Origin of the sequence: Cyanobium sp. ATX 6E8 (assembly GCF_024346335.1) — a bacterium.
GTDB lineage: Bacteria > Cyanobacteriota > Cyanobacteriia > PCC-6307 > Cyanobiaceae > Cyanobium_A.
Window position 1 is genome coordinate 1 of sequence record NZ_JAGQCT010000014.1, and the last position, 54,893, is coordinate 54,893.

Annotated in this window: 55 protein-coding genes and 1 tRNA gene (1 of these 56 running past the window's edge); 30 read left to right on the plus strand and 26 right to left on the minus strand. The window is 67.0% G+C overall.

What is annotated here, in order from left to right; translation table 11 throughout:
- Positions 1 to 172: 172 nt before the first annotated feature.
- A complete protein-coding gene (locus tag KBY70_RS11110; RefSeq protein WP_254988539.1) occupies positions 173 to 2,398 on the minus strand; it encodes an AAA family ATPase in 2,226 nt (741 codons plus the stop codon).
- A gap of 71 nt (positions 2,399 to 2,469) precedes the next feature.
- On the opposite strand from KBY70_RS11110, the gene KBY70_RS11115 reads away from it, so the two are divergent.
- Genes KBY70_RS11115 through KBY70_RS11125 form a run of 3 tightly spaced genes read left to right on the plus strand, consistent with a single transcriptional unit; the run spans position 2,470 to position 8,086 of the window.
- Positions 2,470 to 3,618 (plus strand): efflux RND transporter periplasmic adaptor subunit, encoded by a 1,149-nt coding sequence (locus KBY70_RS11115; protein WP_254988540.1) that lies wholly within the window; start codon positions 2,470 to 2,472, stop codon positions 3,616 to 3,618.
- A gap of 52 nt (positions 3,619 to 3,670) precedes the next feature.
- On the plus strand, positions 3,671 to 4,807 hold the full coding sequence (locus KBY70_RS11120) for an efflux RND transporter periplasmic adaptor subunit (protein ID WP_094561093.1): 1,137 nt from the start codon (positions 3,671 to 3,673) through the stop codon (positions 4,805 to 4,807).
- A gap of 9 nt (positions 4,808 to 4,816) precedes the next feature.
- Positions 4,817 to 8,086 carry an efflux RND transporter permease subunit gene (locus KBY70_RS11125; RefSeq protein ID WP_254988541.1) on the plus strand — a complete coding sequence of 1,090 codons (3,270 nt, stop codon included), beginning with the start codon at positions 4,817 to 4,819 and terminating at the stop codon, positions 8,084 to 8,086.
- A 1-nt stretch (position 8,087) separates the two neighbouring features.
- Here KBY70_RS11125 and KBY70_RS11130 read toward each other — a convergent pair whose 3' ends face one another.
- Positions 8,088 to 9,743 (minus strand): alpha-D-glucose phosphate-specific phosphoglucomutase, encoded by a 1,656-nt coding sequence (locus KBY70_RS11130; protein ID WP_254988542.1) that lies wholly within the window; start codon positions 9,741 to 9,743, stop codon positions 8,088 to 8,090.
- Between the two features lie 132 nt (positions 9,744 to 9,875).
- On the opposite strand from KBY70_RS11130, the gene KBY70_RS11135 reads away from it, so the two are divergent.
- The gene (locus KBY70_RS11135) at positions 9,876 to 10,094 is read left to right on the plus strand and encodes a hypothetical protein (RefSeq protein WP_254988543.1); all 219 of its coding nucleotides are present in this window, start codon (positions 9,876 to 9,878) and stop codon (positions 10,092 to 10,094) included.
- 28 nt (positions 10,095 to 10,122) lie between these two features.
- Here KBY70_RS11135 and KBY70_RS11140 read toward each other — a convergent pair whose 3' ends face one another.
- The 8 genes from KBY70_RS11140 to KBY70_RS11175 all read right to left on the minus strand — a co-directional run bounded on the left by KBY70_RS11140 (position 10,123) and on the right by KBY70_RS11175 (position 16,553).
- Positions 10,123 to 10,575 (minus strand): hypothetical protein, encoded by a 453-nt coding sequence (locus tag KBY70_RS11140; RefSeq protein WP_254988544.1) that lies wholly within the window; start codon positions 10,573 to 10,575, stop codon positions 10,123 to 10,125.
- Positions 10,576 to 10,597: 22 nt separating this feature from the next.
- On the minus strand, positions 10,598 to 11,878 hold the full coding sequence (locus tag KBY70_RS11145) for an FAD-dependent monooxygenase (RefSeq protein WP_254988545.1): 1,281 nt from the start codon (positions 11,876 to 11,878) through the stop codon (positions 10,598 to 10,600).
- An 8-nt stretch (positions 11,879 to 11,886) separates the two neighbouring features.
- A complete protein-coding gene (locus tag KBY70_RS11150) occupies positions 11,887 to 12,129 on the minus strand; it encodes a hypothetical protein (RefSeq protein ID WP_094561105.1) in 243 nt (80 codons plus the stop codon).
- Positions 12,130 to 12,197: 68 nt separating this feature from the next.
- Positions 12,198 to 13,514 carry a phospholipase D-like domain-containing protein gene (locus KBY70_RS11155; RefSeq protein WP_254988546.1) on the minus strand — a complete coding sequence of 439 codons (1,317 nt, stop codon included), beginning with the start codon at positions 13,512 to 13,514 and terminating at the stop codon, positions 12,198 to 12,200.
- Positions 13,515 to 13,656: 142 nt separating this feature from the next.
- Complete coding sequence (locus KBY70_RS11160; protein WP_315859744.1) at positions 13,657 to 13,818, minus strand: hypothetical protein; 162 nt, start codon at positions 13,816 to 13,818, stop codon at positions 13,657 to 13,659.
- A gap of 29 nt (positions 13,819 to 13,847) precedes the next feature.
- Positions 13,848 to 14,918: a DUF4912 domain-containing protein gene (locus KBY70_RS11165; protein WP_409996057.1), complete on the minus strand. Its 1,071-nt coding sequence runs from the start codon at positions 14,916 to 14,918 to the stop codon at positions 13,848 to 13,850.
- A 164-nt stretch (positions 14,919 to 15,082) separates the two neighbouring features.
- A complete protein-coding gene (locus KBY70_RS11170; protein WP_094561114.1) occupies positions 15,083 to 15,844 on the minus strand; it encodes a phycobilisome rod-core linker polypeptide in 762 nt (253 codons plus the stop codon).
- A 91-nt stretch (positions 15,845 to 15,935) separates the two neighbouring features.
- Positions 15,936 to 16,553 (minus strand): phycobiliprotein lyase, encoded by a 618-nt coding sequence (locus tag KBY70_RS11175; protein ID WP_254988548.1) that lies wholly within the window; start codon positions 16,551 to 16,553, stop codon positions 15,936 to 15,938.
- 50 nt (positions 16,554 to 16,603) lie between these two features.
- Here KBY70_RS11175 and KBY70_RS11180 point away from each other — a divergent pair, with 50 nt between their 5' ends.
- Positions 16,604 to 17,485 (plus strand): EamA family transporter, encoded by an 882-nt coding sequence (locus KBY70_RS11180; RefSeq protein ID WP_254988549.1) that lies wholly within the window; start codon positions 16,604 to 16,606, stop codon positions 17,483 to 17,485.
- Here KBY70_RS11180 and KBY70_RS11185 read toward each other — a convergent pair.
- Both KBY70_RS11185 and sufR read right to left on the minus strand, forming a co-directional pair.
- On the minus strand, positions 17,482 to 17,895 hold the full coding sequence (locus KBY70_RS11185; protein WP_233128655.1) for a hypothetical protein: 414 nt from the start codon (positions 17,893 to 17,895) through the stop codon (positions 17,482 to 17,484). The two genes, KBY70_RS11180 and KBY70_RS11185, sit on opposite strands and share 4 nt — an antisense overlap.
- Complete coding sequence (sufR, locus tag KBY70_RS11190; RefSeq protein ID WP_254988550.1) at positions 17,885 to 18,556, minus strand: iron-sulfur cluster biosynthesis transcriptional regulator SufR; 672 nt, start codon at positions 18,554 to 18,556, stop codon at positions 17,885 to 17,887. Before sufR ends, KBY70_RS11185 begins: the two co-directional genes overlap by 11 nt.
- Before the next feature lie 222 nt (positions 18,557 to 18,778).
- Between sufR and KBY70_RS11195 the strand changes: the two genes are divergently transcribed.
- The 5 genes from KBY70_RS11195 to KBY70_RS11215 all read left to right on the plus strand — a co-directional run bounded on the left by KBY70_RS11195 (position 18,779) and on the right by KBY70_RS11215 (position 23,876).
- Positions 18,779 to 19,132 (plus strand): ferredoxin-thioredoxin reductase catalytic domain-containing protein, encoded by a 354-nt coding sequence (locus tag KBY70_RS11195; protein WP_094561120.1) that lies wholly within the window; start codon positions 18,779 to 18,781, stop codon positions 19,130 to 19,132.
- A 15-nt stretch (positions 19,133 to 19,147) separates the two neighbouring features.
- Entirely contained in the window at positions 19,148 to 20,587 is a 1,440-nt protein-coding gene (sufB, locus tag KBY70_RS11200; RefSeq protein WP_254988551.1) for a Fe-S cluster assembly protein SufB, read from the plus strand.
- Between the two features lie 78 nt (positions 20,588 to 20,665).
- Positions 20,666 to 21,469, plus strand: coding sequence for a Fe-S cluster assembly ATPase SufC (sufC, locus tag KBY70_RS11205; protein WP_094561124.1), 804 nt, complete (start codon positions 20,666 to 20,668; stop codon positions 21,467 to 21,469).
- Entirely contained in the window at positions 21,469 to 22,581 is a 1,113-nt protein-coding gene (locus KBY70_RS11210) for a SufD family Fe-S cluster assembly protein (RefSeq protein WP_094561126.1), read from the plus strand. Before sufC ends, KBY70_RS11210 begins: the two co-directional genes overlap by 1 nt.
- On the plus strand, positions 22,578 to 23,876 hold the full coding sequence (locus KBY70_RS11215; RefSeq protein ID WP_254988552.1) for a SufS family cysteine desulfurase: 1,299 nt from the start codon (positions 22,578 to 22,580) through the stop codon (positions 23,874 to 23,876). The genes KBY70_RS11210 and KBY70_RS11215 overlap by 4 nt, the downstream gene beginning before the upstream one ends.
- On the opposite strand, the gene KBY70_RS11220 is transcribed toward KBY70_RS11215, so the two are convergent.
- Positions 23,877 to 24,578, minus strand: coding sequence for a class I SAM-dependent methyltransferase (locus tag KBY70_RS11220; protein ID WP_094561130.1), 702 nt, complete (start codon positions 24,576 to 24,578; stop codon positions 23,877 to 23,879).
- Positions 24,579 to 24,613: 35 nt separating this feature from the next.
- Here KBY70_RS11220 and KBY70_RS11225 point away from each other — a divergent pair, with 35 nt between their 5' ends.
- From KBY70_RS11225 to KBY70_RS11245, 5 genes are all read left to right on the plus strand, one after another.
- The gene (locus tag KBY70_RS11225) at positions 24,614 to 25,156 is read left to right on the plus strand and encodes a DUF1543 domain-containing protein (protein WP_094561131.1); all 543 of its coding nucleotides are present in this window, start codon (positions 24,614 to 24,616) and stop codon (positions 25,154 to 25,156) included.
- A gap of 37 nt (positions 25,157 to 25,193) precedes the next feature.
- Complete coding sequence (locus tag KBY70_RS11230; RefSeq protein ID WP_094561133.1) at positions 25,194 to 25,538, plus strand: nucleotidyltransferase domain-containing protein; 345 nt, start codon at positions 25,194 to 25,196, stop codon at positions 25,536 to 25,538.
- On the plus strand, positions 25,531 to 25,914 hold the full coding sequence (locus tag KBY70_RS11235; RefSeq protein ID WP_094561135.1) for a HEPN domain-containing protein: 384 nt from the start codon (positions 25,531 to 25,533) through the stop codon (positions 25,912 to 25,914). The genes KBY70_RS11230 and KBY70_RS11235 overlap by 8 nt, the downstream gene beginning before the upstream one ends.
- 211 nt (positions 25,915 to 26,125) lie before the next feature.
- Positions 26,126 to 27,238 carry an S-methyl-5-thioribose-1-phosphate isomerase gene (mtnA, locus tag KBY70_RS11240; RefSeq protein ID WP_094561171.1) on the plus strand — a complete coding sequence of 371 codons (1,113 nt, stop codon included), beginning with the start codon at positions 26,126 to 26,128 and terminating at the stop codon, positions 27,236 to 27,238.
- 1 nt (position 27,239) lies between these two features.
- Positions 27,240 to 27,914 (plus strand): class II aldolase/adducin family protein, encoded by a 675-nt coding sequence (locus KBY70_RS11245; RefSeq protein ID WP_094561172.1) that lies wholly within the window; start codon positions 27,240 to 27,242, stop codon positions 27,912 to 27,914.
- On the opposite strand, the gene KBY70_RS11250 is transcribed toward KBY70_RS11245, so the two are convergent.
- Genes KBY70_RS11250 through KBY70_RS11260 form a run of 3 tightly spaced genes read right to left on the minus strand, consistent with a single transcriptional unit; the run spans position 27,911 to position 32,480 of the window.
- Positions 27,911 to 29,239 (minus strand): sodium/glutamate symporter, encoded by a 1,329-nt coding sequence (locus KBY70_RS11250; protein ID WP_094561137.1) that lies wholly within the window; start codon positions 29,237 to 29,239, stop codon positions 27,911 to 27,913. The two genes, KBY70_RS11245 and KBY70_RS11250, sit on opposite strands and share 4 nt — an antisense overlap.
- A complete protein-coding gene (locus KBY70_RS11255; protein WP_094561139.1) occupies positions 29,236 to 30,588 on the minus strand; it encodes a sodium/glutamate symporter in 1,353 nt (450 codons plus the stop codon). The genes KBY70_RS11250 and KBY70_RS11255 overlap by 4 nt, the downstream gene beginning before the upstream one ends.
- Entirely contained in the window at positions 30,585 to 32,480 is a 1,896-nt protein-coding gene (locus KBY70_RS11260; RefSeq protein WP_254988553.1) for a prolyl oligopeptidase family serine peptidase, read from the minus strand. Before KBY70_RS11260 ends, KBY70_RS11255 begins: the two co-directional genes overlap by 4 nt.
- Positions 32,481 to 32,653: 173 nt before the next feature.
- Here KBY70_RS11260 and def point away from each other — a divergent pair, with 173 nt between their 5' ends.
- From def to rpsU, 4 genes are all read left to right on the plus strand, one after another.
- Positions 32,654 to 33,295 (plus strand): peptide deformylase, encoded by a 642-nt coding sequence (gene def / locus KBY70_RS11265; protein WP_094561140.1) that lies wholly within the window; start codon positions 32,654 to 32,656, stop codon positions 33,293 to 33,295.
- 9 nt (positions 33,296 to 33,304) lie between these two features.
- Positions 33,305 to 33,502 carry a hypothetical protein gene (locus KBY70_RS11270; RefSeq protein ID WP_094561141.1) on the plus strand — a complete coding sequence of 66 codons (198 nt, stop codon included), beginning with the start codon at positions 33,305 to 33,307 and terminating at the stop codon, positions 33,500 to 33,502.
- 54 nt (positions 33,503 to 33,556) lie between these two features.
- Positions 33,557 to 34,183: a DUF3747 domain-containing protein gene (locus KBY70_RS11275; protein WP_094561174.1), complete on the plus strand. Its 627-nt coding sequence runs from the start codon at positions 33,557 to 33,559 to the stop codon at positions 34,181 to 34,183.
- 76 nt (positions 34,184 to 34,259) lie between these two features.
- Positions 34,260 to 34,430: a 30S ribosomal protein S21 gene (gene rpsU, locus KBY70_RS11280; protein ID WP_010304532.1), complete on the plus strand. Its 171-nt coding sequence runs from the start codon at positions 34,260 to 34,262 to the stop codon at positions 34,428 to 34,430.
- Between the two features lie 33 nt (positions 34,431 to 34,463).
- On the opposite strand, the gene KBY70_RS11285 is transcribed toward rpsU, so the two are convergent.
- Positions 34,464 to 36,038, minus strand: a complete 1,575-nt coding sequence (locus KBY70_RS11285) for a YifB family Mg chelatase-like AAA ATPase (protein WP_254988568.1) — start codon at positions 36,036 to 36,038, stop codon at positions 34,464 to 34,466.
- A gap of 73 nt (positions 36,039 to 36,111) precedes the next feature.
- On the opposite strand from KBY70_RS11285, the gene KBY70_RS11290 reads away from it, so the two are divergent.
- The 3 genes from KBY70_RS11290 to KBY70_RS11300 are packed head-to-tail and all read left to right on the plus strand — an operon-like array spanning position 36,112 to position 38,701.
- A complete protein-coding gene (locus tag KBY70_RS11290; protein ID WP_254988554.1) occupies positions 36,112 to 36,474 on the plus strand; it encodes a histidine triad nucleotide-binding protein in 363 nt (120 codons plus the stop codon).
- A 39-nt stretch (positions 36,475 to 36,513) separates the two neighbouring features.
- Positions 36,514 to 38,505, plus strand: a complete 1,992-nt coding sequence (locus tag KBY70_RS11295; protein WP_094561143.1) for an ABC transporter ATP-binding protein/permease — start codon at positions 36,514 to 36,516, stop codon at positions 38,503 to 38,505.
- 4 nt (positions 38,506 to 38,509) lie between these two features.
- Complete coding sequence (locus KBY70_RS11300; RefSeq protein WP_094561144.1) at positions 38,510 to 38,701, plus strand: chlorophyll a/b-binding protein; 192 nt, start codon at positions 38,510 to 38,512, stop codon at positions 38,699 to 38,701.
- On the opposite strand, the gene KBY70_RS11305 is transcribed toward KBY70_RS11300, so the two are convergent.
- The 4 genes from KBY70_RS11305 to psbX form a co-directional block, all read right to left on the minus strand.
- On the minus strand, positions 38,702 to 39,178 hold the full coding sequence (locus KBY70_RS11305) for a TolB family protein (RefSeq protein ID WP_094561145.1): 477 nt from the start codon (positions 39,176 to 39,178) through the stop codon (positions 38,702 to 38,704).
- The gene (locus KBY70_RS11310; RefSeq protein WP_094561146.1) at positions 39,175 to 39,693 is read right to left on the minus strand and encodes a Tol biopolymer transporter periplasmic protein; all 519 of its coding nucleotides are present in this window, start codon (positions 39,691 to 39,693) and stop codon (positions 39,175 to 39,177) included. The genes KBY70_RS11305 and KBY70_RS11310 overlap by 4 nt, the downstream gene beginning before the upstream one ends.
- 92 nt (positions 39,694 to 39,785) lie before the next feature.
- Positions 39,786 to 40,679, minus strand: coding sequence for a Ycf66 family protein (locus KBY70_RS11315; RefSeq protein ID WP_094561147.1), 894 nt, complete (start codon positions 40,677 to 40,679; stop codon positions 39,786 to 39,788).
- A 53-nt stretch (positions 40,680 to 40,732) separates the two neighbouring features.
- Positions 40,733 to 40,855 carry a photosystem II reaction center X protein gene (gene psbX / locus KBY70_RS11320; protein WP_094561148.1) on the minus strand — a complete coding sequence of 41 codons (123 nt, stop codon included), beginning with the start codon at positions 40,853 to 40,855 and terminating at the stop codon, positions 40,733 to 40,735.
- 90 nt (positions 40,856 to 40,945) lie between these two features.
- Between psbX and KBY70_RS11325 the strand changes: the two genes are divergently transcribed.
- Positions 40,946 to 41,290, plus strand: coding sequence for a YggT family protein (locus KBY70_RS11325; RefSeq protein ID WP_094561149.1), 345 nt, complete (start codon positions 40,946 to 40,948; stop codon positions 41,288 to 41,290).
- 2 nt (positions 41,291 to 41,292) lie between these two features.
- Here KBY70_RS11325 and accC read toward each other — a convergent pair whose 3' ends face one another.
- The gene (gene accC, locus KBY70_RS11330) at positions 41,293 to 42,645 is read right to left on the minus strand and encodes an acetyl-CoA carboxylase biotin carboxylase subunit (protein ID WP_254988555.1); all 1,353 of its coding nucleotides are present in this window, start codon (positions 42,643 to 42,645) and stop codon (positions 41,293 to 41,295) included.
- A 132-nt stretch (positions 42,646 to 42,777) separates the two neighbouring features.
- Here accC and KBY70_RS11335 point away from each other — a divergent pair.
- From KBY70_RS11335 to msrB, 3 genes are all read left to right on the plus strand, one after another.
- A tRNA-Leu gene (locus KBY70_RS11335) sits at positions 42,778 to 42,859 on the plus strand.
- A gap of 26 nt (positions 42,860 to 42,885) precedes the next feature.
- A complete protein-coding gene (locus tag KBY70_RS11340) occupies positions 42,886 to 44,157 on the plus strand; it encodes a glycosyl transferase (protein ID WP_094561151.1) in 1,272 nt (423 codons plus the stop codon).
- A 28-nt stretch (positions 44,158 to 44,185) separates the two neighbouring features.
- The gene (msrB, locus tag KBY70_RS11345) at positions 44,186 to 44,629 is read left to right on the plus strand and encodes a peptide-methionine (R)-S-oxide reductase MsrB (protein ID WP_094561152.1); all 444 of its coding nucleotides are present in this window, start codon (positions 44,186 to 44,188) and stop codon (positions 44,627 to 44,629) included.
- Between the two features lie 35 nt (positions 44,630 to 44,664).
- On the opposite strand, the gene KBY70_RS11350 is transcribed toward msrB, so the two are convergent.
- Positions 44,665 to 45,720 carry a PRC-barrel domain-containing protein gene (locus KBY70_RS11350; protein WP_254988556.1) on the minus strand — a complete coding sequence of 352 codons (1,056 nt, stop codon included), beginning with the start codon at positions 45,718 to 45,720 and terminating at the stop codon, positions 44,665 to 44,667.
- A 72-nt stretch (positions 45,721 to 45,792) separates the two neighbouring features.
- Positions 45,793 to 49,401, minus strand: coding sequence for a chromosome segregation protein SMC (gene smc / locus KBY70_RS11355; protein WP_254988557.1), 3,609 nt, complete (start codon positions 49,399 to 49,401; stop codon positions 45,793 to 45,795).
- 99 nt (positions 49,402 to 49,500) lie between these two features.
- Between smc and KBY70_RS11360 the strand changes: the two genes are divergently transcribed.
- Positions 49,501 to 49,923, plus strand: a complete 423-nt coding sequence (locus tag KBY70_RS11360) for a glycine zipper domain-containing protein (protein WP_094561154.1) — start codon at positions 49,501 to 49,503, stop codon at positions 49,921 to 49,923.
- On the plus strand, positions 49,920 to 50,336 hold the full coding sequence (locus KBY70_RS11365) for a phage holin family protein (protein ID WP_094561155.1): 417 nt from the start codon (positions 49,920 to 49,922) through the stop codon (positions 50,334 to 50,336). The genes KBY70_RS11360 and KBY70_RS11365 overlap by 4 nt, the downstream gene beginning before the upstream one ends.
- Before the next feature lie 154 nt (positions 50,337 to 50,490).
- Here KBY70_RS11365 and KBY70_RS11370 read toward each other — a convergent pair whose 3' ends face one another.
- Positions 50,491 to 51,663 carry a class I SAM-dependent RNA methyltransferase gene (locus KBY70_RS11370; RefSeq protein WP_254988558.1) on the minus strand — a complete coding sequence of 391 codons (1,173 nt, stop codon included), beginning with the start codon at positions 51,661 to 51,663 and terminating at the stop codon, positions 50,491 to 50,493.
- A 597-nt stretch (positions 51,664 to 52,260) separates the two neighbouring features.
- Complete coding sequence (locus tag KBY70_RS11380; protein ID WP_254988559.1) at positions 52,261 to 52,713, minus strand: hypothetical protein; 453 nt, start codon at positions 52,711 to 52,713, stop codon at positions 52,261 to 52,263.
- Positions 52,714 to 52,898: 185 nt separating this feature from the next.
- Here KBY70_RS11380 and KBY70_RS11385 point away from each other — a divergent pair, with 185 nt between their 5' ends.
- The gene (locus tag KBY70_RS11385; protein WP_254988560.1) at positions 52,899 to 53,897 is read left to right on the plus strand and encodes a DnaJ C-terminal domain-containing protein; all 999 of its coding nucleotides are present in this window, start codon (positions 52,899 to 52,901) and stop codon (positions 53,895 to 53,897) included.
- 25 nt (positions 53,898 to 53,922) lie between these two features.
- Positions 53,923 to 54,893, plus strand: the 5' portion of a protein-coding gene (hemB, locus tag KBY70_RS11390; RefSeq protein ID WP_254988561.1) for a porphobilinogen synthase. The gene runs 31 nt beyond the window's last position; 971 of the gene's 1,002 nt are visible here — the first part of the coding sequence; it begins with the start codon at positions 53,923 to 53,925; the stop codon falls past the right edge of the window.

The following is a 54,893-nucleotide window of genomic DNA, read 5'->3' on the forward strand; positions in this document are numbered from 1 at the left end:
TGCCTGGTGCGTTTCATGGTGAAGTCCCCGGCCCAGTCTGGCCGGCTGAGGACTCTCATTCACCCTGGACCGATTGCCGGGGTCCACGTCATTCGCACTGAGCAGTCCCGACCCCTGAACGGTTACACCCATGCTCCTTTTCCGCAGGTACAGCCATAAGTGAGCCCGCTGCTCAGCGCTTGTGGGCGCGCAGCAGGGTGTGCGCCACCGTTTGGGGCAGCTGCTGGCCCAGGTGCCGTTGGAAGCCTTGTTGCAGCAGCTCGATCGCGGCAGGGGTTAGGGGAGCCCCGCGCATGGCGTTCAGCTGCTGCAGATAGGTGCTCTCCGGTGCCAGCCAGCGTGCCAGCAGCACCGTTGATAGCTCCAGCTGGAGGGCTTCCTGCCAGTGCTGTTGCTCCACGCGCCAGCCCTGGTCGATCAGGGCTTGCCTGGCCAGCTGGCCAGGGTTGGGCTCCTGTTGCAGCTGTTGGCGTTCCAAGGCGCTGAGCTCCTCGAGCAGCGGCTGGAGGGCGGGCTCGGCTGCGCGGCTCAAGGCTTGCAGCCCGGCGGCTGGCCCCAGTTGGGGGGTGCTGAACAGCAGTCGCCATTGGCCGTTGGCACTCATCTGGGCTCCCACGGCGGCAATCCACGTGTCGATCTGTTGGGCGTTCAGCCCGCGCCAGGGTTGCCGTGCCACCGCCCAGTCGAAGCGCGACCCCTCCCCGGGCTCGAGTTGGGATCGGAGGCTGGCGGGAGCGTCGGCTTGTACCACCAGCAGTTGGGGTTGGCGCAGGGCATCGAGCACCTGCAGCTGGGCTTGCAGCCGCTCCAGGTCGGATGGTTGCCCCACGGTGATCACCACGCCGCCCTCCGGGGTGGCGGCGAGCGGGTCGAGGGCCCACAGCAACGATCGCGCCTCCAGCACCAGCACCCGGTCGTGCCGCTGCCAGTGGGCGCCGTCCCAGAACCGGCGTCTCAGGTCGTCGAGCCGTTCTCCTTCGGCGGTGGCCTGGCGCTGCAGCCAGCGCTCCAGCTGGGGATCGTCCGGGCTGCTGCTCAGCACATCGCCCTGATCGGCGGCCAGTTCGGCCGCGGCAGCCAGTTGGGCGGCCCGCCTTTGCTGCAGCCGTTCTCGCCGTTGGCCCTCCCAACCCAGGTTGCCGGGTTGCCAGAAGACCTCTCCCTGGAGTGAGTTGGGTAGGTATTGCTGGGCGACCCAGTGCTCGGCGTAGGCATGGGGGTAGCGGTAACCCACCCCATCGCCGAAGGCCTGGCCATCGCGATGGGCATCCCGCAGGTGGGACGGCACCTGTTGCCGGTTGGTTTCCCGCACGCTCTTAAGTGCGTCGAAGAAGCCCAGCACACTGTTGCTTTTTTCCGCTCCAGCCAGGTAGAGGGCCGCCTGGGCAAGGGGGTAGAGCCCCTCGGGCAGGCCCACCCGTTCGAAGGCCGCCGCACAGGCTTCCACCACCACCACCGCCTGGGGATCGGCCAGGCCGATGTCTTCGCCGGCGGCGATCAGCATGCGTCTGAAGATGAAGCGGGGGTTCTCGCCGGCTTCCACCATCCGGGCCAGCCAGAACAGGGCCGCATCCGCGTCGGAGCCCCGCAGCGACTTGATGAAGGCACTGATCGTGTCGAAGTGGGCATCCCCCTGCTTGTCGTAGAGCACTGCCCGCTGCTGGATCGACTCCTCGGCGATCGTCAGGTCGATGACGATCTGGCTGTCGCCATTGGGCTGGGTGGTTTCCACCGCCAGCTCCAGGGCATTGAGCAGGCTGCGGGCATCGCCGCCGGCCACATCCACCAGGTGGTCGGCGGCCTCTTGGGTCACCCGGATCGACCGGTCGCCATAGCCCACTTCGGCGTCCCGCAGGGCCCGATCCAGGAGCTGGTGCAGGTGGGGTGGTTCCAGGGGTTGCAGCCGAAACAGCCGCGAACGGCTCACCAGGGCTTTGTTGACCTCGAAGTAGGGGTTTTCGGTGGTGGCGCCAATCAAGGTGAGCGTGCCGTTTTCCACCCAGGGCAGCAGGGCATCCTGCTGGGCGCTGTTGAAGCGGTGCACCTCATCAATGAACAGCGTGGTGCGCAGGCCGTGGCGGGCCAGGCGCTCCTTGGCACCGTCCACCTCAATTCTTAGATCCTTGACGCCGGCGAGCACGGCATTGAGGCTGCTGAAGTGGGCCCGGGTGCTGCCGGCGATGATCCGGGCCATGGTGGTTTTGCCCACGCCGGGTGGGCCGTGCAGGATCAGGTTGCCGACCCGGTCGGCGGCGATGGCGCGGCGCAACAGGCGGCCGGGGCCCAGGATCGATTCCTGGCCCACGAAGTCGTCGAGACTCCGGGGGCGCAGCCTGTCGGCCAGGGGCGCCACCTTCTCCAGGGTGATGTCGCGTTGATGGCTGAACAGGTCGCTCAAGGGCGCTCACGGGGATTCGCGGCAACTCCCGCCGCCACCCATCATCGGCCCGCTGGCGATACGCTCCGGCCATGCGGTCTGCCTGCTCCATCGTGCGCTCTTCCGCCCTCGGGGCCGGGCTGGCGACTGCCCTATCAACTGCAGTGGCAGCCGGGTTATTGCTGGGCTGCCGCCAGGAGCCTGAATCGGCCCGGCGATTGCCTTTGGTGCAGAGCCAGCTGATCGAGCCGGCTGCGTTTCAGGCCAGTTTCGACACGGTGAGCACCCTCGAGGCAGCAGCCGAAGTGAATCTGGCGGCCCAGGCCGGAGGGCGGATCCAGCAGTTGCTGGTGCGCCAGGGCGATTCGGTGCGCCAGGGCCAGTTGCTGTTGGTGCTCGACCAGACCCAGCTGCGAGCGGAGGTGGCCAGCCTCCGCGCCCAGATGCAGACCAACCAGCTCAACTACCAGCGCTACCAGGAGCTCGCCCGCCAAGGTGCCGCCAGCGCCCTGCAACGGGATGAATTCCGGCAGGCTTACGTCGCCGCGCGGGAGGCGCTGGTGGCGCGGCAGGCGGATCTGGCTTTCAAAGACCTTCGGGCTCCGATCAGCGGCATTGTGGCCGATCTGCGCGTCAAGCAAGGCGACGTGATCCAGCCGGGGGTTCCCCTCACTCGCTTGATTCGCAACGATCGCCTGCTCGCCCGCATCGATGTGCCGGCCGTTTACGCCGGGCAGGTGCGGACGGGCCAGCGGGTGCTGCTGCTCGATCCCGCCAGCTCCCAGCCCCTGGCGGAGGGTCAGGTGAGCTCGGTAGATCCGGGGGTGACGGCCTCCACCCAGACGTTGCTGGTAAAAGCCGCGTTTGCCAATCCCCGCCGCAACCTGCGCAACGGCCAGCGCAGCCGCACCCGCTTGGTGCTCGACCGACGTGAGGAGCTGGCGCTGCCCTTCACGGCGGTGACCCAACTGGCGGGCCAGTCATTTGTTTATGTGGTGGGAAGCCTGGCGGATCTGGAACGGCAACCTGGCAAGGCACCCATGGCAGAGCTGCGCAAACTGCCACCAGGCACCAGCTTTGCCCTGCAGACACCGGTGCAACTTGGCGATTTGCAGGACAATCGCTATCCCGTGCGGCGGGGCCTGCAGCCGGGTGATCGGGTGATCACGGCTGGCCTGCTCAACCTGCGCCACGGCGCTCCGGTGCAGCTGGCGGGGAACTCCGTCTCAAAAGCCCCATGAGGCAAGCAATTTCTGGATAGTCATTTAATTTGCGGGCTCATGCTCAAACTGTGTGGCCCGAGCGATTTCGGCGCTTTCTTTGGCGGGTCTGCTGCTGGTCGGGTGCGGAGCCAAGCCGGTGGCACGGCAGCCCCTGGTGGTGCAGACCGAAACCATTGCTGAGTCCAGCTTCAGCCCGTCGATCGAGGTGATCAGCCGGTTGGCATCCACCGCCGATGTGGCCCTGCGGCCCGAAGTGGATGGACGGGTCGTCAAGATCCTGGCAACCCAGGGGCAGCAGGTGAAGGCGGGCCAGCCCATCCTGGTGCTCGACAACGTGCAGCAATCGGCCAGCCTCGATGCCAGCAAGGCCGAGGCCCGTAAGGATCTCGTCAACGCCGAGCGCTACATCTTTCTGAACCAGCAGGGGGCAGTGTCCACCAAGGAACGCGATTTTTACGTCACCCAGGCGATTCAGGCCCGCGACCAGGCGCGAGCCAAGGCGGCTGATCTCGGCTACAAGTATGTAACCGCCCCGATCAGTGGGGAGATCGGCGATCTCGACACCGTCAAGCTCGGGGATTACGTGCGCCAAGGCCAGGCGATCACCGGCATCGTTGACAACCGGGATCTCTGGACCCTGATGGATGTGCCCGCCACCCAGGCTTCCCGGGTGAAGCTGGGCCAGTCTGTGCAGCTCCAGTCCCAGGGGAATCCGCCCGTCACCAACACCGGCAAGGTGGTTTTCATCTCTCCCTATTACGGCGTCAGTGGCACTGACTCATCGCCGAACACCGTGCTGGTGAAGGCGTCCTTCCCCAATCTCACCGGCAAGCTCAAGACCGGTCAGTTTGTGCGCAACCGAATCATCACCGGCAGCAGCCGTCAGCTCTCGGTGCCGGTGCAGGCCGTGATGATGCAGGCCCAGCAGCCGTTTGTTTACCGCGTCTTCCGCCTAAGCCAAGTGCTGGCCAAGATTCGGGCGTCCACCGAGATCCCAGACGCCCAGAAGCAGAAGCTGGAAGCCCTGCCTCCAGACACGCCGATTGTGGTTCAGACCCCTGTGCAGCTGGGGATGCTGGAGGGCAATCGCTACCCGTTGCTCTCGGGCCTGACCGCCGGTGATCGGGTGGTGGTAAGCAACACCGCATTGTTGCGTTCCGGCATGCCCGTGCAGTTGGCTGGTTCTGGTCAGAAGGGTGTGAACTGAGGACCACCCATGTCACTCTCCGATAAGTTCATCAAGCGGCCGGTTCTGACCACCGTCTGCAGCATTCTGATCGTGTTGATGGGGATCATTGCGATCCCAAGCCTGCCGATTGAAAACCTGCCCAATATCGCGCCGCCGCTGATTCAGGTGACGGCAAATTACGGCGGGGCTAACTCGTTGGTGACCGAACAGGCCGTTACGAATCCGCTGGAACAGCAGATCAATGGTGTGCCTGGTGCGGCTTACATTTCTTCAACCAGCTCCAACACCGGTCAGAGCATTATTCAGGTTTATTTCGACGAGGACACCGATATCAATATTGACCAGGTGAACGTGCAGAACCGCGTGTCCCTGGCCATGCCCCAGTTGCCGCAGCAGGTGTCGGCCACGGGTGTGTCGGTGATGCAAAGCACTCCCTCGATCTTGCTGGCCTATCAGGTCACTTCGACCCAGGGCCAATTTGATGCGCCTTATATTAACGGCCTCATCTACGAAGAGCTCTATTATCAACTTGGCAGGGTTCCAGGTGTTGCTCAAGTCAATTTGTTGGGCGGTAGTAATCCCGCCTTCTGGCTGTTCGTTGATCCATCCAAGCTCACCGCGAATCAGCTAACGGCCGACCAGATTGTCAGCGCCGTCCGAAGTCAAAATAGTGTCGCCATCGGCGGTCTGGTGGGCGGAGCGCCTGCTGGCGGTGATCAGTTGTTTGCTTACCCAATTTTGGTGGCCGACAACGGCAACTTGATGTCGGTCGAGCAGCTCAACGACTTGATCGTGGGCAAGTCTCCCCAGGGCAATCTGTTGCGTCTGCGGGATGTGGGCCAGGCCACCTATGGCTTCAACACGTTTGCTCAGCAGGCGGTCAGTTTCGATGGTTACCCATCGATCACCGTTGCGGTGTTCCAAACCCCTGAGAGCAACGCTCTCGATGTGTCGGAAGCCGTCGTGGCGGTGATCAACCAGTTCTCCCAGGCGGTGCCCCCCGGCGTCACTGTGACGCAGATCTACAACATCGGACAGTTCATCGAATCGGCCGTGGAGGGCGTCACCGATGCTTTGGGTCTGGCGATTGTGCTGGTGCTGGTGATCCTGTTTCTGTTTCTTCAGAACTGGCGCGCCACGGTGGTTCCCAGCCTGGCGATTCCGATCTCCCTGATCGGCACCTTTGCCTTTATCAAGGCGTTCGGCTTTTCGATCAACCAGCTCACCCTGCTGGGTTTGGTGCTCGCCACGGGTCTGGTGGTGGATGACGCGATTGTGGTGATTGAGGCCGTCTCCAAAAATCTTGAGCGCGGCATGAGCCCACGCAAGGCGGCGATGGAGTGTATGGGTGAGCTGATCGGCGCCCTGATTGCCACATCGTTGGTGCTAATGGCGGTGTTTGTGCCCGTGGCGTTCTACCCAGGTGGCATCGGCATCATCTACAAGCAGTTTGCGCTCACAATCGCTTTCTCAATCGCCATTTCCACGTTTAACGCCCTGACTTTTTCGCCGATGATGTCGGCTCTGCTTCTTAAATCCGAGCAACCCCCAAAGCCGAAGGGCTGGGGTTGGACGGTTGGCGGTGTGGTGGTGGGTCTGGCGTTCGGCAGATTCAGTGCGGCGTCCTTCGGAGTTGGCTCCTATCTGTTTGGTGTGGTGGTGTTCGGCCTGGCCGGCAGCCGACTCGCCCTGATTTTCGATCGCTTCAACCAATTTTTTGCCTGGCTGCAGACCAGCTATGCCCGGCTGCTTGAGGTGCTGATCCGTAAGCGCAAATTCGTGCTGGCTGGCCTTGCTGGTGGCATCGTGCTCACGGTTTTGGCCTTTTCAGCCTTGCCATCGGCCTTTATTCCTGAGGAAGATCAGGGCTACGGCTTGGGCATTTACCAACTCCAGAATGGAGCCTCCCTGAGCCAAACTCAGCAGACCGGCCTAGAGATTGCCAAGGTGCTCAAGGCTGAGCCAGACATTGTGGCTGCTGCGGTGGTGAGCGGTTATGGCTTCAATGGCTCCAGCCCCGATCAAGGGGTGTTTTTCTTCGGACTGAAGCCTCTTGAGGAGCGCAGTGGTGCTGATCAGAAGGCCCCCGCCATTGTGGATCGCCTCAATACCAAGCTCTCGAAGATCAGCAGCGGGCTTGTGGTGGCGGCTCAGCCGCCCGCCATTCCTGGCTTTTCGGCCCAGGGTGGTTTCTACTTCCAGTTCAATGATCTGAGCAATGGGGCGTACAGCTTCAACCAGCTCGATGGTCTGGCCCAGCAGCTGGTGGCAGCGGGGACGGCTTCGGATCAGTTCTCCAGTCTGTATACCCAGTTCATCCCAAGTGCTCCGGCCTTCGGTTTGAAGATCGATCGCTCGATCATGGGGGCTTTGAACATCGACTTCCAGCAGGCGATGCAGACGATTGCTGTGCTCGCCGGTGGTAATTACTCGGGCCTCACCTATGAAAATGGACAGGTGCGCAACATCTATGTCCAGTCAGAGGCGTCTGGGCGCAGCACCCTGGAGGATGTGCTCAGTTACTACGTGCGCAACCGCGACAACAAGCTGGTGCAGGTGAGTGAGTTTGCCTCATCTGAGCTCACCAGTGCACCTCCGGTGATCAGCCACTACAACCTCTACCGCACCGTGCTTGTGCAGGGTGCTGAGGCGATTGGAAAAAGTTCGGGCCAGGCTCTGGCGGCGATTCAGCAGATCTTCAAGCAGCAGGATTTCAACAATATTGGCTATGCCTTCACCGGCCTGGCTTCGCTGCAGCTTTCGGCCGGTAGCGCCAGCGTCCTAGTGTTCGGCCTGGGCATCCTCATCGTCTACCTGGTGCTCTCCGCCCAGTACGAGAGCTATGTCACCCCGGTGATCATCCTGATGACGGTGCCGCTGGCCATGCTGGGTGCCCTGGTATTTCTGGCGTTGCGCTCGATTGACCTCAACATCTATGCCCAGGTGGGTTTGGTCACCCTGATCGGCCTGGCGGCCAAGAATGGCATCCTGATTGTGGAAGTGGCTGAGCAGCACATGGAAGTGGGTATGGCTGCCACCGAGGCGGCCATGGCTGCAGCCGAATCGCGCATGCGGCCGATCCTGATGACTGCCATCGCCTCCCTGGCCGGCTTCCTGCCCCTGGTTGTAGCTACCACTGCCGGTGCCAATAGTCAGCAGTCGCTCGGCACGGTGATCTTCGGAGGCCTGCTGGTGGCGACGGTGTTGTCCCTCGGCGTCGTGCCACCGTTCTATGTGGTGATTAAAAACCTCGAGGCCCGCTGGTTCCCCGAGGCCAAGCAGGAGACGACCGCCTGACTCAGGTAATGACCGTGGGTTTCTCCATGCCCGTACGGGTGCGGATTTCGGCCAGCTGGTCGATGGCTGTAATCAGGTCGCCCAGGGCAACTTGGGGGTCTTGGTTGAGGTTGCCGCCGGCCGCCACGTAGCTCTCCAGATACACCCGCAGGGTCGCCCCCTGGGTGCCGGTGCCGGAGAGGCGCAACACCACCCGGCTGCCGTCGTCGAGCAGCAGGCGCAGCCCCTGGCCGCTGGTGAGCGAACCATCCACCGGGTCGGTGTAGGCGAAGTCATCGACGGTGGCGATGCTGCGGCCGGCGAAGGCCTGGCCCACTAACGAGGGCTGCATGGTCTTCACCCGCTCGTAGAGGCCTTGGGCGGCATCGCTGGGGATCGCCTCGTAGTCGTGGCGGGAGTAGTAATGCCGGCCGAAACGATTCCAATGCTCCGCCATGATCCGGCTCACCGGCTCCCGCCGTTTGGCCAGGATTTGCAGCCAGAACAGCACGGCCCAGAGGCCGTCCTTTTCGCGGATGTGGTTGCTGCCGGTGCCGAAGCTCTCTTCGCCGCAGAGGGTGATGCGGCCCGCATCGAGCAGGTTGCCGAAGAATTTCCACCCCGTGGGCGTTTCGAAGCAGGCCAGGCCCAGCTCCTTGGCCACCACATCGGCGGCGGCACTGGTGGGCATCGAGCGGGCGACCCCGGCCAGGCCATCGGCGTAGCCGGGAGCGAGGGTGGCGTTGGCGGTGAGCACAGCCAGGCTGTCGCTGGGGTTCACGAAGCAGCGCTGGCCCAGGATCATGTTGCGGTCACCGTCGCCGTCGCAGGCGGCGCCGAAGCGGTAGGCGTCGCTGCCCATCAGCAGCTCAGCCAGGTCGTGGGCGTAGGTGAGGTTGGGATCGGGGTGGCCGCCGCCGAAATCCTCCAGCGGGATCCCGTTGCGCACGGTGCCCGCGGGCGCCCCCAGGGCCCCTTCCAAGATGCGGCTGGCGTAGGGGCCGGTCACGGCGTGCATGGCATCGAAGGCCATCGGGAAGTCGCCCCGCAGCAGATCGCCGATCGCATCGAAATCGAACAGCTTCTGCATCAACGCCACGTAGTCGTCGACGCCGTCGATCACCTCAACCTGCAGGTTGCCGATGTGGCAGCGGCCAGGCGCCGAGAGGTCGGGGTCGCTGCCGCCTTCACAGATCCGGTAGCCATCCAGCTGCAGGGTGGTGGCGTAGATCGCGTCGGTGATGGATTCCGGTGTGGGGCCGCCGTTGGCGCCGTTGATCTTGACGCCGAAATCGCCATCCGGGCCGCCGGGGTTGTGGCTGGCCGAGAGGATCACCCCACCCACGGCACCGTGCTGGCGGATCAGGTGGGAGGCGGCGGGGGTGGAGAGGATGCCACCGGTGGTGGTGATCAGCCGTGCCACGCCGTGGGCCGCAGCCATGCGGGCAATCACGGTGATGGCCTCGCGGTTGCCGTAGCGCCCATCGCCGCCCACCACGAGCGTGCCGCCGGCCACTCCGGGCAGCACCTGCAGACTCGCCTCGATGAAGCTCTCGAGGTAGTGGGGCGTCTGGAACTGCCGGCTGCTCTTGCGCAGCCCCGAGGTGCCGGGCTTCTGGTCGCTGAAGGGTTGGGATAGGGGAATGTGCCGGATGCTCACAGGATTGCTGCTGGTCATCGGCTGATCCACCGGGGCGTTGGGGGCACCAAATTAGCCCTGGTTTGCGGCCGCCCAGAACGGGCTAGCGTCCGAAACAAGCCGGGGATTGCACGCGAAGCTTGCCGAGTGGCGCTGGGACGCCAGGCAGGAATGGCCGTCGCTCAGCGCCGCGGCACGGAATCCTGTCAGCGCGGCAAGCTCACCAACGCCTTGCTGGGTCTCTCGGCGAGCTGCGAGGCCACCGGTCAGGGCAGCGGTTTGTGTGCTCTGGCCGATCAGGCGGTGGTGCAGACGGGCTGGTCGCTGGCGTTCATGGACAGCACCGCTTACCAGGTGCTGCAACTGATTCAGGCCCCAAAGGGGCGTTGAGCGCCAGCAGGGGTGGGAGCTGTCAGGCTCAGAAGCCTGGGATCAGGCCGAATCCCTTTTTCTCCTGGGGCTTGGCCTCGGTTTTGCTGGGGGCCACGGTGCGGGTTTGCTGCTTGCAGAAGGGCAGCAGATCCTGGCCGGCGCGATTGAGGGCTTCGCGGCGCTCGAAGCTGTTGGCGGCGGCGGGCTGGGCCCGTTGGCAAATGGTCCAGATCGCGTCTTTGCAGCTTGCCCCGAGGCGGGGATGGTCCATCAGCGGATCGGCCATGGTGCGCGCCTTGGTGCAGCTCTCGGCGGTGTTCTCCCGGCCGCAGGCGAACGTGTGGAGCTGCAGCTCCCGCAGCTGATCCATGGAGGGATAGGGCGGATCTTTAGGCGCTGCTTGCAGGGGGGAAGCCAGCAGACCCATCAGGCCGAGCGCCAAGCCAGCGCTTAGGGCGGAGCCGCCCCTCAGGGCAGGATTGATCCAGGAGGGAGCCATGGTTCTGTCGGGTTGGCTCCCATCATGGCGACCCCGGCAGCGCCGGCAGCACAGACAGTCCCTGGCGCAGCGGTTGCTGCTGATGGCTCCAGTGGGCGGCGATCGCCGGCCCCACCAGAGGAGCGGCCAGGGCCAGGCCGCTGCGCAGCCAGCTCTGGCGGCGCAGCTGCTCTCCCCGGGCGGCTTCGGCGGCCTGGAGGGCCTGCAGCGTGGTGATTTCCGGCCGTCGCTCGGCTTCGATCGCGGCGAGCGCCGCATCCAGGCCGGTGATGGCTGTGGTTTTGGCTCCAGGGGCACCGTGCTGTGGCTGTTGTGGTGCTGGCGCGGGCCGCAAGAGCGGCTGCAATAGGGGCAACAGCCGGGCGCTGGCCACCCAGGCGTCGCGCAGGGCCATGTTGATCCCCTGGGCTCGCACCGGACTCATCGGATGGGCCGCATCGCCCAGCAGCAGCAGGCCGGGTGCCCACCAGCGCTCTGCCAGTCCTACCTGCACTGCCAGCCGGCTGGGTTCGCCCAGGCCGGCTCGCCACTGCCGTAGCCAGGCCGCCAGCTCCGGTGGGCTCAGCGGAGCCATCCGCTCGATCCAGTCGTCTGGGGAGCATGCAGGCACCCGCTCGCCCTTGTTGAGCAGCCAGCCCAGCTGCACCCCTCCGCCAGCGCTGTCGAAGGCGCTGAACACCCCCTCCGGCCCCACCAGGGTGGTGAAGCTGCCTTGCAGCGGTGAAGGAGAAGGGCAGGCCAGTTGGAACCAGAGCAGATCGATGGAGTTGACTCCTTCCACCAGCACCAGTCCAGCCTTCTGCCGCAGCAGCGAGGCCCGGCCGTCGCAGGCCACCACCAACTCGGCCTCCAAATGCCGCCCGTTGCGCAGCCGCACTCCGGCCACCCGCCCTTGGCTCCAGAGCAGATCAGACACCGGCTGCCCCCGCTCCAGCACAAATGATGGGCAGGATTGCGCCTGCCCCAGCAGGGCCTCCAGCAGGGCGGGCTGGTTCACCAGGGTGCAGGGCCGCTGGGGATCGCCGCTGAGGGGTTCGTGGGCGTGGAAAAGCTCCCGGCCATTGACCACAAAGCGCCAGCCCTGCAGGTGCCTGTGGGGCACAGCCGCCAGCAGGTGGCTCAGCCCCATGGCAGCCAGGGCCTCCAGGCCCGAGGGCATCAACGCTTCGCCGCGAAACTGGCGCGCCGGGCTGGAGCTGGCTTCCACCAGGGTGACGGCGACGCCGGAACGGGCCAGCAGCAGGGCCAGGCTGGCCCCGGCTGGACCAGCTCCAACGACCAGGACCCTGGGGCCAGAGTTCAACGGGTCACTCAAACGAAGGAGTTGTAGTTGCGGGTGCCGCCGCTGACCGGATCCACATGCCCCATCAGCTGGCTCTTCTTGGCCAACAGGTAATTCACCAGCTCCTGCTGCACCGCCAGCAGCTCCTTGGTGCAACCCCGGAACGCGGCACGGTGGCGGATCTCGTCGTGGCGGGTGTGGAGATCGCGCAGCATCAGCTGGATCGCATCCAGGGTGGCGGAGGTGGTGCGGGAAGCCTGCAGCGAATCCATGGCCCTGGGGCGGAGACAGGTCTTCAGCGTAGGAGCCCTGGCCCAGCTCAGCAGTCGCCGATCAGGGTTCAGGTGCGCTGCACCCCACTGCCACAGCGGTTGCGTTGCCGCTCCTGTTTCCGCGCCAGTCGCTCGGTGATGCCCAGCTCGGCGCCTTTCCAGAGCCGGTTGATCTCGGCGCTGAAGTGGGCCGCTAGCAGGGGGGAGTCAAACACCAGCAGGGTTTCGTCGTTCCGGTGAGCGGCGCTGGGGCTCCAGTTGAAGGAGCCGGTGATCACGGTGCGGTTGTCGATCACGGCCAGCTTGTGGTGGAGTTTGTCGCCGCTGGCCAGCCGCGGCGTGCCAACCGTCTCGAGGGGGCGTTGCCAGGGGCGGTTGGCGGCCTCCAAGCCACAGCGGTGGTCGGGCAACTGGGTGCCGAGCAGATCCAGCACTTCGCTGAAGGAGCGGTTGGCGAAGCCGGGATCGGCCAGCAGCCGGATGGTCACCCCCCGCTCCTGCAGCTGGGCCATGGCATTGGCCAGGCTCTGCTCTGAGAACACGAACAGGGCCATGTCGAGCTGCTTGTGGGTGCCGGCGAGCAGCTCCTCCAGCAGCAGCAGGCCCTGGTGGGGATCGCGGCGGCGATGGGGTGCAAACAGCACCGTCACCGGCGTTTGACCCACGTGCACCTGCTGGGCGGCTCCGCCGCCCTTGCCCAGCCCAAAGCGGCTGTTGGGTAAACCCCCTGGGCCGTCGCCCCACATCCGCTCGAATTCGCTCACAAAGGTATGGGCTAGCTCGCGGCTGTGGAGCCGCATCAGGTGGTTGACGTTGCCGCGGGTGCGATCAGCTCCCGGGTCGCCGTGGATGCAGGAGGGGGTGAAATTGGCCGAGCCGGTCACGACCACCGCCCGGTCCACCACCATGAACTTGTGGTGCATCAGGCCGCTGCCGGCGCTGCCGTCGGCGGTGTCGTCGATCAGGGGCACCCCGGCCCGCTGCAGGATCGCCACCGCATCCCCCCAGCCGAGGGCCTTGAGCTGCTCGTGGCGGCTGCGCTGGTGCGGGGTCAGATCGGCAGGGTGCTGCTGGCTCCAGGGGGTGCTGTAAGTGTTTTCCAGCACCACCTTCACCGTCAGTCCATCGCGGTGGCGCGCTGCCAGGGCTTCGGCCACCTTCGGCAGCGACAGCTCCTGCACCGCCACCAGGATTTCCCTTTTGGCGCCTCGGATGCTGGCCAGCACAAAGGCCTCGAGATCGTCCCCCTGGCGCCACTGGCCACTGATCGGGCTGCGGTAGCGGCTGGTTTCGTTGTGGTTGAAGACCAGCTCGATGCCCTCGGGCAGGGGCCTTTGTGGGGTCGGCTGCCCCAGCAGCTGGGCTTCGGCGCTGCAGCCGGCCACGGCTAGACCCAGGGCACCGACCCAGGCGAGCGGGTGCCTCAGGGGGTTGCGGTGACGAGCGGTATGGGTGATGGCGACCTGCTGCGGCTGCCTTCAGTCTTCCCACCGACTGTCCAATGGTTGGTTGAGGCTGGGCTACTGGTCAGTGGTGGCCAGGCATCTCGGCCGTGCGCAGCATTAGCACAAACCAGGCGGTGCCGATCAGCACGGCGCTGAGCATGGCGGCCGGAAGGCCCACGCGCATCAACACCACGGGCACGATCAGCGGAAAGGCCAGGGCCCCAGCGAGTGGGGTGAGGGCCACGGTTGCTCGTTTGAGAGATCCAGCGCGTTTCAGAACCATTCGCTGATGGCCTTGTCGGCAGGGTTGCTGTTGTCTTCCGGGGTGGAGCGGTTGAATTCGAGGGTGATGTTGCGCTTCTGCTCGCCGTCTGCGGCCACCGCCTCGATCGGATAGAGCTGTTGACCATCTCGGAACGGCACCTGCACGCGGAAGGTGCCATCGGCGGAGAGCGGCACGTCTTCGCCGCCGATGGTGAGGCGCGCGGCTGGATCGGTGGCGCCGTAGACGATCAGCTCGGCATCGGCCACCAGCCAGAAAGAACGTTGCCGTGAGGCCACCCCGCCGATGCCGGATTCGTTGCGACCGCTAGCCCAGATTCCGGCCCCAGAGGCGTTCAGTTCGCTGGTGTCGAGACCGGCTTGTTCGAGTTCGTGGAAGGCCTCGGAACCGCGGCCAAGGCGCCGCCAACGGGCCGTTGCTGTTTGGTAGAGGCGCTCATGCAGACCGGCGTCAGCCGGTTCCATGGGTGTGGGCAGGGTGGCCGGAGCGGTGTCGAGCGAGAAGGGCACAAACTGGTCGAGGATCTGCTCACTGGGGTGCAGGGCCGGAACCCGGGCCACCGACGAGAAGGCCAGCGAGATCCAGCCGCCGCCGGAGCCTTTGCGGTAGCCCAGTTCCACCCGGTAGTCGCGATCGCTCAGGGGCACCGGCATATACCATTCGGTGGCATGGCTATCCACCACCACCTCCTGCAGGGTGTGGGGGTGGGCAGAGCCTCCCGCCAGTCCGGTGACATCGGCCACCCGCAGGCACAGCTGGGACGCCCCGGCGGCCAGCGCTTCGCCCCGATCAGCTTCAGAGATCTCCCAGAACACGTAGGCCCACTGGGGATCCCGGGGCAGGAACACCACGCTGGTGCTGGACGCCGAAGGGCGTGGTGCCGGAGGCAACTCCGCTTCGATCGCCTTGAGAGTGCGGGGGCTGTCGTCCTGTCGCCGGTTGATGGCCGCCAGCAACTCATCCTTCGACTTGCGGCTGTACAAGCTCACCCCAAGATCGCTGGCCACCTGCCGAAGCTGCCGCAGGGTCATGCGTGCCAACGAAGTAAGGGCTTGGGTCACGGCGATAGATTTCTTTTGGGATCAGCGTGGTCAACTCTCCCATTGCCGGTTGTTTTTGCCTTGAGCCGTCAGTGGATGCTGACGGCTGGTGCATCAGGGCCAGCGTTTGACGGGCACAAAAAAGGCGGCCCGTAGGCCGCCCCTTGATGGATTGGTTGCTGAGCTCAACGTCCAATGCTGCGGTAGGGCACCTTGGCCAAGTAGTCCATGCTGGTGTTGCTAGATGCACCGCCTTGGCTGCGCATGGCAGGCAGATTGCGCACCCAGGGGAGGTAGTCCTCTGGGAAGCCCCCACGGCGCTGACGGGAGCGAGCGGGGATCGTTTTGGCGGTGCCGGTGTACACAACTTGGGGGAAGCCCAAGATGCCCCGGTAATAGGCCTCGTATCGCGGAGTGGTGATGTTGAAGGGGGTTTCGCCCAGATCCCTGGAGCCCACCACGCGGTTGCGGTGGAAGGGAACGGTGTCGTAACCGAAGGCGTCCAGGTATTCCTGGCCGTTGAGGATGTCGTCAACCATGCCCTTGACCCCGCGGGTCATCAGCACAGCCGCCCAGGCGATCTCCTCAGACCTGCCGTGGGTGGGGCGACCCAGAAGCTTTTCCACCAGGTGGCGCACCACCCGATAGTTGCTGTTCAGGTTGTAGAAGCTGCGGGTGAAGGTGTCTGAGAGACACAGGGAGCGAATGAAATCCCGCACACTCATTTGGCCGTTGCGCAGCTGGCTCTCCAATGTCAGGTTGCGGTCGACCTTGAAGGCATAAAAGAAAATCTGTCGATAACACGACTCAATGAGCAGATTTAGGTCTTTGGGATCCATAGCCCTGTCCATGGACATGGATTTGGGGTCCTCATCCGAACCCACCCGCAGCGGGTTAACCCGCGAGTTTTGGGTAGTGGGCGCGTATTTCAGGAGGGGCAGGGCCACACAACTTCATCATCCGTCGTTGCTGATCGTAGAAGTGCAGCCGCGGCCGGGTTCGGCTGGCCGAGACAGGGCTCACAGTCCGTAACGTTCGTCACCATCCCAGGGGAGACAGGGGCTGCTCGGAGACGGGCTCTTGGGCAGGGGTTTTGGCCCCAGGCTCCGGGCTGTCTAGCAGCCGTGTCTCGACGCAGAAGGACGCCGTATTGGAGAGGCCCTCCACCGTGCTGGTGCGCAGACGCACATTGGGGCCGGCAAAGCTGAATCGCTCCAGGCTGGCCATGGTTTCGTAGCCGGTGGTGAGCAGTAGACCGTCGCGCTCGTCCATGGCGAAATGACCTGCCACGGGGGCGGTTTCGGCGTAACCACGGTCGCGCAGCAGCAGACCGGACCGGCCGAGCTCATCGGTGGGGATCAAGCCGAAAACGCTTTCCCCCTCGTGGGCTTCTCCTGCCTTATCCCACGCCATTGAGGCGTTCCAGGTCACCCGGCAGCCCCCAACGAGGCCAGCGGGATTTTCGCCGTGGAGCTCGGCGATGGCGATCAGGCGGGGGTCGGTTGCGGCGATTTCCACCACCTCAATGAAGGAGCCTCCCGCCTCAGCTCGCCGGTGCAGCAGGTGGTGGCTGCTGCGCTGGGAGCGCCAGCGGCCGCAGCTCAGCCGGAAAAAGCTGAGGGCATCGGCGATCGAGGCGGGGCGGATGTCGTCCACGGGGGTGCAGTGGCTGTGGCGATGATCGCAAGGAGTGGTGGGGAGCGGCGGTGGCGATCGGTGTGGCTGCTGCCCTGGCCGCCGCCCTCTTCTGGACCCTGGCCAGTGGTTTGTGGCGTCGGCTGCCGACGTCGCTGGGTCCGGCCGAGCTGAATCTGCTCAAAAACCTGATTGCCCTGGCGCTGCAGCTGCCGCTGCTGCTGGGGAGCACCCAGGCCCTGCCGCTTGGGCCCACCGGCCTGCTTCTGCTCAGCGGGGTGCTGGGCATTGCCCTGGGGGACAGCTTCTACTTCGCCGCCTTGCGACGGCTCGGCACCCGCCGCACCCTCACCTTTGATGCCGGCGGGCCGGCGGTGACGGCCGCGGCCGGTTGCCTGCTGCTGGCCGAGTGGCCTGGGCCGCGCCAGTGGCTGGGGATTGCCCTGATCAGCCTGGCGGTGGTGGTGGTGGCCCGGCAGCGGCCGATGGCCGAGGCGGGGGGTGGTCTGGAGGCTCACCAGCGCCTGGGGGTGGTGCTGGCTCTGGCGGCCCTGTTGTGTGGCGGTGCTGGTGCCCTGTTGGCCCGTGCCGCCCTGCGCACATCGGGCCTCGATCCCTGGCATGCCGCCACCCTGCGGCTGCTGGCCGCCACGCTGGTGCTGCTGCCCCTGTTGGGCAGGCTGATGACCCATCTGCGCCGGCCTCGACCCAGGCCGCCGGGCCGGCGTTGGCTCCTGGTGCTGGCGGCCACCCTGCTGGGCACCAGTGCGGGCATCGGTCTGCAGCAGCTGGCCCTGGCCCGACTTCCCGGCGGGCTGGCCGTGGCCCTGCTGGCCACCGCCCCGGTAATGGCGGTGCCCCTGGCGCCCCTGGAGGGGGATCGCCCCGGGGCACCAGGGGTGCTGGCCGCCCTGCTGGCGGTGCTGGGTGTGGTGCTGGTGGCGCTGCCCTAGCCCCGGCTGGTCTCGCCCTGGCCCAGGCGTCGATCGGCCTGGCGTGTGGCCCAGGTGCTCAGGTCAGCCAGCTCCAGGGCCAGCGGCGCCCGGCCCAGCGTGCCGGCGACGTGCTCCAGTTGACCGCCCGTTGCCACCAGTTGCTCAACCAAGGCCGCCTGGAATGCGGCGTCGTCGGCGATTGGGGGTTGTTGCCGTACCCAGGCGCCGATAGCTGCACGATCCGGCAGGGGGCCGGGCTCAAGGGATGCTGCCGTTGAACGGGAGATGGCCTGCAGCGTGCGCAGGCCATGGGCCAGGAGCCTGAGGTGGTGACGCTCGAGTGCCGGCAGCAGGGTGGCCTCTAGCTCCGCCAGTTCGGCCAGGGTCAGCGGGCTGTTGGCGGCAGGCCCGTCCGGCTCAGGCGTCACGGCCCTGAATGAGGCGGAAGCCGCAGGAGTGGCCCTTTTCCAGGCGCCATTGGACCCGCTCCACCTGGCAATCGGGAAAGGTGTGGCGGATCAGTTGCAGCTCTTGATCGCAAACGCAGGGGAACTGCTCGGCAATGCGCATCACCGAGCAGTGGAATTCGCTGACCACCCAGGCCTGGTCGTCGTCGGGATCCTGGGCGCATTCGGCCATGTATCCCGCCTGACGGCGCAGTTCCACCAGCCGCTCGAGCCGTTGTTGCAGCTCCCCCTCGCCGATTTGGCCCCGATACACGCCCGCTTGCTGGAGAGCCTGCTGATTGAGGAGCTCCTGCAGGGTTTCGGAGGACAGGCTGCCGGCCAACGACTGCAGCAGGCCCAGGGCGAAGTGATCGCTGCCATCGGGAAAGTGCCCCTGTCCCTTGGCCGTAAGGCGCCAGCGATTGCTGGGTCGACCGGGACCCTCGGAAGCCGGACTGGCTTCCACAAAACCTTCATCTTCCAGGCTGCGCAGATGGCGGCGCATCACCTGAACTGACACCGACTGGTATTCAGCCAATTCGCCGGCGGTCGCCTCGCCCTGCCGCAACAACATGCCGAACACCGCTTCCCGGGTGGACGCCGGGTCGGCATGTTGGCGGGAGATCTGGGGTGTGGCACTCATGGCCGACGCCGAACTACATCACGATGCCACGCCTGGCCGGCGGTTGGGGGTCGGCCCGGCACAATGAGGTTTCTGGTCGAGCCCCAAGGCCCATCGCTGGTGCTCTAAGCTCGATAGGAAACGAAACCAAAAAGTTTCGTAACTGGGATTCTGTGATCCTGGCCGTTGCACTGCGCGGTCCTGTTCCTTCCAGTGCGATCTGACCATCACCCCCTCCGAGCCATGTCCGACGCCGCGGCCAGCCCGACCTCCGACAGCCTCGAGGTGATTGGGAAGTTTGCCGAAACTTACGCTCAGCGCACGGGCACCTATTTTTGCAGCGATCCCGGTGTCACCGCGGTCGTGCTGGCAGGCCTCGCCAAGCACAAGGACGAGCTCGGTGGGGCTCTCTGCCCCTGCCGTCACTACGAAGACAAAGAAGCCGAGGTCTCCCAGGCCTTTTGGAACTGCCCCTGTGTGCCGATGCGGGAGCGCAAGGAGTGCCACTGCATGCTGTTTCTCACAGAAGACAATCCGTTCCGCGGTGAGCAGCAGACGATTTCTCTTGACGACGTGAAAGCCCTTACTGCCGGCTGATTCGGCTGAATTGCCATGAGTACCGCAACCGTTGGCGATCTTGTTTCGCAGCCGTATAAACACGGCTTCGTGACAGACATTGAAACTGAAAAGATCGCCAAGGGCCTCAGTGAGGACGTGGTGCGGCTGATCTCGTCGAAAAAAGACGAGCCTGATTTTCTGTTGCAATTTCGGCTGCGGGCCTATCGCCACTGGCTGCAGACGGCCGAGCCCGATTGGGCGGCTTTGGGATATCCGCCGATTGACTATCAGAATATCATCTATTACGCGGCTCCCAAGCAACAGGAGAAAAAGGCAAGCCTCGATGAGGTGGATCCCAAACTGCTGGAAACCTTCGATAAGCTCGGGATCCCACTGAGCGAGCAGAAGCGTCTCTCCAACGTGGCTGTTGACGCGGTGTTCGATAGCGTCTCGATCGCCACCACCTACAAGGAGAAGCTGGCGGAGCATGGGGTGATCTTTTGCTCCATCAGCGAAGCTGTGAAGGAGCATCCTGAGCTGATCGAGGCCTATCTGGGTACGGTAGTGCCCAGCAATGACAACTACTTTGCGGCCCTCAATTCCGCTGTCTTCAGTGATGGGTCCTTCGTGTTTATTCCGAAGGGCGTCGAGTGCCCGATGGAGCTTTCAACCTATTTCCGCATCAACTCCGCTGACACGGGTCAGTTTGAGCGCACATTGATCGTGGCTGAAGAGGGGGCCTCGGTGAGCTACCTCGAAGGTTGCACCGCTCCCATGTTTGATACCAATCAGCTCCATGCCGCCGTGGTGGAGTTGGTGGTACTGGATGATGCTTCTATCAAGTATTCGACCGTGCAGAACTGGTATGCCGGTGATGAAAATGGTGTGGGTGGTATCTACAACTTCGTGACCAAGCGTGGTCAGTGCCGCGGTGCGCGCAGCCGCATCAGCTGGACCCAGGTGGAAACGGGTTCAGCCATTACCTGGAAGTATCCCAGCTGTGTACTGCAGGGTGCTGATTCGGTGGGCGAGTTTTATTCCGTCGCCCTCACCAACAATCATCAGCAGGCGGATACCGGCACCAAAATGATTCATGTGGGGCCCCGCACCCGCTCCACGATCGTGAGCAAGGGAATCAGCGCTGGCCACTCCTCCAACAGCTATCGCGGCTTGGTGCAGATTGGCCCAAAGGCTCTGGGAGCGAAGAATTACAGCCAGTGCGACTCGATGCTGATCGGCGATCAGGCGGCCGCCAACACCTACCCCTACATCCGCTCCCAGCAACCCGATGCGGTGGTTGAGCATGAGGCCAGCACCTGCCGCATCTCCGCCGATCAGCTTTTCTATCTCCAAAGCCGGGGGATCGGCTTTGAAGAAGCGGTTTCGATGATGGTGAGCGGCTTCTGCCGCGATGTGTTCAATCAGCTGCCGATGGAGTTTGCCGCCGAAGCCGACAAGTTGCTGGCTCTCAAACTCGAGGGATCGGTGGGGTGACTAGCCAGAATCCCCTAATTTGTTCTACTTAGCTGTTTTTGAGTCCGCTTCCGATCTTTTCCATTTGATTTTTCTGCTGTGATTCGCCCCGACGCCCCACTGTTGCTGGACATTTGCGATCTCCACGCTTCTGTGGAGGATCAACCCATCCTCAAGGGGGTCAATCTGTCGATTCGGGCTGGTGAAATTCATGCCGTGATGGGGCGCAACGGCAGTGGCAAGAGCACCCTGTCTAAGGTGCTGGCCGGCCATCCCGCCTACACCGTCACGGCTGGATCGGTGAACTACCGCGGGGCCGATCTGCTCGAGCTGGATCCCGAGCAGCGGGCCCGGATCGGTCTGTTCCTGGGGTTTCAGTATCCGGTGGAGATTCCTGGAGTCAGCAATCTGGAATTTCTGCGGGTGGCCACCAATTCCCGCCGCGCCGAGCGGGGTGATGAGGAGCTCGATACCTTCGCCTTTGAGGACCTGGTGCACGAGCGGCTCAAGGTGGTGCAGATGGATCCGGCCTTCCTCGGGCGCAGTGTCAACGAAGGCTTTTCTGGCGGCGAGAAGAAGCGCAACGAGATCCTGCAAATGGCCCTGTTGGAGCCCCTGGTGGCCATCCTCGATGAGACCGATTCCGGTCTCGACATCGACGCGCTGCGCATCGTTGCCGATGGTGTCAACCAACTGGCCGGACCCGAAAACGCCACCCTGCTGATCACCCACTACCAAAGGCTTCTGGATCTGATCACCCCCGACTACGTGCATGTGATGGCTGCTGGCCGGATCCTGCGCACGGGTGGCAAGGAGCTGGCGCTGGAGTTGGAGCGCACCGGGTACGACTGGGTGGACCTGGAACTCGCCCGCCTGGAGCCCGAGACGGTGGAGGTGGCCTGATGCCTGCCGTTGCGCTACCGGCAACCGCTGAGTGGTTGGCCGCATTGGCCGGTTCACCGCTGCCGGGTCGCCGCCATGAGGATTGGCGCTTCACCGATCTGGCGCCGCTGCAAAGCGTGGCTCCAGAGCCCTGGACTGGCCCGGATCCCTTTGCCCTTGCTGCGCTCCCCGATGGGATCACTCGCCTCGAGCCCTCTGAAGCGCAGCAGCTGCGCAGCCAGGTGCTGCAAGCCACCGGCAGCTCAGCTGCTTGGCCGGTGCAACTCAATCAGGGCGCTTCGCCCCGTTGCCTGGCGTTGCGGGTGAGCGGGGCGGCGGGGCCGTTGCAACTCAGCATCGATGCCGGAACTGCTCCGGGCCTGTTGGCCCTGCAACTGCTGCTGATCCTGGAGGACGGGGCCAGCCTGGAGCTGCTGCAACACCACAGCTCCAATGCTGCCAATGCCACCAGCCAGCTGACCGTGGCCCAACTCGGCCATGGCGCCCGGCTGCATCTGGGGGTGCTGGCCCCGGGCGATTGCCGCGCCAGCTTGCTCAGTCATCTGGCCATTAGCCAGGCTCCTGCCAGTGCCCTGCAGCTCACCACGGCCGTGGGCGGTTGGGCCCTGAGCCGCCTGGAGCCTCGCATCTGTCAGGTGGCAGGGGCAGCCCACACCCGTCTGCGGGCCCTGCAGCTGGTGGACGGCCAAGACCTGGCGGACACCCACAGCCACGTGCGATTTGAGGGTCCCGATGGCGAGCTCGACCAGCTCCACAAGGTGGTGGCCGATGGGGCTGGACGCAGCGTGTTCAATGGCGCTGTCCAGGTGCCCCGCAAGGCCCAGCAGACCAACGCCGCCCAGCTCAGCCGCACCCTGCTGCTCTCGGATCGGGCCCGGGTGGACACCAAGCCCGAGCTGGAAATCGTTGCCGACGACGTGAAGTGCGCCCACGGTGCCACCGTGAGCCGGCTGCAGCAGAACGAGCTTTTCTATCTGCAGAGCCGTGGCATCGGCGCCGATCAGGCCTCCAAACTGCTGCTGCGGGGCTACTGCGAGGAGGTGCTGCGGGAGCTGCCGGCGGCTGCGGCGGCCCTGAATCCCCTGCAGCTGCTGCTTCGGGAGCGTCCATGACCATGACCGCCTCCCCGGTGCAATCCGACCTGCACCCGTCCAACCCATCTGCCGGCAACCTCGCGGCCCTCACCCGGCCCGACTTTCCCCTGCTGGCGCAAACGGCCTGCCTGGGCCAGCCGCTGATCTACCTGGATCACGCCGCCACCAGCCAGAAGCCCCGTCAGGTGCTGGCAGCCCTGCAGCACTACTACGACCACGACAACGCCAACGTGCACCGCGGCGCCCACCAGCTCAGCGCCCGGGCCACCGAGGGCTTCGAGGGTGCCCGCGCCAAGGCGGCCGCGTTTGTGGGGGCGGCCAGCCCGCGGGAGATCGTGTTCACCCGCAACGCCAGTGAGGCGATCAACCTGGTGGCCCGAAGCTGGGGTGAGGCCAACCTCGGCCCCGGTGATGAGGTGCTGCTCACGGTGATGGAGCACCACTCCAACCTGGTGCCCTGGCAGCTGCTGGCGGCGCGCACCGGCTGCGTGCTCCGTCACGCGGGGCTTACTGCGAGCGGCGAGCTGGATCTGGAGGATCTGCGCCGCCAGATCACCGAGCGCACCAAGTTGGTGAGCCTGGTGCAGGTGAGCAACACCCTCGGCTGCCTCAACCCGATCGAGGAGATCGTCGCCCTGGCCCATGCCGCCGGCGCCCTGGTGCTGGTGGATGCCTGCCAGAGCCTGCCCCACCTGCCGGTGAATGTGGCCCAGCTGGGCTGCGATTTTCTGGTGGCCAGCTCCCACAAGCTCTGCGGCCCCACGGGCATGGGGTTCCTCTGGGCCCGGGAGGCGTTGCTCGAGGGGATGCCGCCCTTCCTGGGCGGCGGCGAGATGATCCAAGACGTGTATCTCGATCACAGCAGCTGGGCGGAGCTGCCCCACAAGTTTGAGGCGGGCACGCCGGCCATCGGTGAAGCGATCGGCATGGGCGCCGCCCTCGACTACCTCAACGGCCTGGGCTTGGCGCGCATCCACGCCTGGGAGCAGGTGCTCACCCGCCAGCTGTTCGATCGGCTGCGGGCGATCGAGGGGGTGCGGATCCTGGGTCCTTCGCCGGAGCAGCAGCCTGATCGCGGCGCACTGGCGGCCTTCACCGTCGATGGGCTGCACGCCAACGACATCGCCGCCCTGTTGGACTCGGCCGGGATCTGCATTCGCAGTGGTCACCACTGCACCCAGCCCCTGCACCGGCTCTACGGCATCCCCGGCTCGGCTCGCGCCAGCCTCAGCTTCACCACTACCCCCGAGGAGATCGACCGTTTCGCCGAGGAGCTCGAAGGCACGATCGCCTTTCTGCGCGAGCACAGCTAATTAGAGCGGCGTCAGCACCGCCAGGGCTTCGGCCCGGTGCTGGCCCTGCCAGGCCCACTGCCACTGCCAGCCTGTCTCCTGGGCCACCGTTTCGATGGCGCCCCGCTCGGCCGGGATGTCGAAGCTGCTGAGGTGCTCGATTACCTGGCTCTGCTGCTCCGCGGTTAGCGCCGCCCAGCCCTGTCGGATCCGCGCGCTGTAGCGCTGCTGGTAGGCCTCCAGGGTTTCGCCCGGCTCGCGGAACACATCAGCCCAGAGCAGCAGCCCATCGGCGGCGATGCGCTGGCGTGCCCCCTGCAGAAACGTGGTCTTCTCGGCGTCGCTGAGGTGATGGATGGCAAAGGCCGAATGAAGGATGTCGACTGGAGGAGCCTCCGATTGGCTCCAGGCCAGCAGGTTGCCCTCCTGCCAGGCGCAGGGATAGGGCATGGGGCCCAGGGCCGTCTCGGCCAGGGGCAGCACGGCGGCGGTGAGATCCAGGCCGGTGTAGCCGCCCAGGGGCAGGCGCCTGAGCACGGGCGCCAGCTGGGCCAGATCGCCGCAGCCCAGATCCACCATCGCCGGCGGGGGCGCAGCGACGGGACGCTGGGCCAGCCAGCCCTCGAGGGCGTTGGCTGTGGCGTGCGCCACGGCCCGGTGCTCCATCAGGTCGTGGCTCACCACCGCCCGGTAGGTGGCCCACTGCTGCGAAAAGAAGTCCATGGCGCCATCCTGATCGAGCCCCGGGCCCGAGATGGATGGCGAATAACCCGGTGATCCCGCAGCTGTGGATGGTGGTGTTGGGCGGCCGCGCGCCTGGCTGCCACATCGAGCTCCACGACGTGCGCTTTGTGGCAGGGGCCACGATTGAGGCGGCGATGCCGGAGCTGCGGCGGCAGTGGTTCGGGAGGCGTGAGGGCCTGCACCTCGATGCGTATCTGGCGGTGCGGGCGGTGGATGGCTGGGCGGTGCGTCTGGGGCGCGAGCCGCCCGCGCCCCGGCTCGAGCGGCTCTGGTTTGTGAACCTGGGCGCCTACCGCCCCGATTGCCTCGCCGAGCTGCACCACTTCGGCCTGGTGGTGGCCCGTTCGCTCCAGGCGGCCAAGGCGGCGGCCAAGCGGCAATGGCTGCGGGGCGCGCTGCAGCAGCACAAGGACGATCTGGCCGCGGTGGACGATTGCCTGGCGATCGAGCAGCTGGAGCTGCTGGGGGGTGAGCGCTGGCACGTGCAGCTGGAGCCCCACCCCGAGGGCCTCAGCCAGAGCCAGGTTCCGGATTGGTTTGGCTACCGGCCGATCTGAGTTGGCTGCAGCTGTCCTTTTGCCTCAGACTGTTCAGATGGCAGTCGGCACCGTCACATCGAGCGTGGATCCGCGGATTGCATCGATCGCTTTGGCCATTCGAGCTGAAATCCCCCAGGCGGAGGTGCGTCTGTTTGGCTCTCGGGCTCGTGGTCAGGCGCGCCCTGATTCCGATGCCGACCTGTTGATCACCGTGCCGGATGCCTGGTTGGCGCAGCACAATCGGCTGCAGGTGCTCGGTCGGTTGAGCCGGCAGCTCTCCAGCTATCGCCTGCCCCTCGATCTGTTGCTCTATTCCCAGAGTGAGGTGGAGGCCCGCCGCTCCTGTCACCAAGCGGTGAGCACGGTGGCTTGCCGCGAGGGAATTTTGCTGAATGGCTGACGCCGATGCCAGCCGCTACTGGCGCATCGCGCGGGCCGACCTGCAGGAGGCTCGGCGGATGCGGGAGCTTTCTGGATTCCGCAGTAGCAGCATTGGTTTTCTGCTCCAGCGGGCAGCGGAAAAGGCTTTGAAGGCCTGGATCCAAGCTGCTGGCGGAGTGGCTCCCTTCACCCACGATCTGGGTGCTCTGCTGAATCTTTTGCAGGAGTTGGGCGAGACACCGGCCGCTTACGAGGGGCTCACCGAGTTGAATTTCTTTGCGGTGCAGCTGCGCTACGACGATGAATTGGTGATTGAAGAGCTGGATTGGTCGGTGTGCTTTGCCCTGGTGGAGCGTCTTCTGGAGGAGATCAAGGGTCGCTGCTCCGTGTCCTGAGCCCCACCCCGAGGGTCTCAGTCAGAGCCAGGTGCCGGATTGGTTTGGCTATCAGCTGATTTGAGCGGGCGGTATGGGGGCGCCTGGGTGTGTGCAGCACGCTCTGGAAATCTGTACAAGTTGTACAGATTTCCAGAGGCTTCAACCTTGGATCGTGTTGGGCCGCCTGCGCTTCTCCAGGGATGATCAGATCACCTGGCACACGCGCCCCATGAACATCGATGGCAAGCCCTGGCGCACGATCTGGCTTGAGCCTGATGGCGGCCCAGGGGGCGACGCGGTGGGCGTGATCGATCAGACGCTGCTGCCGCACCAGTTCACAACGCGCAGCCTGCGCAGCTGCCAGGAGGCGGCCGAGGCGATCCGCACGATGGTGGTGCGTGGGGCGCCTCTTATTGGCGTGACTGGTGCCTACGGGTTGATGCTGGCCCTGCAGCTGGATCCGAGCGACGCCGCGCTGGCGGCGGCGTTTGAGCAGCTCAATGCCACGCGGCCCACGGCGATCAACCTGCGCTGGGCGTTGGAGCGGGTGCGGGCCAAGGTGCAGCCATTGCCGCCGGCCGAGCGGGCCGAGGCGGCCAAGGCGGAGGCCGCGGCGATCGCCGATGAAGACGTGGCGATGTGCGAGGCCATCGGCGATCACGGCCTGGCCATCGTCCAGCAGCTGGCGGCCCGCAAGCCCGGCGCCACGCTCCAGGTGCTCACCCACTGCAATGCCGGCTGGCTGGCGACGGTGGACTGGGGCACGGCCTTGGCTCCCATCTACAAGGCCCACCGCGCTGGGCTCAACATCCACGTGTGGGTCGATGAGACCCGCCCCCGCAACCAGGGCGCCAGCCTTACGGCCTTTGAGCTGGGCAAGGAGGGCGTGCCCCACACCGTGATCGTCGACAACGCCGGCGGTCACCTGATGCAGCACGGCCAGGTGGATGCGGTGATCGTGGGCACCGACCGCACCACCCGCCGCGGCGACGTGTGCAACAAGATCGGCACCTACCTCAAGGCCCTCGCCGCCTACGACAACGGTGTGCCCTTTTACGTGGCCCTGCCCGCCTCCACCATTGACTGGACGATCGATGACGGCGTGGCCGAGATCCCGATCGAGGCCCGCAACGCCGAGGAGGTGACCCAGATCCAGGGCCGCATCAGCACCGGCTCCGCCGCCGGGGAGATCGCCCAGGTGCAGCTGAGCCCCAATGGCAGCCCTGGCTTCAACCCGGCCTTCGATGTGACCCCCGCTCGGTTGGTGACAGGCCTGATCACCGAGCGGGGTGTGGCCGAGGCCAGTGAGGCGGGGCTACGGGAGCTCTACGGCCGTGGCTGAGTTGAACACCGAAGACCAAGCCCGCCAGGACCTGCTGGCGGCCACGCGGCGCCTGAGCAGTACCGGGCTCAATTCCGGTACCGCCGGCAACCTCTCGGTGCGGATCGAGGGCGGCCTGCTGATCACCCCCAGCTCCGTCCCCCCTGAGCAGATGGGGCCTGAGGATCTGGTGGCGATCGACCACCAAGGTCAGCCCCTGGCGGGCCGGGCGACGGTGCCTGGCCGCAGCCCCTCCTCCGAGTGGCGCCTGCATGCCGATCTGCTGGGCCAGCGGCCGGAGATCCAGGCCGTGGTGCATTGCCATTCGATCCACGCCACGGCGCTGGCCTGCCATGGCCGCGGCATCCCACCCTTCCACTACATGGTGGTGCAGGCCGGCGGGCCCGACATCCGCTGCGGCGGCTATGCCACCTTCGGCAGCCAGGCACTCTCGGATCTGGCGGGGCAGGCCCTGGAGCACCGCCAGGCGTGTCTGCTGGCGCACCACGGCCAGGTGACCCTGGGCGCCACGCTGGCGCAGGCCCTGGCCCTGGCGATCGAGGTGGAAACCCTGGCGCAGATGTATCTGGCGGCGCTGCAGCTGGGCGAGCCGCCGCTCCTGAGCGAAGCCGAAATGGGACGGGTGGCCGAGCAGATGCGCTTGCGCCACTACGGGGCCCTCGGAGCTGCGGGTTAGCCCTGGGCTTGTTTCCGCATCGCCAGCCCCAGTCCCAGGGCCGCCAGCGTCAGCAGGGCCGCCAGGGCGGTCCAGAGCGGTAGGCCCAGGCTCACCAGGGCAATGGGTGCGAGGGCGGTCACCAGCCCGCCACCCAGAAAGGGCTCAAACACCAGCTGCTTGAACGAAAACGCTTCCAGCACGCCGCTGCGGCCGTAGGGATCGGCCATGCGCAGCAGCAGCAGCCCTGTGGCGGTCACGCCGGTGCCCTGGCCGAAATCCGCCAGGCCCCGCTCAAACCAGGCATCGGCAAACAGCCGCGGTGCCAGCCACCAGAACACCGCCAGGTTCCAGGTAAGCCCGAGCAGCGCCAGCACCACAAACGGCAGCCAGGCCTCCTCCAGTAGCGGCAGGTTGAGGCTGGCCATCGCGGCGGTGATCAGCAGATCCATGGCCAGGGCGCCCAGGCTGTGTTGCAGTGGCGCACTGGCCAGCTGGGGTTTGCCGGCCCGCTGCAGCAGCAGCTGCACGATCAGCCCGCCCACCATCGCCAGCGGAAACAGCGGCAAGGCCTTCAGTAGCGGCCAGCTGGCCACCAGCGCCTCCTTGAGCAGCACCCCCAGCCCCACCGCCGCGCCGATCAGGGCCAGGTTCACGGTGAGTGCATCGATCGTGGGCGAAGGGCCAGCCGGTAGCAGCGGCCGGCGGACAGCCTCTTCCTCGAGGGCCAGGTCGGCCGAAGCCCCCGACGCGCCCGTGCTCACCAGCCAGCGCCGCCGCCGGCCGATCGCCACCAAGGTGCTGCCGAGCAGCACCGCTGCCAACACGCCCACGGTGGCCATGGCCAGCCCCAGGGCCTCGCCACTGGCCAGGCCCAGCTCGGCAAAGCTCGGCCCCATGCCGGCGGCGGTGCCATGGCCGCCCTCGAAGCCCACCTCGATCAGGCAGGCCATCAGCGGGTTGGTGCCCAGCAGCGGCCCGAGCACCAGCAGCAACGCCAAGCCCCCCACCAGGTATTGGCCGAAGCCCAGCACCATGCCGAAGGCCACCTGGCTGGCGCTGCGCTGCCACAGCTGCCGCGGGCTGGGCAGGGCCTGGCCCAGAAACAACGTGGCAAACACCACCGTGATCAGCACGCCCGGCGTCTGGCTCCACACCGCAGTCACCCGCTCGGGAAACAGCCGCAGTGGGCTGAAGGGCCCGATCGCCAGCCCCAGCAGGCCGGCGATGAGGGCTTCCGGCAGGCCCAGCCGCTGCAGGATCCGCAGCCGCTGGCGCAGAGCCGTGGCCAGCAGCAGCAACAGGCTCAGGGCCGCGAAGGCCAGCAGCACATCAAACAATTTCATGGCCGGCCCGCTCCCAATGCCAGCGCCAGGCCGCCCCAGAGCACCGTGAGCCCTAGGCACACCCCGCCCCATAGCGGCAAGCCCCAGCTGTGCAGCGCCAGGGGTGCCGCCACCGTGACCACGCCGCCGGCCAGCACCGGCTGCAGCAGCAGCTGCTTGATCGAAAAAGCAGGGATTGCTTCGCTGCGGCCATCGGGGTCGGCCATGCCCAGCAGCAGCAGGCCACTGGCCGCCACACCGGTGGCCTGGCCGAATTCGATCACCGCCCGCTCAAACCAGCCCGCCGGCAGGATCCGCGGCGCCAGCACCAGGATCACCAGCAGGTTCCAGGCCAGCCCAAAACCGCTGAGCACCAGCAGCGGCAGCCAGTTGGCCCGCAGCAGCGGCAGGTTGAGCCCGGCGGTGGCCGCCGCAATCAGTAGGTCGGTGGCCAGGGCGCCCAGGCCGTTCTGCAGGGCTGGCACGGCCAGCTCGGCCCGGTCGCTGCGTTCCAGTGCCAGGCGCACCAGCAGTGAGCCCGCCAGGGCCAGGGGATACACCGGCAACGCATCGATCACGGTGCGCAGCATGCCGCCAGCGGGCTCGGCTAGCCGCTCCAGCCCTGCCAGCAGCACCACGCCGATGCCCACGGCGATGCCCACCAGAGCCAGGTTGGTGGCCAGCTGGCGCAGGCGCTCCGCCCAGCTGGGGCCTGCCGCCACCGCAGCCGCGGTGGGCTCGGGCAGCACACACAGCGGTGCGCCGGCCTCGGCGGCCAGCAGCCAGCCCTGCCCCTGAGCCAACACCACCAGCAGGCCGCCCACCACGGTGGAGCTGAGCAGCCCCACCGTGGCCATGGCCAGGCCTAGGTCGGTGCCGCCGGCAAAGCCCAGATCGGCGTAGATCGGCCCCATCACCGCGGCACTGCCGTGGCCGCCTTCGAAGCCCACCTCGATCAGGCAGGCCATCAGCGGATCGGCCCCCAGCCAGGGGCCCAGCACCAGCAGCACCGCCACGGCGCCCACCAAGTATTGGCCGAAGCCCAGCGTCAGGCCCAGCAGGGTCTGGGCGGCCGCCGGCTTCCACAATTTGGCCAGATCCGGCAGGGGCCGGCCCAGCATCAAGGTGCCAAACACAAAGGTGAGCAGCACCATCGGCAACCGCGCCCACAGCGTTTCCACCGGAGCCGGCAGCACCGGCCAGGGGCCATAGGGGCCCAGCAGCAGCCCCAGCACGCCGGCCACCAGCGCTGCCGGCAGGCCGATCCGCTGCAGCCCCAGGGCCGGACCGATCGCCCGTCCCAGCGCCACCAGCCCCCCCAGCACCGCCATTGCCAGGGCCAGCAGCAGGGGGCCGTGCAGGGCGCTCATCGCTGGAAGTGGCGACGGAAGAACGCCTCCGTGGCCTCGAGCACCTGGATCCGCACGCTGCCGCTGCGGAAGCCGTGGCCCTCGCCGGCAAAGCGGTGCACCTCCACCGGGATGCCGTTCGCCTCCAGTGCCGCCGCCATGCGCTCGGTCTGCTCGGGCGGCACCACCTGGTCGTCGAGACCCTGGAAAAAGACCACCGGGCAGCGGATCTGATCGGCGTGGGCCAGGGGTGAGCGGGCTTCGTAGGCGGCGCGCGCTTCGGGCCAGGGGCCGATCAGGCCATCGAGATAACGGGCTTCAAAGCGATGGCTCTCGCTCGCTAACGCGCTGGGGTCGGTGACGCCGTAGCGGCTCGCGCCGGCGCGAAACACATCTGTGAAGCAGAGGGCGGCCAGGGCGGTGAAGCCGCCGGCACTGCCGCCTTCGATGGCGATGCGCGCAGGGCTGGCTTGCCCCGCCGCCACCAGGGCCTGGGCGGCGGCGGCGCAATCGGCCACATCCACCACGCCCCACTGGCCATCGAGCCGCTCGCGGTAAGCCCGCCCGAAGCCGGTGGAGCCGCCGTAGTTCACATCCACCACGCCCCAGCTGCGCGACGTCCAGAATTGAATCCCCAGGCTCAGGCCCCGCCGCGCCATGGCGGTGGGCCCGCTGTGGCCCTTCACCAGCAGGGGCGCCTCGGCGTGGGCGCCGTCGGCCGGGGGATAAAACCAGGCGTGGGTGGGCGCCCCGCCGTGGCCGGCAAACCAGAGTGGCTCGGGTTGGCTGATCGCCTCAGGCTGCAGCGGGCAGGGGGCCACCGGCGTGTGACGCCAAACGCCTGTGTCGAGTTTCAGCTCCAGCAGCCCCTCCAGACTGGTGGGGTTGCTGGCGAGTGCCACCAGCGTCCCGGCTTCGGCGCTCAGGCCGGCCAGATCGTCGAAGGGCTGGTCCAGGGGCTCCCAGGCGGCCGGCGTGCCCACCCGGTCTGGGGTCAGATGCACCCGCCCAAGCTGCCAAGCCCCCTCCTGAGCGGCCGCGGCGATCAGCTGCTGGCCGTCCCAGGCGGTGGTGCGCATGCCATACACCCACTGGGGCATGGCGAATTCGGCCTCCAGCGGTAGCAGGGGCTGCCAGGCGCCGCTGGCGGTGTCGAGTCGCTGCAGGTTCCACCAGCCCGAGGCGTCGCTGGCCACCACCAGCTCGCTGGGACTGATCCAGAGGGGCTGAAACACCGAGATCGCTGCGGCGTCGGTGTCAGTGTCGGTGTCAGTGGCGTTGGGGCCGGAGCCGGCCACCGGCCGGGGCTCCTCCAGCGTGCCGTCGTCATTCACCGCTGCAAGCCATAGCTGGCTGCGCTGCCAGGGCATGAACGGCTGCTGCCACTCCACCCAGGCCAGCTGGCCGCCATCAGGGCTGAGAGCGGCGTAGCCGCAGAAGTCGGCCGGCTGATGCAACCGCTGCGGCTCGCCGCCGGCCAGGGGCACCGCCACCAGCTGGTCGCGGCCCTCGGCTTCCATCACGCCGAGCCAGCGCCGGCGGGGAGCATCGATCAGTCCATCGGCGAAGGCCCGTGGCCCAGGGGTGGTGAGCCGCCGCGGGGCGCCGGGCAGATTCAGGTGCCAGAGGCAGCGGTCGCTGTCGTCGACGAACACCAGATCGTTGCCCCCAACGGCATAGACACCGCCGCCGTATTCGTGAACCCGACTGCGCAGGTTGTGGGGGCTCGGGGTGAGCTCGACCGCGACCCCGCCCGCCGCCGGCCGCAGCATCAAGGTGGTGCGGCCCTGCTCCTGGGGGCGTTGTTCCAGCCACAGCAGCCGCCCATCGCGGAGCAGCGGTTCCTTGAGGCTGGGGGTGCGTCCCTCCACCAGCGCCGCGGCCAAGGGTTCAGGGCGGCGTGTGCGGGTCACGGCAGTGCTCAACGTGGTGCTCGAGGTTGGGTTCAACGGAGCTGAGCGGGGGAGCGTTTGAGGCTGTGTTTGAAAAGCGTTTGACAGAGCGTTTCACAGGGCGTTTCACAGGGCTTGCCGGCCAGGGCCCACCAGGCGTTCAGCCAGGGACTCCGGCCGGCCGCCTTAGGATGATGTGCAACGTTTTAAGTATCCCGTTGGCCCGCAGTTCCGCCGGCAGCTTTGCCCAGATGGCTCGCTCCGCCGTGCAGGCCACCCGCAGTGTTCAGGTGCCCAAGGTGGCTCTCGATGAGCCCCCCCTCACCATCCACACCCTTGGCGATGCAGTGCTCCGCACCCCTGCTAAGCGCATCAGCAAGGTGGATGAGAGTGTGCGGGATCTGGCCCGCGACATGCTACGCAGCATGTACAGCGCCCACGGCATTGGCCTGGCCGCCCCCCAGGTGGGGGTGCACAAGCAGCTGCTTGTGATCGATCTGGATCCCGAAAATGCCGCCACGCCGCCGATGGTGCTGATCAACCCGGAGATCGGCTCCTTCGGGGCCGCCATCGAGACCTATGAGGAGGGCTGCCTGAGCATCCCCGGGGTCTATCTCAACGTGGTGCGTCCGGCTGCCGTTGAGGTCAGCTACCGCGACGAGATGGGCCGGCCCCAACGGGTCAAGGCCGATGGCCTGTTGGCTCGCTGCATCCAGCACGAGATGGATCACCTCAATGGGGTGCTGTTCGTCGATCGGGTCACCGATGAGCTCAGCCTCAATGAGGGCCTTCAGGAGAAGGGCTTCCAGCGTGCCGACGTCCACTCCATTCGCTAACCACGACCCATGCCGATGAAACCGCTGGCTGGCCTGTTCCTGGCCTTGGCGTGCCTGCTGGGAATTGCTTCAACCGGGTCGGTGTTTGAGCTGGCCTATGGCGATCCCGACCTTGGGGTGTCCACCACCCGTTGGATCCTGGGCATGAGCCTGCCGGGCACCGTGGTGGCGCTGGTGCTGGCCATCCGTATCAACAAGCCGGCTTAGCTCTGGCCGGCCGCTTTGCATACGATTGCGTTCACCAAGTTCCCGGATGCCGTGATGCGATTGCCAGTTCTGCGCGCCCGTTCGCTCCCCTTGGCTGCCTGTGCGGCTGTGCTGAGTGCTGGCAGCGTCAGTCCGGCGATGGCCAGCGCCTTGTTTGAGGCGGTCGACCTGAGTCAGGAGCGCTTCGTGCTGGTGGCGGCGCCGATCGGGGATGGCACCCGCGCCCAGCTCAACATCTACGAACAGCTCAAGCCCACTCGCCCCTGTTTTGTGGTTGCTCCCGGGGCGCCTGCGGCCGTCGAACCCCTGTTGGCTACATTTGATTTCAGCGGGATCTGCAGCCGCTTCATCGACGCCAATGGCTACTCGGTGCGGGTTGGGGGCGACGATCTGGCCGCCAGCTATCGGCTCACAGTGGTGCGCCAGAGCAACGACAACGTTCTTCTGGCCTTCCCTACCAAGGTCGGCGCGGGGCCAGAAATGGTGGTAGCCCGGACCCAGGGTCCAGGCACCGGTTTCCTGCAGCTGGTGTTTGAACCAGGCTGGCAGCTCAAGCGCCGGGCCTATGGCGGCCGAGCCCTTGGCCACGTGTACATCTACCGCGAAGCCTGGCCCGAGGCCCTGACTCAGCAGGCTGCTCCCTCCGCCCGCCCGGCTTCTGGTGGTGCCGCTGGCGACTGAGTCTGGCCTGTGCCCGAGCGGGCCCTGGGACAAGCGGTTGCTACATTGGCCAACTCTGTGAGTACTGCAGCGCTTCATGACCCAGGTCACTGTCGGCGAAAACGAAGGGATTGAATCGGCCCTCCGCCGCTTCAAGCGCCAGGTGTCCAAGGCGGGCATCTTTGCCGACCTCAAGCGTCTGCGGCACCACGAGACCCCCGTTGAGAAGTACAAGCGCAAGGCCCAGCAGCGCCGCCGCCGCCGCTGATTGGCGCGGAGCCGGAGCAGCCCCCTCTCTCGATCAATGCCCCTGGTCAAAGGAGCGGTAGGTCAGCGCTTCGGCAATGGCCTCTGCGCTGATCCGCTCTTGTTCGGCCAGGTCGCTGATTGTTTGGGCGACCCGCAACAGCCGCGCTCCGGCGCGCGCGCTCAGCTGCCGCTGCTGAAGAGCGCCTTCCCAGAGGTTTAAGGCCTCGCTGTCGAGCTGCACCACCTGCTCCAATTGCCCTCCGGGGATGCGGCTGTTGGTGCAGCCCAAGGGGTTGCGGCTGGACATCTGCAAGCGGGCTCGTTGCACCCGTGCCCGCACGACGGCCGTTGATTCGGCCTTGGCATCGGTCGTCTTGCCGGCTGCCAGGCCTTCAGTGCCCCCCTGGCTGCGGAAGGGGGCGGTGAGGGCTTCGCTGGATGGCCGGCGCATCACCACCTGGAGATCAATACGATCCAGCAGCGGCCCGGATAGCCGGCCCCAGTAGCGCCGCCGCTGCCCTTCGCCGCAGGTGCAGCTGCGTTCCGGATCCCCAAACCAGCCGCAGGGGCAGGGGTTGGCGGCGGCCACCAGGGTGATCCGGCAGGGGAAGCGGGTGCGTTGGCGGGCGCGGTGGATCCACACCTCTCCGTCTTCTAAGGGCTGGCGCAGTTGGTCGAGCACTGCCCGCCGAAATTCGGCCAGCTCATCGAGAAACAGCACCCCATGGTGGGCGAGGGCCAGTTCCCCAGGCCGGGGCTGGGCGCCGCCGCCGATCAGCCCCGGGGCGGAGCAGCTGTGGTGGGGGCTTCGAAAGGGGCGGGTTTGCAGCAGGCCCTGGCTGCTGTCCAACAATCCTGCCACCGAGTGGATCGCCGTCAGCTCGAGGGCTTCTGTGGGATCGAGGGGCGGCAGCAGCCGGGTAAGGCGCTGGGCCAGCATCGTTTTGCCGCTGCCAGGCGGGCCGCAGAGCAGCAGATGGTGCCCTCCGGCAGCAGCGATCTCCAGGGCACGGCGCCCATGGGCCTGTCCCTTGACGTCGGCGAGATCCTTGGCCGCCGGCTCGGGCGAGGCCAGCTGGCGGGTGGAGGATCCTTTGCAGGCTTGATTGGGGGCTTTGGGGTGCTGCAGCCGCCAGAGCACTTGGCCCAGATCGCTCGCCCCCCACACCTGCAGCCCCTCCACGAGGGCGGCCTCCCAGGCATTGGCCTCTGGCACCACAAGGGCCCTGGCGCCATGCTGGCGGGCCGCGATGGCGATGGCGAGAACACCCCGGATTGGGCGCAGCGCTCCGTCGAGGCCCAGCTCTGCAGCACTCCACACCCCATCGCAGCAGGCCTCGCCCAGCTGGCCACTGGCCAGCAGCAGCCCCAGGGCAATCGGCAGGTCGAAGCCGGGCCCCTCTTTGCGCAGGTCGGCTGGGGCCAGGTTCACCACCACCCGCGTCAGGGGCACCTTCAGGCCGCTGTGGCGCAGGGCGGAGCGCACCCGCTCCCGGGCCTCCTGCACCGCTGCGTCGGCCAGGCCCACCAGCTGCAGGCCCGGCAATCCCGGGGCGAGATCCACCTCCACCAGCACGGGTCTGGCGTCCAGCCCTCGCAGAGACGCGGTCTTGCACCGTGCCAACATCACGCCTTCGGCCACTACAGCGTTAGTGCCCGAGCTGTCTCACCCCGACCACTCCGCGACGCCCCCTGCAGCGATGGCCAGCTCCGCCGATCCGGCCCCGACTGACACGATCTTTGCGCGCATCCTGCGCGGTGAGATCCCTTGTGATCAGGTGTATGCCGACGAGCACTGTCTGGCCTTTCGCGATGTGGCCCCCCAGGCCCCGGTGCATGTGCTGGTGATCCCCCGCGAGCCCATCACCCAGCTGTCTGAGGCTTCGGAGGAGCATGAGCTGTTGTTTGGCCATTTGTTGCTGGTGGCCGCGCGGGTGGCGCGCCAGGAGGGGCTGGAGTCGTTCCGCACCGTGATTAACAGTGGCGCCGAGGCGGGTCAAACCGTGTTTCACCTGCACGTGCACGTGATGGGTGGGCGTCCCCTGGCCTGGCCGCCGGGCTAGCTGCCGGCCCAGCCACAATGCTCTGATCTGATCCGCTCCATGAATCCCTTCAAGGCCCTTCGCGTTCAGCTGGCCAAGCTGCAACGCCTGGCCCAGCCCTACTTCCTGCCGGTGGACGACAGCCAGGGCTGGCAGTTTTTGCTGCTTGTGGTGGCCTTGCTCGCCGTGGTGGTCGGCAGCACCCTGCTGCTGCTGACCGGTGTGTTGGCCCTGAGCGGGGCCCTGATCCCCGAGCTGCGCAGCCGTTTCCTGCCGGGGGTGCCCGAGCAGGTGGCCGCCATTTGGCGCAGCCCGATCGGCCCGCTGGTGATGGTGCTGCTGGCCGGGGGCCTGGGCTGTTTTGTGGCCCTGCGCAGCAAGTTGCGCCAGGGGCGCTGGCTGCCGTGGCTGCTGATGGGGGTGATCACCTTGCTGATCCTGGTGATCAATGGCATCAATGTGGGCATTAGCTTTATTGCTCGCAACATTGAAAATGCTCTGGTTGCTTATAACGCAGAAGAATTCTGGAAGATCGTTGCTATCTACGCCTTCTGCCTGGTTTTAGCCTTGCCGATCCGGGCGATTCAGAGCTATCTGATCCCGAAGCTCGGCCTGCTATGGCGGGAATGGTTGAGTGGGCGTCTGCTGGGCCGCTATATGTCCAACCGTGCCTACTACGTTCTCAACCCGAATGACGAATCGCTGGAGGAAATCGACAACCCTGATCAACGGATTTCCCAGGACACGGCAAGCTTCACTGGTACGAGTCTGAGTGTCACCGTTGAGATCATCTCGGCGCTGTTGACCTTCGTTAGTTTCATCATCGTGCTCTGGACCATCAGCGACCAGTTGGCGCTGGTGCTGTTGGTTTACTCCGTGGGTGGTACGGCCCTGATTGTGTTTGCAAGCCGCAAGCTGGTGAACCTGAACTATCAGCAGCTCAAGCTTGAGGCCGACTTTCGCTACGGGCTTGTCCACATTCGTGACAATGCCGAGTCGATTGCCTTCTATCGCGGTGAACAGCAGGAAGCCCGGGAGGCGGAGCGCCGGCTGGGTGGAGCGATTCGCAACTACGACCGCCTGATCATCTGGGAAGCGCTGATCAGTGTGATCCAGCGCTCCTACGACTACTTCTCCCGTTTTCTGCCCTGGCTGGTGATCGCGCCGATTTATTTCGCCAAGGAGGTGGATTTCGGTGTGTTTGGCCAGGCCAGCATCGCCTTCAGTCAGGTGCTGTTTTCGGTCAGCTACATCGTCAATAACATCGATCGACTGGCCGCGTTCTCCGCTTCGATCAGCCGTCTGGAGGGCTTCCAGGGCAAGGTGGATTCCATCGGCACGGAAGCAGCGGCCCTGGCGGTGCAGCTCGCCGCCACCAGCCGCGGTCGCGACGACGGCACGATCCTGGTGAGCCACGTGGATCTGGTGCCGCCTCGCACCAACCGCACCCTGATCCGTGATCTGAGCCTCGAAGTGGATCGCCACCAGCGCCTGTTGGTGGTGGGGCCTTCTGGTTGCGGCAAAACCTCCTTCCTTCGCATGGTGAGCGGGCTGTGGCCGCCGGCGGCCGGCCGGGTGGAGCGGCCCAACGAAGGGGAGCTGCTGTTCATCCCCCAGAAGCCCTACATGCTGCTGGGCAGCCTGCGGGAACAGCTCTGTTACCCCCTGCAGCCGGATCGGTTCAGCGACGACCAGCTGCGCCACGTGCTCGAGCAGGTGCGGCTGCCCGACCTGGTGCAGCGCTATCCCGATCTCGACATTATTCAGGACTGGCCCCGGCTGCTGTCCCTGGGCGAGCAGCAGCGCCTGGCCTTCGCCCGGCTGCTGCTGAATTCCCCCCGGTTTGTGGTGCTCGATGAGGCCACCAGTGCCCTGGATGTGGCCACCGAGCGTCACCTCTACGCCCTGCTAGCCGAGCGCGACATGGCCTTTGTGAGCGTGGGACACCGCCCCACCCTCACCGCCTTCCACGACACCGTGCTGGAGCTGGATGGCTGTGGCAATTGGCGCCTGTTGCCCGCGGCCGGCTATGACGTTGGCCGCCACGCCTGATCCGATGCCTGATGCGACCCCGGCCACCAGTGCCACCACCACCAGTGCTACCACCCAAGACGTGCCGGCCTTTGGCTGGAGTGGCTACGCCGAGCGGGTCAATGGCCGCTTCGCCATGGTGGGTTTTGCGGCTGTGCTGCTGATCGAAGCCCTCAGCGGCGACACCTTCCTGCGCTGGGCTGGCCTGATCCCCTGATCAGGGAATCTGCACCAGGTCCACCTGCCAGAGGCCGCCCCGGCTCACCTGCACGGCGAGTTGGCGGCCATCCGCTTGGAGCTGCACCTGGCGGGGAACGCCGCTCGGCACCATGGCGATGGGCTGCAGGCTCTGCAGTGAGCGCCGGTAGAGCACCAACTCGGTGCGTCCTTCGAGCTGCCGCACCAGGGCGATCCGCTCCCCGGCCGCATCGATGCTGACACTCACCGGTTGGGCATCGGCCCGGTTGAGCCCTGGCACGGGCACGGGCTGCTGGCGCTCGAGATCCAGCAGCTGCACCTGTTCACGCCCGCCCCGACCGCTGATCAGGGCGAGCCAGCGTCCCGACAGAGCTGGATCGCGGTTGGCGCCCAGGGCTTCGATCCGGCCGTTGAGCGGCCCGATCGGCATGGGCACTGGGCCCAGGCAGCCAGCCAGCAGTAGGGCGAGCACGGTGGTGGGCAGAAGCGATTTCATCGGGGTGTATCCAGCCCGCCGCCTTGGAGGGCGATGCCGCCGGGTAGGTCGGGCTCCAGCAGGTTGCTCAGGTCAAACAGCTGCACCCGCCACTGGCCTCCTTGGGCCACCTGCACGGCCAGCCGGCGCCCCTCCGGCGCCAGGCTGAGCCGCACGGCGGTGCGATCGGCGGGCAAGGGCAGCCGATGCAGGGCCCCGGTGGCCCGGTCTTCGATCAGCGGCAGCCGCTGGTTGCCCTGCTGCACCAGGGCGGCGACATAGCGCCCGTTCCAACTCAGCGAGGGGGAGCTGTGGGGCTGGTGATTCTGGAAGTGGCGCAGCTGCACAACCCGCCCGCTGGGCTGCTCCTGCAGCAGCAGCGTGGCGCGACCGCCGCGCTCCACCACAGAGGCCAGCCAGCGTCCCTGGCCACTGAGGGCAGGCTCCTGGCGGCTGGTGGCGCTGAGCACCCCGGCGGGTCCGGCGTTGCGGCGTGGCAACCAAGCCCCGGCGTCACAGCCTGCCAGCACACACATCAGGCCAGCCGCCAGTCCAGAAGTCAGCTGCTGCCGCAGCGTGATGGAGGAGGGCCGAGTTGGCCCAGGCCGACGGTTCGCAGCGGAGGCGGTCAGTCGTCGAAGCGGGAGCTGTTGTCCCGCGGGCGGGGCTCGGCACTGGTGGGGGGCTTCACCGGGGTGAAGTCGGCGTCGCTGATGGACTCAGCCTTGCTGATCGGCGAACCCTGGGGCACACCAGCAGGCCCACGGGACGGAGGGGCCATGGAGGGACCAGCGCCTTCGGGGCTGGTGGGGCGTCGGGTTGAGCGGGGCATCGCCTCGCTGGCGGCCACCGGTCGGCTGCCGCGCCGGGGCTCAGCAGCACCGTCGCGTTCGCGCCGGCGGGCACCAAAATCAGCAGCAGGGCGCGTGGTGCTGCCGGCGGCGCTGTAGCGGCTGCGGTCAGGGCGGTCTGCGCTTTCGCCGGCCTGGGCCTGGGGGGCCCAATCATCCTGGGCGGAGCGACGGCTGGCGGCCCGTTCGGGGATGGCGGCCCGGCTGGGGCGGCGGGCCCGGTAGAAGTCGTCGTCGTCGGACTCATCCTCGCGGGTAGGAATGCGCCGGCGTAGCGGTTGGGGCTCATCGAAGCGATCCACGTCGCTCTCGCCCCAGGGGCGTCCACCCATGCGCGGGCGATAGGGGCCTGGCGCCGGCACCGGCTCGTCGTCGTCGAAGTAGGACGAGCGCCGGGCCTGCTCAGTGGTCACCCCCCGCAGCCGCACGCTCTCGTAGGCGAAGAAGACGGTGGTGCCGGCGAGCAGAAACTGGCCGAACTGCAGAATCGGATCGAGGCGCCATCCCTGGAAAAACAGGATGCCGCCACAAAGCAGGCCCACCGCGGCGAAGAAGACGTCGTAGTCGCGTGCGAGGGCGGGCTTGAAGCTGCGCATGAAGTAGAGCAGCGCACCGCCTACCGCCAGCACGATGCCCACGATGCTGGCCCAATTCAGGCTGGCATTAACCACGGTGTTTCACCCGTCGGACCGTTGCGCCACTGTAGGCAGCCAGGCCAGGGGGATCAGAGCTTGCGATCGAGGCGGTCGTTCTGGCTGATCAACACCAGGGCGATGGTGATCGGCACCACCACGATCACTGCACCCGCAACGAGGCTGCTCAGGAAGTTGGCGAGGGAAGGCGTCATGGCGGGGCCAGCTCTCAGGCATCAAGCGTCGCGAAATCCTAAGCAGTGGCGGCGGCTTCCTACGCTGCAGGCCCAGCTGCTTAGAGCTTTGTGACGGCCCTGCCACCCACGTCCCCGTCCTGGTTGCCGGTGCTGTCAGGGCTGCACCTGGTTTTGGGGTTGGGGCTGGCGCTCTGGACCCTGCTGTTTCTGTTCCGGATTGTGCTCACCTGGTACCCCCAGGTGGATCTGAGCCGCGGTGCGATGCGGCTGGTCGGCGCCCCGACCGAGCCCGTGCTGGCTGCCACGCGGCGCCTCATCCAGCCGATTGGCGGGGTGGATGTCACCCCGGTGGTGTGGGTAGGCCTGCTGAGCCTGGTGCGCGAGCTGTTGGTGGGCCAGCAGGGATTGGTCAGCCAGGTGCTGATGCGGGCCCAGGCCGGTTTGGTCGGCTGAGTTCAGGCCGGGGGCAGCATCTCCTGCTCAACAAATTTGGTGTGCACGTCGCCGGCCAGAAATTCTGGCCGGTCCAGCAGCTGCAGGTGGAACTCGATCGTGGTGGGAATGCCGGTGACGGCGCACTCGGAGAGGGCCCGCCGCAGCCGCTTGAGGGCGTGTTCGCGATCCGTACCCCACACGATCACCTTGCCGATTAGCGAGTCGTAGAAGGGCGGAATCTCGTAGCCCGTGTACACGTGGCTATCGACCCGCACGCCGGGGCCGCCGGGGGGGAGCCAGCCGGTGATTTTGCCGGGGGCTGGGCGGAAGTTTTGGCGGGGGTCTTCGGCGTTGATGCGCACTTCGATGGCGTGGCCGCAGAGCTTGATCTGCTCCTGGGTCACGGAGATCGGTTCGCCGCCGGCGATGCGCAGCTGCTCGGCGATCAGGTCGACCCCGGTGACCATTTCGGTGACCGGGTGCTCCACCTGGATGCGGGTGTTCATCTCCATGAAGTAGAAGGCGCCGCTGCGGTCCACCAGGAATTCCACGGTGCCGGCGCCCTCGTAGCCGATGGTGCGGGCGGCGGCCACGGCGGCCTCGCCCATCTGGCGGCGCAGGTCGGCGTTGATGGCCACGCTTGGGGCCTCTTCCAGCAACTTCTGGTGGCGGCGCTGGATCGAGCAGTCGCGCTCGCCAAGGTGCACCACGTTGCCGTGGCGATCGGCCAGCACCTGCACTTCCACGTGCCGGGGCCGGTCGATGAACTTCTCCATATAGAGCCCCGGGTTGCCAAAGGCTGCTTCGGCTTCGCCCTGGGCGGCCTTGAACAGGCTCTCGAGTTGCTCGGGCCCGGGCACCAGGCGCATGCCCCGGCCGCCGCCGCCGGCGGTGGCCTTGATCATCACCGGGTAGCCCATCTCAGCCGCCAGCCGGCGGGCCTCGTCCACGCTCTGCAACAGCCCTTCGCTGCCGGGGATGGTGGGCACGCCCACCAGCTGCATGGTGGCTTTGGCCGTGGACTTGTCGCCCATCGAGCGGATCGCCTCCGGCGACGGGCCCACGAAGGTGAGGCCGTGGTCGGCGCAGATCTCGGCGAAGCGGTCGTTTTCGGCCAGGAAGCCGTAGCCGGGGTGGATGGCGTCGGCACCTCTGGAGGTGGCCGCCGCCAGAATGTTGGGGATGTTGAGGTAGCTCTTGCTGCTGGGCGCCTCGCCCACGCACACCGCTTCATCAGCGAGCTGCACGTGCAGCGCGTTCTTGTCCACCGTGCTGTAAACCGCCACGGTGGGGATGCTGAGCTCCCGGCAGGTGCGCAGGATCCTCAGGGCAATTTCGCCACGGTTGGCGATCAGCAACTTGCCGATGGACATCCGCGACGACTCAGCAGAACCAGGCCAATGCGGACTGTATCAGTGCTGCTAGAGCCCGCTTTCCAGGGGGTTCCCGGAGGGGCAATGGGTATATTGCTCGGACCGGAGCGCCTCCAGCGATCCGTACCACATGCGGATGTGGTGGAATTGGTAGACACGCACGTTTGAGGGGCGTGTGGCTTCGGCCTTACGAGTTCAAGTCTCGTCATCCGCATTTCTTTTTTCCGGCTCTCCCAGCTGATGCATCCGGCACCGGTGTCGATCGTGCTGGTGAGCAACGGGCCCGGTGAGCTCTCCACCTGGGTACGACCCCTGGCCCTGCGCCTGCAGCGCTTGATGCCGCTGCGGCCGGCCGTTGCTGGAGCCGCCTGCAGCTTGCAGCTCGTGCTGGTGCCCTGCCCGAATGGCACCGGCCGGGAACATCACGCCGCCGGAAGCTGGGGGCTGTTCGAGCGCATCGTGCCGGCTCGGCAGTTTTGGGAGCTGTTGCTGCAACCCCGGCGCTTCGGCCCCTGGAGCCGTCAGGGGGTGGTGGTGTTTTTAGGGGGGGATCAGTTCTGGACGGTGCTGCTCTCGGCGCGCCTCGGCTACCGGCACCTCACCTATGCCGAATGGGTGGCCCGATGGCCCGGATGGAACGATCGGATTGCGGCGATGGGGCCCCTGGCGGCCGGTCGGCTGGCGCCGCGCTGGGCCGAGCGCTGCACGGTGGTCGGCGATCTGATGGCTGATCTGTCGGAGTCGGCCCGCAGCGATGCGCCGCTTCCCGAGGGCGAGTGGGTCGCCCTGCTGCCGGGCTCCAAGCGGGCCAAATTGCGTGTGGGCGTGCCGTTCCTGCTGGAGACGGCCGATCGCCTGGCGGCGCTACGACCGGACTGCCGTTTCCTGTTGCCCCTGGCCCCCACCACCAGCGTGGAGGATTTGCTCGCCCAGGCCGGTGCGGCCAATCCGATCGCCCGGGCCTACCGATCCGGGGTGCCCCGGCTGCTGGGTGCCGATCTACTGGAGACGCAGGCCGGCACCCGCCTGCAGCTGGTGCTTGAAAATCCAGCCCACAGTGCCCTGAGCCAATGCGCCCTGGCCCTGACCACCGTGGGGGCCAACACGGCGGAACTGGCGGCGCTGGGGGTGCCGATGTTGGTGCTGGTGCCCACCCAGCACCTGCACGTGATGCAGGCCTGGGATGGCTTGGCCGGCCTGCTGGGGCGCCTGCCGCTGCTGCGTTGGCTGTTTGGGGTGCTGCTCACGGCCTGGCGACTGCGGCACCGGGGTTTTCTGGCCTCCCCCAACATTGCCGCCGGCCGCATGCTGGTGCCCGAGCGGGTGGGGGGGATCACGCCGGAGGGCATTGCCGCTGAGGCCGCCGACTGGCTGGCGGCACCCGAACGCCTGGAGGGCATGAGGGCCGATCTGCGCAGCCTGCGCGGCCAGCCCGGGGCGGTGGCCAGCCTGGCGGCCCTGGTGCAGGAACTGCTGCCCCCTGACGCGAGGGGCCCCGGCCCAGGTGCCTAGGGTTGCCACCAGCGTTCTGATCGTTCCTATGGCTGATGCCGCCAGCACCCCCGACCCTTCGGCCTGCGGCCTCGACAGCGGCCTGGCCCGCGGGGCCAGCGAGGAGCAGTGGCGCCAGAAGCTCACCCCCGAGCAGTTTCGGATTGCGCGCCAGGGCGGCACCGAGCGGGCCTTCACCGGTGCCTACTGGAACAACAAGGGCAACGGGATGTACCACTGCATCTGCTGCGATGCCGAGCTCTACAGCAGTGCCACCAAGTTTGATTCCGGCACGGGCTGGCCCAGCTTCTGGGATGGGGTGAAGCCGGGGGCCATCAGCACCCACACCGATAGCTCCCACGGCATGGTGCGTACCGAAATCCGCTGCGCCAACTGTGACGCCCACCTCGGTCACGTGTTCAATGATGGGCCGGCCCCCACGGGCCAGCGCCACTGTGTCAACTCAGCGTCGCTGGCATTCCGCGAGCGCTGAGCGGCGGCTGAGGGGGCACGATTCAGCGCAGCCCCTCACCAGGGGTCGGCCAGGTCCTCGGCGTCCACGTCCAGCGGTTCGCGCGTAGGCGTGGGGGCTGGACGACGTTCCGGTTGACGGGCCTCCAGGGGCCGCCTCTCCACGGGGCGGGGCTCGGAGGCGCGGATTTCTGGGGCGATGGGTTCGGGCTCGAGCGGCCGCCGGCGCTCCTCATATCGGGGCTCCTCATATCGGGGTTCTTCGTATCGGGGTTCTTCGTATCGGGGTTGCTCGTAGCGGGACTCCTCCTCATCGAGGTAGCGGCGCTGGCGCAGCGGCTCCCGTTGACGCTGGGCATCGAGCTCGACGTAATCAAGCTCCTCTTCGGGCTCCATGGCCCGGCTGGTGGCCGGCTGGATGCGGCGTTGTTCCTGCACCGCCGGCTGACCCGGGGCTAACTGGTTTTCCACCGGCACCATGCCGCTGCGGTAGCGCTCCCGCTCCTCCTGCTCCCAGCTGGGCCCGCCGATGCCGAGCTTCTCGAGCAGGCCGGAGCCCAGTTGCTTGAGCTTGTCTTCGGCGCCCTCGTAAACAATGATTCGATCGGGACCGCTGCTGACGATCTCCTCGACCGTGAGCTCCCAGGTGCTCAGCACGCCCTCGCCGAGCAGGGGCACCCCCAGGGCGCCGATCACCAGGGTGGCCAGCTCGCCGGTTTCGATGTCGAAGCTGAAGCCGAGCACCCGTCCCAGCTGGTCGCCCGCCTCGGTGATCACCTGGCAGTTGATCACCTTGCCGTAGCGGTCGGGGTTGAAACCCTCCGCCAGCGAATCGGCAGAATCCACCAGGATCACGTCGCCCACCTGGCGAATCCGATCGAGGGGCATCCAGCGCGGCAGGCCCGGCAAGAAACGGGTGAGCGGGTTGTCACGCAGGCCCAGCGCCACCACCTCGCGCCGGTCGATGTCCACCACCACCTCACCCACCACCCCCAGCCGCCGGCCGGTGTCGCGGGTGATCACCTGGGTGCCCATCAGCTCGGAGCGCAACCAGAGGCGATCGCTCGGCGCGGCTGCTCCGAGATCAGCAGAGGGGGGAATGGAGGAGGTCAATGAAAGGGTCGTGCCCGTGGCCCAATCGGCCCATTGTGGCCCACCTGGCTCGACGGGGAAGGGGGCGGTGGCTCAGGCGGCGGGCGGTAACCCGACCACCTGGGTGTGGGCGCCCCGTGCCTGGGTGACCCCGATGGTGCGGGTAGCGGCGGCGATCATCGGGCGCCGGTGGCTCACCACCATGAACTGGGCCTGGTCGGCTTGGCTGGCGATCAGGGCGGCGAGCCGCTCCACGTTGACCCCATCGAGGAAGCTGTCCACCTCGTCGAGGGCATAGAAGGGCGACGGGCGGAAGCGCTGCAGGGCAAACAGGAAGCTCAGGGCGGTGAGGGATTTCTCGCCGCCGCTCATGGCATTGAGGCGCCGCACCGCCTTGCCCTTGGGGTGGGCCACCAGGGTAAGGCCGCCCTCCAGGGGAGCCTCGGGGTTTTCCAGCTGCAGATGGCCTTCGCCGTCGGAGAGACCCGCGAAAATCGTGCGGAAGTGGCCATCCACCGCCGTGAAGGCCTCCAGGAAGGCTTCCTGGCGCAGGGTCGCCACGGTTTCGATGCGCAGCAGCAGCTCTTCCCGCTCCTTGCTGAGCACCTCCAGCCGCTCCTCCAGCTCCGCCAGCCGGGTTTCGAGTTGCTCCAGCTCCTCGAGGGCCAGCATGTTCACCGGTTCGAGGGCCTCCATCCGCGCCTGCAGGCTGCGGAGCTCGGTCTGCAGAGCCTCCAGCCCGGCTTCGCGCACCTCCTCGGGGATCTCCGGCAGGGGATCGGGCAGCTCCCGCTCCAATTGGGCGAGGCGCAGTTGGTCGCCGCGCAGCTGCTCTGCCAGCGACTCCAGCTCCTCGCCCAGGCGCTGCACCTCCCACTGCCGCTGTTGCAGGGCCTGGCGCTGGGCTGCCAGCTGGGCTTCGGCCGCATCGCGGGCCCGGCGCCGCTCGCCGAAACGGGTCTGTAGCTCCTGTTGCTGGGCTTCGAGGGTGCTGCGGCGCTCCTGGTCGGCCTGGTGCTGTTCCTTCCAGCGGGCCCGCTCTGCCACCAGCGCGTTGACGGCGCTCACCAGCCGCTGCTCATCGGCCGCGAGGGCCTCGAGCTGGTTGCGCAGCCGCTCGGCGGCGAGGGCCCGTTCGCGGCGGGCGGCCAGGAGTTCATCGCGTTGGCGCCGGGCGGCAGCCAGGGCGGCGTCGGCGGCTTCCAGTTCGCTCTGCAGCCCCTGCCAGCGGGCGGCATCGCCGGAGGCCTGCACCGCGGCTTCGGCCTGCTCGAGGGCGGCGCGTTGCTGCTGCAGGGGGATGAGCAGCGCCTCCAGCTCCTGCTGGCGTTGCAGATCCGCATGCAGGGTGGCCTGGAGCTGGCTGAGGCGGCTACCGAGTTGCTGCTGGCGTTGCAGCTGGGGGGCCAGGGTGCGCTGGGCGGCGCTGCGCTCGGCCTCGAGGGCCGCCTGCCGTTGCTGGTGCTGCAGCAGCTGGGGGCGCAGGGCCTCGAGCCGCTGGCCCAGCTCGGCCTCCTTGCGGCGGCAGGCCAGCAGGCTCTCGCCCAGCTCCAGCAACCGCTGGCGCAGGGGAGCGGCCTCGTCGCCCTCCTGGGCGCGGCCGAAGCTGAGCTGGCCGCCGCGCTGCTGCAGGCTGCCGCCGGTCATGGCGCCGCTCTTTTCCAGCAATTCGCCATCGAGGGTCACGGCCCGGCAGCTGCCCAGCTCGCGGCGGGCGTTGGCCAGGCTGTCGAACACCAGGGTGTCGCCGAAGACGTAGCGGAACACCTCGGCATAGACGGGCTCGTGACGTACCAGATCCACCGCCTTGCCGATCAGTCCGGTGCCGCCGGCCCCAGCGCCGCCCCGCTGCAGTGCCGCTCCTGAGCTGGCACCGCCGCCGGAGCCCCCCCGGATCTTGTTGAGCGGCAGGAAGGTGAGCCGGCCAGCCCGGCGGGTTTTGAGCAGCTCGATCGCCCGGGCGGCGATGCGGTCGTCGTCGACTACCACCTGGCCCAGCCGCCCGCCAGCGGCCACTTCCAGCGCCAGGCGCACCCGCTCCTCCACCTCGCCCAGCTGGGCCACGGGCCCGTGAATGCCGTCGAGGCCGGCCTCCAGCAACACCCGCAGGGCGCCGGTGCCGCGGCTTTCCTGCAGGGTTTCGCGGCGGCTGTCGAGCCGGGCGATCTCCCGCTCCAGCTGGGCTTGCTCCTGCTCCAAGCGACTGCGGGTGCGCTGCTGCAGGGCCAGGGCTTCGGCCAGCTCCTGCACCTGCTGCTGCTCCTGACGGGTGGCCTCCAGCACCTGCTGCCAGGCGCTCTCGGTGGCCACCAGCTGCTGTTGGCCGCTGCGATGGCTGAGGCCCTCCTGCTGCTCCTCCTTCTGCAGTTCGGCCAGCCGCTCCTGGTGCTGCCGCAGCCGCTCCTGCAGCTGCTGGCGCTCCGCTTCCAGGGGGCCCAGCTGGTCGGCCAGTTGCTGGCGGGCCAGGCTGCGCTGCTGCTGCTCCTCCATCCAGCTGCCGGAGCGGCCCGCCACCTCGCCCAGGCGGCGGCGGGAAAGTTCCACGGCGGCTTCGGCGCTGCGGCAGGTCGCCTCGGCGGCATCGAGTTCGGCCTGGTCGGCGCTGTCGTCGAGGGCCTGTTGTTGCTCGCGCAGGTCGCCCTGGCTGTGGGCCCGCTCCTGGCGTTGGCGCTGCAGGGCTTCGGCGTCGAGCTGGTGTTTCTCGGCCTGGCGGGCCAGTTCGCGGCCGCTGGCCTCCAGACCCGCCAACTCGGCCTGCACGGCCAGGAGCTGGTCTTCGCCGAGGGCCTTCACCTCAGCCTGAAGCTGCTCGAGGGCGGTGGCGGCGGCGGTCAGTGCCTCCTCACCGGTTGCAATCGCTTCCCGCTCGCTCAGCTGCTGGGCGGTGAGGGTTTCGCGGCGGCGTAGCAGGGCCGCCAGGCCAGTCTGGGCGGCTTCGAAGGCCAGCACCTGCTCCTGCAGCCGGCCGCTGTGGTGGCGCTGGCGCAGGTCTTGGTAGGTGCGGGCTTTGGCGCAGTCGCGCTCCAATTTCTGGCGGGAGCTGAGCAGCTCCTGCTGCACGATCGCGCAGCGCTCCTGGCGCTCCTGTACCTCGTCGAGCTTGCCGCGGGTCTGTTCGATGCGGCTGTCGAACAGGGCCACGCCGGCCAGCTCATCGATGATCCCGCGCCGGTCGCGGGCGCTCATCGAGACGATTCGGGTCACGTCGCCCTGCATCACGACGTTGCTGCCCTCCGGGTCCACCCGCAGGCGCCGCAGCTGGCTCTGCAGTTGCTGCAGGTTGCAGGGCACGCCATCGGCGCTGAAGCTGCTGGCGTAGGTGCCGCCCGGCGCCACCCGCAGGCGCCGGCTCACGGTCCATTCGGTTTGCCCGGGCTTGATCCAGGGGCCCTCCTCGGGCGGCTCCAGCCCCGTTTCCGCCTCATCGGGCTGCCATTCGCTGAGGTCGAAGCGCACGCTCACCGACGTTTCGGCGGCCTTGCCCGCGCGCAACATGGCGCTGTTGATCAGGTCGGGCAGGCGGTCGGCGCGCATGCCGCGGCTGCTGGCCAGGCCGAGGCAGAACAGCACCGCATCCAAAATGTTGCTCTTGCCGGAGCCGTTCGGCCCGGTCACCACCGTGAATCCTTCTTCCAGCGGGATCGTCATCGACCCGCCAAAGGACTTGAAATGGGTGAGCTCGACCTGATTGATGTGAACCAACAGGCCCGTGCGCCGAGCAGCAGAAATGTAGCGGAGGGTTTCGAAAGCTCAACCCCCTCCTTAGCTTGAGGGCTGCGTTGCGTTGTCGCCTCCCTCTCCATGACCGCCGAGACGCCTCCCCGCGTTGCCAGCCCCGAGGGCTTCCGCGACCGATTTGAGACCCTGATTCCCACCATTCAGCGGGAGTGGCCCGCCGTGGCCCGTCAGACCCTCGAGGCCACCCGGGGCAGCTTTGATGAGGTGGTGGAGGTGATCGCGAGCCAAAGCGGCCGCACCGCCACGGTTGTGAAGGACCAGCTGCTGGAGCTGCTGGAGGTGGCCGGTGACCAAACCAGCCGCCTGGCCGACAACCTGGCGCCGATGGAAGCCCAGCTCGAGAGCCTGCTCGATGAGCTGAATGCCTCACTGCGACCCCGCATTGAGAAGCCCGTGCGGGAGCGTCCGCTGATGGCGATCGGCATCGCCACGGGCGTGGGCGTGTTGCTGGGTCTGCTGCTGGCTTCGGGCCGGCGCTCGGCATGACGGATCAGAACGAGCCGGGGCCTTCCCAGGAGCGGGAGGCGCGCAGCGGCGTGGCGAGGGTGGCGGCCGGTCGGGTCGGCGCCCTGATGACCTCGGTGATGGATCTGCATGTGCGGATCGCCCTGCAGGAGGTGGACCGGGAGAAGCGGCGGCTGATCAGTGGCGCCCTGCTGCTCAGCGGGGGACTGGCCCTGCTGCTGCTGGCCCTGATCGGCGCCGAGCTGGCCCTGCTGCTGTGGCTGCGTGAGGCCCAGGGGCTCAGCTGGATCCACGCTGCTCTGGCCGTGGCGGCTCTGGATCTGGTGCTGGCCGGGGTGTTTGTGCGGGTGGGCGGCCAGCTGGTCAAGGGCCCCTATCTGCCCCAGACCACCGCCGGCCTCAGCAAAACCACCCGCGCGATCCTGGGCCGCTGAGCTGGGGGGTGCCGGGGTGGGTGGCTTGAATCGCTGTTTTGCAAGTGATGAACAACTTGTTCAACAACCTCTGAAACCCGTTTGGGCCCGTGGCCTCTTTGGGGAGCTGATCCACAGGCCCTGATTCACAAGCCCCTTAACTACAAGCCCTGAGTCAGCGGATCTCGTAGTGCAGCCAGCGGCAGTCGATGCCGCCGTTGCTGATCGGAATGCGACGGCTGGCCTTCATCTTCAGGGCGCCGGTGAGCTCGGGGTTGCCGCTCAGCAGCCACAGGCTCCAGCCGCTGCAGCGCTCCTTCATCATTCGGCCCAGATCGGCGTAGAGCGGTTCGAGGGCGTCCCGTTCGCCGATGCGCTCGCCGTAGGGCGGGTTGCACACCAGGATGCCGGGGCCCGCGGGCGGCTGAAAATCGCGGCAGTCGCCCAGGCGCAGATCGAGCGCCTCGGCCACGCCGCCGGCCTTGGCATTGCTGCGTGCCTGCTCCAGCACGGCGGGATCCTGCTCCATGCCCACGATTGGCGGTAGGGGATCGACGCTGGCGAGGGCCAGGGCGGTGGCGGCCTGTCGCTCCTGCTGCCAGAGCTGGGGGTCGAAGTCGGGCCAGCGCTCCAGGGCGAAGTGCCGGCCCAGCCCCGGCGCCAGCCCCAGGGCCAGCCGTGCCGCTTCGATCAGCAGGGTGCCTGAGCCGCAGAGGGGATCGGCCAGGGGCACGCTGCCATCCCAACCGGTGAGGGCGATCAGGCCGGCGGCGAGGTTTTCCTTCAGCGGAGCCAGGCCCATGGCGGCGCGGTAGCCGCGGCGGTGCAGGCTGCCGCCGCTGCCATCAAGGCTGAGGTTCGCCTCGCCCCCGCCTAGGTGCAGGTGCAGGGCCAGATCGGGATCGTCGAGGTCGACGGAGGAGCGGGCGCCCCACTGCTGGCGTTGCAGGTCGACCAGGGCATTTTTGACCTGCAGGGCGCTGTAGTGGCTGTGGTTGAGGCCGGGGGCGGTGCCGGTGGCATCCACCCGGAAGCTGGTGCCGGGGGGCAGCCAGCGGCTCCAGTCGACGGCGCGCTGCACGCCGTCATAGAGCTCGTCTTTGCTGCTGCAGGGAAAGTGGGCCAGCTGGCGCAGCAGCCGGAAGGGCAGGCGGGCTTGCAGGTGCAAACGGTAGAAGCCGGCCAGATCGCTCTGGAAGCGCACGGCCCGGAGTAGGGGTGAAACGGCTCGGCAGCCCAAGGCCGTGAGCTCGGACGCCGCGGCGTTTTCGAGGCCCGGTGGCACCACTGCCACGCCATGGATTGGTCCGCCGTTGATCGGTTCGGTGATGCCCACCCCTGCGTCCACCTTTGGCTGCTGCCACAATGCATGAGTCCGGTTTCGGCCGGACTAGGTGATCCACACCGGTGCTTCGGACAGCGGTTCGATTCCGCTCAGCTCCACTTCATGGGGCTGCAATGGTTTCGACGGGGTATGAGGAGGGTGACTGAAGCCTGCTCGGTAAGAGCAAACACGTAACAGCGAACAACATCGTTCGTTTCTCCCGTCAGACCGCCCCTGTGGCTGCCTGACCCTTTAAGGGAGATGGGGTGAGGTCAGCCTTATCACCCAAATGACCCATGGGCCCTGGAAGGGGCCTTTTCATTGGCTGAGCGATGGCATGTCCCCACTGCGGCAGTTGGTCGGTTAAGGCGGATCGTGGCCTGGCTGGACGACTGGTGTGTGGACGCTGTGCCCGCCCGTTGGGCAGGGCCCAGCCGTCTAGGCGGCGGCGCATCAGGGCGAACCCCAACCGCTTGTCCCTGGGAATGGCCTTGGCAGCGCTGGTGTCGCTAGCGGTCCTGCTGGCGGTTTGGGATCTGCAGCGCTCGCGCTGGCAGGCTCCGCTTGATCGTTCCCGTCCCGCGGATTCGCTGCCAGCCCTCTAACGGCCTATCGCCAGGATCAATGCTGGCTGTGGTCGCCACCACTCTGGTAGCCACTCCACACCTTGAGCTCTTCGATGGTCTGCACCCCTTCGAGGCGTGGCTTGCCGGCCAGCTCCCAGGTGGGAAAAGCGCGGATTTTGGCGGCCGTGCACACAGCCCGGCCGTCGTCGGTTTTGTCGCACTCCACATAGGGGAGGCGGTTGCCAGCTTCTTTGCCAAACAGATTCTTTTGCTGGAAGCAGGCGGGACACCACCAGGCTCCGTAGAAGATGGCGCCCTTGGCGTGCAGATGGGCGCTGAGGGACTTCTGCTCAGGGGTGGAGGCTGCCAGCGCCTCCCCAAGGGTGGGGGTGGTGGAGGCGGCCGGAGCATTGGCGCCGCTGCCGGCACTGGCCGTGGCCGCAAAGCCCAGCAGCGCCGTGCTCAGGGCAATCAGCAGGCCGGAGCGCAGGGAGCTGGAAGCTGCCATGAACGGAGCAGGGGAGGGTTTGAGGGTAGGGCGATTGCGCGGCGTTTTCACCCGGATGTGAGCAAAACCACAGGCCTGTTCTCTGGCCTTGTTTTCGGTGTGGCGTTCGGCCTTCCGCCCTTCCAGGCGCCTGCGAATCCCCCTCGCGGCTGAGACACTGGTCGCCAGCGGTGGAGCCTTGGTCGATGAGCGCAAACGGCTACCGCGATTACTTCAAGGTGCTTGGGGTCGAGCGCGGTGCCGATGCCGATGCGGTCAAGCGTGCCTTTCGCAAGCTGGCCCGTCAGTACCACCCGGATGTGAACCCCGGTGATGCGGGGGCCGAGGCCAAGTTCAAGGAGGTGAGCGAGGCCTATGAGGTGCTCTCCGACCCCGACAAGCGCCGCCGCTACGAGCAGTTCGGCCAGTACTGGAGCCAGGCTGGTGGTGGCTCCGGTATGGGTGGCGTCGATGTGGATTTCGGCCGCTACGGCAACTTTGACGACTTCATCAACGATTTGCTCGGACGCTTCGGCGGCCCGGGCGGCGGTGGCGGGGCACCGGGTGGCTTTGGCTTTGGCTCCGGTTTTCCCGGCGGTTTTGGTGGACCGGGCTTTGGCGGACCAGGTTTTGGGGGACCCGGTGGGGCTGGCCGTGGCGCTCCGATCAATCTCGATGCTGAGGCCAGCATCAGCCTTTCTTTTGCCGATGCCTTCCGCGGCTCGGAGCGCACCCTGGCGGTGAACGACGAGCGCGTGCAGGTGCGCATTCCACCCGGGGTTAAGCCCGGCAGCCGGCTGCGGCTCAAGGGCAAGGGCAACCTGCAGCCCGGCACGGGACGCCGCGGCGATCTCTACCTCAACCTGCAGCTGCAGGACCATCCGGTGTGGAAGCTCGATGGCGATCAGCTGCGGGCCGAGTTGCCCCTGAGCCTCGATGAGCTGGCCCTTGGCGGCGAGGTGCGGGTGGCCACCCCCGATGGCGAGGCCTCCGTGCAGGTGCCGCCCGGCATGACCCTGGGCCGCAGCCTGCGGCTCAAGGGCAAGGGTTGGCCCCTCAAGGAGGGCCGCGGCGACCTGCTGCTCACCCCGGTGCTCAAGCTGCCCGACCAGCTCAGTGCCCAGGAGCGCCAGTTGCTGGAGCAGCTGCGGGCCGCCCGCAGCGCCGATCCTCGGGCGGGGTGGATCCAGGCGGCCCGTCTCTAGGATCCGCCCTAGCCACACCGCCGTCATGGAGCTCACTTACCGTCCCCGCCGTTTGCGCCGCACGCCGGCCCTGAGGGCGATGGTGCGGGAGCATCACCTCAGCGCGGCTGATTTCATCTATCCCCTCTTCGTGCATGAGGGTGCCACCAACGAGCCGATCGGGGCCATGCCCGGTGCGATGCGCTGGAGCCTCGAAGGACTGGCGCAGGAAGTGGGCCGGGCCTGGGATCTCGGCATCCGCTGCGTCGTGCTGTTCCCGAAGGTGGCCGATGGCCTTAAAACCGAGGACGGCGCCGAATGCTTCAACGAGGGTGGTCTGATCCCCCGTGCCATCCGCCGGCTCAAGCAGGAGCATCCCGGCATGGCGATCATGACCGACGTCGCCCTCGACCCCTATTCCTGCGACGGCCATGACGGCATCGTCAGCGAGGAGGGGGTGGTGCTCAACGACGACACCGTGGCCATCCTCTGCAAGCAGGCGGTGGCCCAGGCTCGGGCCGGTGCCGACCTGATCGGCCCCAGCGACATGATGGATGGCCGCGTTGGCGCCATCCGCGAAGCCCTCGATGAGGAGGGTTTCGAGCACGTGGGGATCATCAGCTACACGGCCAAATACGCCTCCGCCTACTACGGCCCCTTCCGCGAAGCCCTGGATTCGGCCCCCCGCGCGGCCGCCGGCAAGCCCATTCCCACCGACAAGAGCACCTATCAGATGGATCCGGCCAATGGCCGCGAGGCCATCCTCGAGGCCCAGCTCGATGAGAGCGAGGGGGCCGACATTCTGATGGTCAAGCCCGGCCTGGCCTATCTCGACATCATTCACCGGCTGCGAGGCGAATCGGAGCAGCCGATCGCCGCCTACAACGTCAGCGGTGAATACGCCATGGTGAAGGCTGCCGCCGAGAAGGGCTGGATCGACGAGCGGGCGGTGGTGCTGGAAACCCTGCTCTGCTTCAAGCGGGCCGGCGCTGATCTGATCCTTACGTATCACGCCTG

Bases quoted from the DNA above. Each gene is read 5' to 3' on its own strand.
- KBY70_RS11115 (WP_254988540.1), top strand. From the start codon at position 2,470: ATGCGGTCTGCCTGCTCCATCGTGCGCTCTTCCGCCCTCGGGGCCGGG.
- KBY70_RS11125 (WP_254988541.1), top strand. From the start codon at position 4,817: ATGTCACTCTCCGATAAGTTCATCAAGCGGCCGGTTCTGACCACCGTC.
- KBY70_RS11130 (WP_254988542.1), bottom strand. From the start codon at position 9,743: ATGACCAGCAGCAATCCTGTGAGCATCCGGCACATTCCCCTATCCCAA.
- KBY70_RS11135 (WP_254988543.1), top strand. From the start codon at position 9,876: ATGGCCGTCGCTCAGCGCCGCGGCACGGAATCCTGTCAGCGCGGCAAG.
- KBY70_RS11140 (WP_254988544.1), bottom strand. From the start codon at position 10,575: ATGGCTCCCTCCTGGATCAATCCTGCCCTGAGGGGCGGCTCCGCCCTA.
- KBY70_RS11150 (WP_094561105.1), bottom strand. From the start codon at position 12,129: ATGGATTCGCTGCAGGCTTCCCGCACCACCTCCGCCACCCTGGATGCG.
- sufR (WP_254988550.1), bottom strand. From the start codon at position 18,556: ATGAGTGCCACACCCCAGATCTCCCGCCAACATGCCGACCCGGCGTCC.
- KBY70_RS11195 (WP_094561120.1), top strand. From the start codon at position 18,779: ATGTCCGACGCCGCGGCCAGCCCGACCTCCGACAGCCTCGAGGTGATT.
- sufB (WP_254988551.1), top strand. From the start codon at position 19,148: ATGAGTACCGCAACCGTTGGCGATCTTGTTTCGCAGCCGTATAAACAC.
- KBY70_RS11210 (WP_094561126.1), top strand. From the start codon at position 21,469: ATGCCTGCCGTTGCGCTACCGGCAACCGCTGAGTGGTTGGCCGCATTG.
- KBY70_RS11215 (WP_254988552.1), top strand. From the start codon at position 22,578: ATGACCATGACCGCCTCCCCGGTGCAATCCGACCTGCACCCGTCCAAC.
- KBY70_RS11220 (WP_094561130.1), bottom strand. From the start codon at position 24,578: ATGGACTTCTTTTCGCAGCAGTGGGCCACCTACCGGGCGGTGGTGAGC.
- KBY70_RS11225 (WP_094561131.1), top strand. From the start codon at position 24,614: ATGGCGAATAACCCGGTGATCCCGCAGCTGTGGATGGTGGTGTTGGGC.
- KBY70_RS11230 (WP_094561133.1), top strand. From the start codon at position 25,194: ATGGCAGTCGGCACCGTCACATCGAGCGTGGATCCGCGGATTGCATCG.
- KBY70_RS11235 (WP_094561135.1), top strand. From the start codon at position 25,531: ATGGCTGACGCCGATGCCAGCCGCTACTGGCGCATCGCGCGGGCCGAC.
- mtnA (WP_094561171.1), top strand. From the start codon at position 26,126: ATGAACATCGATGGCAAGCCCTGGCGCACGATCTGGCTTGAGCCTGAT.
- KBY70_RS11250 (WP_094561137.1), bottom strand. From the start codon at position 29,239: ATGAAATTGTTTGATGTGCTGCTGGCCTTCGCGGCCCTGAGCCTGTTG.
- KBY70_RS11255 (WP_094561139.1), bottom strand. From the start codon at position 30,588: ATGAGCGCCCTGCACGGCCCCCTGCTGCTGGCCCTGGCAATGGCGGTG.
- def (WP_094561140.1), top strand. From the start codon at position 32,654: ATGTGCAACGTTTTAAGTATCCCGTTGGCCCGCAGTTCCGCCGGCAGC.
- KBY70_RS11270 (WP_094561141.1), top strand. From the start codon at position 33,305: ATGCCGATGAAACCGCTGGCTGGCCTGTTCCTGGCCTTGGCGTGCCTG.
- KBY70_RS11275 (WP_094561174.1), top strand. From the start codon at position 33,557: ATGCGATTGCCAGTTCTGCGCGCCCGTTCGCTCCCCTTGGCTGCCTGT.
- rpsU (WP_010304532.1), top strand. From the start codon at position 34,260: ATGACCCAGGTCACTGTCGGCGAAAACGAAGGGATTGAATCGGCCCTC.
- KBY70_RS11285 (WP_254988568.1), bottom strand. From the start codon at position 36,038: ATGTTGGCACGGTGCAAGACCGCGTCTCTGCGAGGGCTGGACGCCAGA.
- KBY70_RS11290 (WP_254988554.1), top strand. From the start codon at position 36,112: ATGGCCAGCTCCGCCGATCCGGCCCCGACTGACACGATCTTTGCGCGC.
- KBY70_RS11295 (WP_094561143.1), top strand. From the start codon at position 36,514: ATGAATCCCTTCAAGGCCCTTCGCGTTCAGCTGGCCAAGCTGCAACGC.
- KBY70_RS11300 (WP_094561144.1), top strand. From the start codon at position 38,510: ATGCCTGATGCGACCCCGGCCACCAGTGCCACCACCACCAGTGCTACC.
- KBY70_RS11305 (WP_094561145.1), bottom strand. From the start codon at position 39,178: ATGAAATCGCTTCTGCCCACCACCGTGCTCGCCCTACTGCTGGCTGGC.
- KBY70_RS11310 (WP_094561146.1), bottom strand. From the start codon at position 39,693: ATGTGTGTGCTGGCAGGCTGTGACGCCGGGGCTTGGTTGCCACGCCGC.
- psbX (WP_094561148.1), bottom strand. From the start codon at position 40,855: ATGACGCCTTCCCTCGCCAACTTCCTGAGCAGCCTCGTTGCGGGTGCA.
- accC (WP_254988555.1), bottom strand. From the start codon at position 42,645: ATGTCCATCGGCAAGTTGCTGATCGCCAACCGTGGCGAAATTGCCCTG.
- KBY70_RS11340 (WP_094561151.1), top strand. From the start codon at position 42,886: ATGCATCCGGCACCGGTGTCGATCGTGCTGGTGAGCAACGGGCCCGGT.
- msrB (WP_094561152.1), top strand. From the start codon at position 44,186: ATGGCTGATGCCGCCAGCACCCCCGACCCTTCGGCCTGCGGCCTCGAC.
- KBY70_RS11360 (WP_094561154.1), top strand. From the start codon at position 49,501: ATGACCGCCGAGACGCCTCCCCGCGTTGCCAGCCCCGAGGGCTTCCGC.
- KBY70_RS11365 (WP_094561155.1), top strand. From the start codon at position 49,920: ATGACGGATCAGAACGAGCCGGGGCCTTCCCAGGAGCGGGAGGCGCGC.
- KBY70_RS11380 (WP_254988559.1), bottom strand. From the start codon at position 52,713: ATGGCAGCTTCCAGCTCCCTGCGCTCCGGCCTGCTGATTGCCCTGAGC.
- KBY70_RS11385 (WP_254988560.1), top strand. From the start codon at position 52,899: ATGAGCGCAAACGGCTACCGCGATTACTTCAAGGTGCTTGGGGTCGAG.